Consider the following 43,398-nt stretch of genomic DNA (forward strand, 5'->3'; position numbering starts at 1 on the left):
AGGACGGGGTGGTTCCGGGCGGTGGGGTCCGTGGGGTCGGGCAAGCCGGGCAGGGTGCTTCGCAGGCGCTCGAAGGCGGCCTCGAAGACCTTCATCGGCGGCGGGCCCGGCGCCGGCGCGGCTCCCGTCCCCGCCGCGACGCCTCCCCCCGTGACCAGATTCGCCACGAGACCGACGAAGAAGCGCATCATGTCGGCCCAGCCGTCGGGAGACTCCCCCTCCATGACGTCGACCAGGTCGGCCGCCTCACCCACGAGGCTCATCGCCTCAGCGGCCCGTTCGGCGGCGGTTTCCTGAGCCGCGGTGCCGTGAATCCCGGTGCCGTGAATCGCGGTGGCCCGCTGCGCGAGCGCCCTGACGAGGGTGGTCCCCGCCATCTGCCACATCGGGTGGCCGGGATCAGGACACGCGGCGAACGTCCTGCGGCACCGCTCGACCTCGGCGTCGGTGATGTCGGGCTTCGGGCCACCGCCCGGCCCGATGGTCCCGATCAGGTCGATGTAGACGTCACCCATCATGTCGAACCCCGGCAGATCGTCCCCGGCGACGGCCCCGGGCTCCGCCGTGTACTCCTTGAGCCGCCGTGCCGCGTCCAGCGCGCGTACGAGCTGGCCCGGTTCATGGCCGAGCAGGTAGTTCTGCAAGGCGGTGTGCACCTCGGTGTGGAACTTCGCGACCACCTGGGCGGCGTCGGCGGACGGTCCCTCGGTGGTTGCCGCCGTGGCGAGCAGCGCGGACGCCTCCCGGGCCGCGTCCCCGTCGAAGCTCATGGTCGACCAGGTCGTGAGTGAGGACGCGAGGAGCTGATCGACGGCCTCGCCGAGTTCGGGGTCACGCGTACGCGCGTAGCGCAGCAGTTGGACGATCTCCTGGAGATCCTCCGGGACGCCGTTGTCGCCCGCGCCCTGGGCGGCGAGCGCGCTCCCGAGCCCGGCGGCGAGCGAGGCCCGCAGGCCGGCCTCCGCCTCTCCCGTCTCTCCCGTCTCCGCCAGCAGTTCCCGCAGCACCCCGATGTCGGTGTCGAGGTGTTCGGGGTCGGTGAGGTTCATGCTGTCGATGCGCGACATCAGGGAGACCACCCTGACCAGCTCCGGGTCGGGTGCCTCGCCCGGCGCGCCGGAGGGGATCGATCCCACGGCGATCGACAGCGCGATGTCGAACTGCCCCTGTCGCAGGAGTCCGAGCGGCAGGAAGTCGGCCGGGGCGGCGGCCACCACCTCTTCGGTCAACGCCTCTGCCTCGGCGCCGAGTTGATCCGCCCGGATCGCCGCGTCGCCGCCCTCGGCCTCTCGCAGGGCCGCTGCCCGTACGCCCGTGAGGGCGGCCAGGACGGCGACGTACGCGTAACGGTGCGGATGGTCCGCGGGCAGCGTCGCCAGCGCGGCGCGGTAGCCGGCGATCCGCTCGTCCGAGACGGATACGGCTACGGGCCCAGCCTCCAACTCCGCCCCGATGGAGTGTGCCAGATCGAGGACTTCGAGGTCGATGTCCGGGGGCCCGCCCTCACGGGCCGCCCGCGCTCTGAGCTGTGTCACGATGCCGTCGAGCAGGGCCGGGTCCTCGTCGGGGTTCTCGTGACTGTGGAACTTCGCCAGATCGGAGAGGAGTTCGGCGTCCGCCGTCCCGACGGTGCCGAGCAGCTCGGCCGCCTCCCGCGCCGCGTCCCGCGCCGCCTCCCGCCCCGCGTCACTCCCGCCGCGCTCCGTGGCGAAGGCGTCGAGCCCCTGGCTCAGGCTCATGGCCACGGCGGCACGGGCCGGATGGCCGGGAGGCGTACGGAGCAGCGCCGCCCGCAGCCGTCGTACGCCACAGGCGATCCGGCCCGCGTCGTGCTCGCTCGCACCGGCCTCGACGATGACAACGCCCGCCCGCAGGTCCAACTCCCCCGGCCAGTCCATCGGTTCCGCGTACATCTGGCGTAAGGACTCCAGCGCGTCCGCGACCCCAGGTGTGTGCAGCGCGTCCGGTACGAGCGCGGCCAGGCGCTCGACCTCGGACAGCGGCGGGTCGCCGATGAGGCGCGCCGCGTCCAGCACCGCGCCGAGGGCGAACGCGGGCGCGTCGGCGCCTGCCGGGCCGATCGCGTTCGGCGTGACGGTGGGCAGCCGTTCGCACACCGCTGCCGCGTTCCGCGCGGCGACGGCGAGCGAGTCCGGGTCCGCCGCGAGCTGGAACCGCGCCGCGTGCAGCCGCACGGCGTAGAGCGCCAACTGGACGAATCCCTCGTGGCCGGGCGGCAGATAGTGCTGCGCCGTGTCGGACCAGGCGAGCGCGCGGTCGAGGGTGAGCAGCCGTTCGGAATCGGTGAGTCCCGGCGCGGCCAGCGCGTTCTCGCCGAACACCGAACTCATCAGGTGCTCGAAACCCGTCTCGCTCGACGGATCGGCGGGGTCGAAGGCGTCCCGTAGCTGCTGGGGCAACCCCTCGGGGTCGGGCAGGCGCGGGAAGAGGAATCCGAAGGTGCTCAGGGCGATCGTCAAGTTCTGCTGCGCGTCCGGGTCTTCGGGGCCCTCATGCCGGAACCAGAAGGTCCAGAAGACGGCGGCGACGGACTCCAGGTCCACCGATTCCGCGGGCGACGGCGCGGCCTCGCGCAGCAGTGCCAGGGCGTCGTCCACCGCGTCGTCGCCGCGCAACCCCGCGGGATCCTGGGTGTTCTGAGCCGTTACGAGACGGGCGACCACTCGTTCCTGAAGCTCGGTCATCGCTCACTAGATTAGTCTGAGAACACTCCAACGAGCGGTGTTTCCGGGGGATTTGGGAGTCTGCGATGGGTGAGGACGGGCAAGCGCGAAGGCGGTACGAGGACGCGGTCGAGTTTCTGTGCCGCAACACGGAGTCGCTGCGCGAGCTGATCGGTCCGGGAGGCTGGGAAGCCCCGTTCGCGACGGTCCGGGACGGTGTGCCCATGTCCGGTGAATGGCGGGACGCGCTGCGGGAGTTGGACAACGCGGCGGAGGCGGCGGGGGTCCCCGGCGGGATCGGTCTGGAAGCCAGGATGGGGGCCGGCGACTGGCTGTCCGGGCCCACGCCCCGGTCGGTCGGCTGGATCTGCCCGACGGGTCGCTGTGCGCGGGTGGATCTGCGGACGGACGGTCCCCGGTCTCGTACGCCCGAGACGGCACCGGCGCCCACCTGTGCGCTGGCCGACCTGCCGATGCGACTCGTGGGGGGCTGAACGCGGTGGAACTGCTCGTCGAACTCCAGAAGCGCATCCCTGACGGGTGGTTCCTGCGCCGACTGCTGCCCGCCACGCTGTTCGTCATGGCCGCGGTCGTGGGCGGCGGGCAGCTCGGCCAGCGCCACTGGAACGACCTCGGGCTCGCCCGCGAGTCGATCGCCGGCGGGCTGCGGCTGAGCGGCGGGCTGTCCGCCGACGGTGTCGCCTCCCTCGTACTCGTCGCGGTGGCGATCCTGGCGGCGGCGTTCGCGGTGCCGCTCGCGGCGGGCGCGATCGGGGCGCTGGCATCGGGGGCCTGGCCCTGGTGGCTGATGCCGTTGGCACGGCGCGTGACCGCGTGGCGCGTACGGCGCTGGGCGCACCCCGACGAGCTGGGCAGGCAGTCCGTCCGCGCCCGCGCCGCCGGACGCCACCTCCGGGCCGACCGGCTCGACGCCCGCAGGGCCCGTACGGAGCCGGCCACGCCCGGCTCCCCCACCTGGTCGGGCGACCGGCTCCGGGCCACCGAGGAGCGCGTCGGGAGGGAGAGCGGGAGCGACATCGCGAGTGACTGGACCAGGGTGCTGCTCTCGGCGGACGACATCCCCCGCACCGCGCTGAGCGAGACACGCACGGCGTACGACGCGGCGTGCGAAGCCCTCGCGTGGAGCGCGGCGTTCACGATCCTCGGCGCCTGGTGGTGGCCTGCGGCGGCGGTCGGGGTGCTGCTCTGGCCGGCCGGCTGGCTCTCGCTGCGCCGCGCGGTGGAGGCGCTGTGCCGCACGACGGAGGCGGTGTTCGCACTCGCCACGACGGACCCGACGACGCCGACGCCGACCCCGACGGTGTCGCCGACCCCCTGAGGGTGGGCGGGAACCGGTCGCCGGGGGCCGTGAATCGGACGAATGCCGGGGATGACGGGATACGAGACGTCCTCCGCCTTCCACGGCCGGGGCCGCCCGGGGACGATTGACGCTCGGCGTACGGCCCGCGACTCCGGGAGGACGTATGGGCAAGCAGGTCAAGTGCGGGTCGAAAGACACCAAGACCGGCAAGCCGTGCCAGAGACCGGCGATGATCGGCTACTCCCGCTGCCAGACGCACAGAGGGTCGTGGACGTCCCCGCAGAAGCGGAAGACCAAGAAGCGACGCTGACGGGTCTCCCACCTCCGTACTCCGTACTCAGCGCGGCGGTCGGAGTGACTCGATCGCCCGCGAGAGGCTCGACGACCCGTGGCCCTGGGCGATCTGGCGCTCGAAGAGCGTCTGGAGCGGGGTCAGCAGGTCCACCCCGATGCCCTGGGCCTTCGTGGCCGTCAGCATGTTCGCCAGGCCCACCGTGTTGATGTCGAGGTTGGACGTCTCCGTCGTGTAGTCGCCCGAGTCGATCTCGGCCGCGAACCCGGGCAGCGCGGCGGCTGCCCCGTTCAGCCAGGGGACCAACAGGGCGGTGATGTCCGTGGCCTTGATCTGGGCCGAGTCGGCGACCGCGACCGACTGGAAGAAGCCCGCGAACATCCCGTACATGCCGCTGAGCAGCGCGACGTCGTACAGCGAGGCCAGACCGGGATCGGTGCCGACGAAGGTGGGGGCGCCCAGGAGGTCCAGCTGCTCGCGGTACGTCTCGAAGACGGCGGACGTGCCGCTGTAGAGGACGAACGCGTCCGCCGTGCCGATCGTCTGCGGTACGGCGTAGACCGCGCCGTCCAGGTAGTCGGCGCCCTGGCCGGTCGCCCAGGCGGCCAGCTCGCGGGCGGGCTCCGGGGTTCCGGAGGTGAGGTTGACCAGGACGCGTCCCCGGAGCGCGTCGGCGGCCGGTGTCAGCAGCCGGCTCACGGTGTCGTAGTCCAGCACGCAGACGATGACGAGTTCGCCCGCCGCGAGGGCTTCGGCGACGGACGCCGCCCGGTGCGCGCCTCTGGCGACGAGGTCGTCGGCCTTGGCCGGGGAGCGGTTCCAGACCGTGGTGCGGTAGCCCTGGTCGAGGAAGGCACCGGCCAGGGCGCGGCCCAGGTTGCCGAGTCCGACGATGGAGACGGTGGGGAGCGAGGGCTTGGTGGTCATGGGGTGGTCCTCCCGTTGCTGTCGTGTGCGGTGCGATGGGAACGACTCTGCCGGGCGGGGCTGTTGATCGACTGTCGGTCCACTGTCGGTCGGCGGCGCCGGACACGGCCTAGGCTGACCGCATGCGATTCGGGGTGCTCGGTCCGCTGGCCGTGTGGACGGCGGACGGCGAACCTGTCCCGATCCCCGGCGCGAAGGTCCGCGCTCTGCTCGCCCACCTGCTGGTGGAGCCGGGGCGTGCCGTGTCCGTCGGCCGGCTGGTGGACGAGCTGTGGGGGACCGCGCTGCCGGACGACCCCGGCAACACGTTGCAGGGAAAGGTCTCGCAGCTGCGGCGCGCGCTGGAGCGTGCCGAGCCGGGCGGTCGGGAGCTGGTGGTGTCCGGGGCCGGGGCTTCGGGGTATCTGCTGCGGACCGGCCCCGATGCCGTCGACGCGGGCCGGTTCACCGCGCTGCTGGACCGGGCGCGGGCCGAGGCCGTACCGCGTACGAGGGCGGAGCTGCTGGCCGAGGCGCTGGGGCTCTGGCGGGGAGAGGCGTTCGCGGACTTCGCCGGTGAGCCGTTCGCCCTGGCGGAGGCCAACCGCCTGGCGGAGGCCCGGCTGACGGCCCTGGAGGAACAGGCCGAGGTACGGCTGGAGTTGGGCGAGCACGCCGAACTGGCCGGTGAACTGGGCGGCCTGGTCGCCGCGCATCCGCTGCGGGAGCGGCTGCGCGCCGCGCACCTGCGGGCGTTGTACGGCGCGGGGCGCCAGACCGAGGCGCTGGAGAGTTTCGAGGAGCTGCGGCGCCGGCTCTCCGACGAGCTGGGCCTGGAGCCAGGACGCGAGTTGATCGCACTCCAACAGGCCGTGCTGCGACAGGACTTGACCGTCGCGGGCGCCGAGCGGCCCGTCCGCTCCGCCGTCGTCACGAATCTGCCCACCCCCCTCACCGAGATCGTCGGCCGGGAGGAGGCCGCCGCCGGTGTACGCGCCCTGCTCGGCGCGGCACGGCTGGTCACCCTCACCGGCCCCGGCGGGGTCGGCAAGACCCGGCTGGCCGTGGAGGTCGCGCGGCGGTCCGCCGAGGCGTACCCGGACGGCGCCTGGCTCGTGGAACTGGCCGCGCTCGCGCCCTCACCGGGCCCTCGGGTCGATCCGGACGTGGTCAACGCGGCGGCCGAGGCGGTGATGAGAGCCCTGGGCATCCAGGAGACCGACGGGGAGCGCTCGGCGAACGGGGCGTTGTCCCCGGCCGGCCGACTGGGCGGCGCGCTGCGCGAGCGTCGGCTGCTGCTCGTCCTGGACAACTGCGAGCACGTCGTGGGTCCGGTCGCCGAGCTGACCGCCGCACTGCTCCCCAACGCGCCGGGCCTGACCGTACTGACGACCAGCCAGGAACCGCTCGCCATCAGCGGCGAGCAGATCTGGCCCGTGCCGCCGCTCCCCCTGCCGAGCGCCGTCGCGCTGTTCACCGCCCGCGCCGGGACCCACGCCGGGACCCACGCCGGGGCCCACGACGCGGACAGCACCGAGGCCGAGGCCGCGGCCGTCGCCGAGCTGTGCCGCCGCCTCGACGGCATCCCGCTGGCACTGGAACTCGCCGCGTCGCGCGTCCGGACCATCGGCGTGCACGGGCTGGTCGCCCGGCTGGACGACCGGTTCAAACTGCTGGCCGTCGGCCCCCGGAACGCGCCCGACCGGCAACGGACCCTGCGCGCGGTGATCGACTGGAGCTGGGGTCTGCTGACGGCGCCCGAGCGCGTCGTGCTGCGCAGACTGGCGGTCCACAGCGGGAGTTGTGCCCTGGAGGCGGCGGAGGCGGTCTGCGCCGGGGACGACGACGTGCCGTCCGCCGACGTCTTCGAGTTGCTCGCCCGCCTGGTGGACCGGTCGCTGGTCGTGCTGTCCGACCGGCCGGACGGCCCCCGCTACCGGCTGCTGGAGTCGGTCAAGGAGTACTGCGTCGAACAGCTCTGGGCGGCGGGCGAGTTCGACACCGTACGCGAGAGACACAGCCGCCACTACACCGAACTTGTCTGCCAGGCCGGGCCGTTGCTGCGCGGACCCGAGCAACAGCACTGGCTGGAAAGGCTGGACGCGGAGTCGGCCAATCTGCGGGCCGCGCTGGACTTCGCCGTACGGCACGGGGCCGGGGAGCGGGCGCTGCGTACGGTGAACGCGCTGGCCTGGTACTGGGTGCTGCGCGGCCGGCCGGCGGAGGCCCGCCGCTACCTGGACGCGGCGCTCGCGGCCGTACCCGCGCCCACGCCGGATCGCGCCGTGGCCACGGCATGGCGGGCGGGTATCGGCCTGCTCCAAGGCGAGCCCGCCGTCGGCCCCGAGAACAGCGCGGAGCGGATCGAGGACCCCCTCGACCGGGCAACCGCCCTGTGGTTCCTGGGCTTCGCCCAGATGGGATCCGGCGATGTCGCCACCGGCGAGAGCCTGGTGAACCGGTCCCTGGACGCGTTCCACGCCCTCGGCGACCCCTGGGGGACAGCGGCGGCGCTGAGCGTACGGGCCCGGCACGCCATGGCTCGCGGCGATCTCGACGCCGTCCGGCGCGACGGCGAACGCAGCGCCCGCCTCTTCGAGGAGACCGGCGACCGATGGGGCCGGCTCCAGACCGTGTTCCCGCTGGCCGCGCTGAGCCAGATCACCGGCGACTACGCGCACGCCGCCCGCCTCCAGCGCGACGGCCTGGCCATCGCCGAACAACTCGGGCTGTGGACCGAGGCCGCCAAACGGCTCTGCGGACTGGGCAGAATCCATCTCCTCACGGGGGATCACGCACGGGCCCGCGAGTTCCACGGGCGCGCCCTCAAGCTGGCGCGCGAACAGAACCTCAGGTCCGGGGAGGTCGACGCCGAGATCGGCCTGGGACTCGGCGCCCGCCAGGAGGGCGATCACGACCTGGCGGAGCACCTCATGCGCGGGCTGCTGGCCTGGTTCCGTGAGGTGGGTTACGGCCCCGGCAGCACGCTCGCGCTGGCCGAGCTGGGCTTCGTCGCCGAACTGCGGGGCGACGCGGACGCCGCCCGCGCGCTGCACCTGGAGGGCTTCGACGCCGCGTACGAACTCGGCGACCCACGTGCCGTGGCCCTCGCGGTGGAGGGACTGGCAGGCGCACAGGCCGCAGCGGGCCGGTACGGCGAATCGGCGCGGCTGCTGGGCGCGGCGGCGGCAGCCCGCGACTCCGTCGACGCCCCGCTGCCGGCCGCCGAACGCCGCGACGTGGACCGCGTCACGGCGGTGGCGCGCGAGGCGCTGGGGGCGGCGGGCTTCGAAGCGGAGTTCGGCCGGGGCGAGCTGCTGAGCATGACGGAGGCGCGAGCTCTGGCGACGAGGTGAGGGCCGAGGTGAACATCGTCGGGTGAGGCCAAAGCCCTTTGGCGCAGGCGCTGTTCACGCCCCTCGCGGCCGCCCCGTCTCTACTATTGTCGCGGGATATGTCGGTGGTGTCGGGCCGGTCCGGCAGCACTCGGCGGTCGGCGGTCCGGCAGTCGGCGGTCCAGGGGTGACGTGGGGATGGCCAGAGTCGTATTCGTACACGGGGTCGGCAAGCAGTATCTGAGCGAGGACTCGCTGGTCCGGGACATCGTGCCCGAGCTGCGGGGCGGCGTCAGGCTGGCGAGGGCCGAAGCCGCAGCCAGGGACGGGGCCGATGACGCCGTCGTGGTGCCCGCGCCCGAGGACGTCGCCGTGGCCTTCTACGGCGATCTGTTCCGGCCCGCGGGCACCCGGGCGGACGACGAGAACTTCCAGGCGGCGGACGTCGAGAGCGACCTGGAGTTCGAACTCCTCATGGCCTGGTGGGCCGAGGCGGCCCGTACCGACCCCCAGGTCCCCGCGCCCGACGAGAGCGGCACACGCGGCAAAGTCGGCTGGGCCGCCGCCCAAGGGCTGCGGCTGAAGACCGTACGGCGCGCGCTGGACGCCCTGACGGGGGCCCAGTTCCTTGAGGGCGTCCGCGACCGCGTACTGATCGGAAACCTGAAGCAGGTCGCCCGCTACCTCACCGACCCGGACATCCGCACCCGCGCGCAGGCGGCGGTCGCCGCCCACCTCACCCCGGACACCCGCGTCGTCGTGGCGCACTCGCTGGGCACGGTGCTCGCGTACGAGGCACTGTGCGCGGCGGCGGCGCGAGGCGAGAAGGTGAATGTACAGATGCTTGTCACGCTCGGCTCGCCGCTGGGAATGCGCGGAGTGGTACTCAACCGACTGCACCCGGCGCCCGTGGACGGCCGGGCGGTGTGGCCGAGGAATCTGCGGGCCTGGACGAACATCGCCGACACGACGGACATCGTGGCCGTCGTGCGCGAGATCGCCCCCGCCTTCGGTCCTGCCGTCGACGACCTGGTGGTGCACAACGGCACCCACATGCACGACGCGACCCGCTATCTCACCGCGATCGAGACCGGCCGCGCCGTCGCCGCCGGACTCGCCGGGACCGCGGATGAGTGAACCGCGCCGCCCTGCCCCACGGCGTTACGTCATCGCGGCCGGCACCCGGCACTACACCCAGCTCCCCGAACTCCCCGAGGCGCACGCCGACGTCCAGCGGATCGCCGACCTCTTCACCTCGATGGGGTACGAGCGGGTCCTCACGGATGTCTCCCACGACCCGCGCGCCGACGACTTCGAGGACGCCCTGGCCGACTGGTGCGCCGGAGCCGAACTCACCGCCGACGACACCGTGGTCCTCTACTACGCGGGCCACGGCGACCTCCCGGACGCCGGGAACTACCGGCTGGCCTGCGCGGGCACCGTCGAGAACAGGCCGCGCAGTTGGCTGGCCCCGCACAATCTGGAGGCCGCGCTCGGCGCCTCCCCCGTCCGCAACGTGCTGTTCGTGATCGACGCCTGCAACGCGGCGGCGGGCGCGGGCGACATCGCCTCGGCGGCGGCCTCCTTCGCCGCCGTCAGACCACGGAGCGCCGACGGTGGTGCGGGCACCTGGGTCATGTCATCGGCACGGCACCGCGACCTCGCCGACGACGGCGCGTTCGCCGCCGAACTGGCCAGCGTCTGCAAGGTCGGTGACGGCGCGTCACAGAGGTATCTGTCACCCGCCCTGCTCGCCGACCGGATCAACCGGTCCTTCGAACGGGCCGGCCGCCGGCAGCGCGCCTCCTGCTCGCTGGCCGACCAGACCGCGCAACCGCCCTTCTTCCCCAACCCGGCGTTCGACCCGAGCGCCGAGACGGACGCCGACGGCCGGCTCGGCGGCGATGTCTCCGACCGGGCCTCGCACTTCGAGCCCCGGGGGCGCGGGGTGGAGCATGTGAGCGACCCGGGGTCGTACTTCACCGGGCGCGGCCACGCCCTCGCGGCACTGCGCACCCACCTGGCCGCGACGGACGAGCGGCGGCCCTTGGTGGTGACCGGGGCTCCCGGCTCCGGCAAGTCGGCGGTGCTGGGGAAGATCGTGCTCGAAGGCGAAGGCCACGACACCAGCAGGATCGACGTGTCGGTCAACATGCGCCACCAGACGCTCCACGACGTCGTGGAACGACTGGCGAGCGCCGCCGATGTCACGGCCACCACCGTGCCCACGCTCCTCACCGCCCTCGCCGGCCGCCAGCGCCCCTTCCGGATCGTGGCCGACTCCCTGGACGAGGCCGGCCCCGGCGACGGCAAGGCGGAGGCCCGGAACATCGCGTGGGAGCTGTTGCGCCCACTGGCGGCCGTACCGTGCGTACGCCTGGTGATCGGCTCGCGCCGCGAACTGCTGCTGCACATCGGCGACCGCGCGCCCGTGATCGACCTGGACAGCACCGAGTACGCCGACGACACGAGCATCGCCGAGTACGCGGAACGCGTCCTGACGGACGCCGGCTCGCCGTACGAGCACGCGCCGGGAGTCGCCCGTACGGTCGCCGTGGAAGTCGCGGCACGGGCCGGCCAGTGCTTCCTCGTCGCCCGGATGACCACGACGGCGCTGCTGCGCGACACCCTCATCGACATCACGGTGCCGGGCTGGGCCGAGCGGCTGCCGTCCGACGTGGGCGGGGCGCTCGACGCGTACCTGGAACGGCTGCCCCGCGGCCGTAAACCGACGGCGCTCGCCCTGCTGACGGCACTCGCCTTCGGCGAAGGGCACGGTCTGCCGCGAGCGGGGGTGTGGGCGCAGGTGGCGTCCCGGCTGTCGGGCGAGGCGCTGACCGAGGCGGACATCGACGAACTGCTGGACGAGGACGGCTCGTACCTCACGGTGGTCGAACAGGACGGCCGGAAGTACTTCCGCCTCTACCACCAGGAACTCACGGCCCACCTCCAGACCCGTACGCTCCGCTTCCGCGACCTCGCGGACATCCAACGGTGCTTCGTGGACACCCTGTTGGACCTCGTACCGATCCGCGCGGACGAGCCCTGCTGGGACCGGGCCCACCCCTACGTACGCGGCCACCTCGCCACCCACGCGGCGGCCGCCGGCACGATCGACGACCTCATCGAGGACCCGGCCTTCGTCCTGGCCGCCGACGTCTCGGGGCTGCTCCCGGCGGTCCGGTACGCGCGCCACGGCTCCGTACCGGCACTGGTGATCGAGCGCTGCTCGGACCTGCTCCGGACGGGCGCCGAGCTGGACCGCGCGGCGCAGCTCGCCTTCATCGCGGAGACGTACGGGGCACGGGAGTTCGCGCTGCGGGCGGCGGCGCTGTCGGCGTCGGTCGACCGGCTGTGGGTGGAGCCGCGCCGCGTGACGCCGCACCGGATCATCGGGCAGCACGGGTCGGGCGGCAACTCGACCACGTCGCTCTTGGGCGGCTGGACCATCGAGGAAGTCGTTACGTCCCGGGGCCGGACGGTGATTCTTGCGGCGCCGCCTTCCGCCACACACGTCTCCGTGTGGGGACTGGACGACCCCTCTCAGTCGGCCGTGCTTCCACATCCGTCGCCCGTCCAGGGCCTGGTGGTCGTCGGACGCCACGGTGAGGGGCCACTCGCGGTCACACTCGATGAAGAGGGCTCCCTGAGGGTCTGGGATGTCGAACATCAGACGTTGAAGGCGCACACGTCCACAAACGGCTGTGACGGGTTGCTGGATTCGGGAACGCTGAGCGACGGGACGCCCGTGGTCCTCTGTCGACGCCCCCGCCGGATCGAGATGTACGACCCACTGCGATCGGTGCCCCTGTCCGTCGTCACTCTCGACCGCGCGCCCGAGGAGTCAGGGCCCACGGAATCGACCAGGGAGGGCTGGACGACCGCCCGCTTTGTGCAGGATGTCGACGGAAGCGCCCAGGCGCTGGTCTGTGACATGGTGACCGGGAGGATCACCCTGTATCCGCTGGAGTCGAACGCCCGGCCCCGTACGCTCCTCCAGTTGCTCAGACGCCCGATCATCGTGGCGACAACGCGTCTGAGCGACGGAAGCACAACGGCGGCGATCCAGCACGGGCGCCACGAAGGCACCCTCACGCTGATCGGCACCCGCTCCGGAACGACGACCTCGCATGCGCTTCCCGGCTTCGGCTGGGCCAACGGCCAGTTCGTCGGGGACGATCCGGCGAACTGTGTGCTCGTCATCGCCCGGGAACGGTATACCTATGTGGTGCCGCTGTCCGCTCAGCCGAAGCCACCGGCACGGGTGGACGCCGACCTCTTCGCCTTCGCAGTCGCACCGAGCCCTCAGGACGGCCAACTTCTTGGCGTCAGCGCCGGAATGACCGGCGGGGTCAGCGTCCTCGACACGGCGACAGGCGACATCGTCGGAAACCCACTGCACGGACACGAGAGTGCCATCTGCGCCGTCCGCGTCCTGAAGTCCTCGGCTTCCAGCACGCTAGACATCCTCTCGATCGGCAATGACGGCACAGCACGGGTATGGCACTGGAATCCGGGACACGCGTCCCAGGACACGGCACGCGATTGGGCAGGGAGCGATTTCGCGGCGTCGCACACCGATCTCGTCCTGGGGTGGAAGGCGAGCGCGACACAGCTTGTCGCCAGTTCATGGGTCGGCATCCGGCTGATCTCCACCGACAATCTCGGCCGGCTCATGGACTCCGGGGCGCCTGAGTGCGTACGCGAACTACCGGAGACAGCCACATCAGACTTCGAGGGGTGCAGTGAGGATCCCGACGGAACGTTGAACTTGCTGGCCAAGCGGGAAAGCTTCGACGAGAACGGCAGCGAGGGTGAGTCGTTGGTCAGCATCTGGTGGCAGCGGCTCGATCCCACAGGGAGCGTCAGCGTGGTGGAACTGCCCACCTCGCACCCGACCTACTGGAGCACGGAGTGCCATGTCCTGCCCCCGACTGCTGCCCACCCACGCACCCGCGTGATCGTTTCTGATCCCGTGAGCAACGAGGTCTCCCTCTGGACATCCCCTCGGCAGCACACGGCCTTCTCCCAACTGCCGTGGGCCCCGCGCCCCGATGCCCTGACCCGGGACTTCTGTTCGGCCGCCTTCGAGCTCCCTACTGGCGAAGTTGTGCTGATGGTCTGCGACAGCGATGAGTCCCGGTCACAGGGCTTTCTATGGGACGTCACCGCGGCGAGACCACTTCGTGCCGATCCGGTAGCCCTGATCAGTGGCGTTGTCACCATGGTTACCCAGCACGGCGCCGGAGGCAGCGGATTCGTCGCCATGGCTGCCACGACCGGCGAAGCGGCCGTACTGGATCTGGTCACTTGGCGCATCCACACTGTCAGTCCACCCGGTCCGGGAGAGTCCGCCGGACGCGCCTACCGGAGCCTGGCATCCGGCGCCGGCTGGTATCTGCGCTGGGCCCACGGGCCCGACTCGCAGCCGATCCTCCTCTACATGGACGGCCGAGGTCTCGACGACACAAAGCTCACCCCCGTCACCGTCTGGGACAGCGCCCACCCCGACACCACCACCCTCCTCCCGATGCCCGCCGCCCGCCTCCTCTGGGCAGGTACCGCCCCCAACGGCGAACCCATGGTCGCGGTCAGCGACGAGCACGGTGTCGCGCTCTGCCGGCTGCCCAGCGGGGAGAAGGTCTGGAGCGTGCCCATTCCCGCGCTCGTGACCTCGCTCGCCGTACTGCCCGGCTTCGATCTGGCGATCAGTACCCAGCAGGGCGTCGTGCTGGTACGCCCCTCGGCTGAGCTGCGGTCCAAGGCCGGCTGACAGCGGCCCCGGCCCCTTGTCAGCGGCTGTCAGCGCCCTGCCCGTCCCCTGTCAGCGCCTCTCGGCATCGTCGTGTTCATCGAGAACGAGCAAGGAACACGAACACGAAGGAGACGCGGATGTCGTACGCGATCAGGGCCGAGGGGCTCGTCAAGCGGTACGGGGACATGGTCGCCCTGGACGGGGTCGACCTCGAAGTGCCCGCCGGGAAGGTCATCGGGGTCCTCGGGCCCAACGGGGCCGGGAAGACCACCACCGTACGGATCCTGGCCACGCTCCTGCGGCCCGACGGCGGGCACGCCAGTGTCGGTGGGTACGACGTCGTCAAGGACCAGGTGCGGGTACGGGGCTGATCGGGCTCACCGGGCAGTACGCCTCCGTGGACGAGGACCTGTCCGGTGCCGAGAACCTGGTGCTCCTCGGGCGGCTGCTGGACCTGTCCAGGCGCGAAGCCCGGGCGCGGGCCCGCGAGTTGCTGGAGCGGTTCGAGTTGACCGAGGCCGCCGAGCGGCCGATCAGCACCTTCTCCGGGGGCATGCGCCGCCGGCTCGACCTGGCCGCCAGTCTCGTCGGCCGGCCGCAGGTGCTGTATCTGGACGAGCCGACCACCGGGCTCGATCCGCACGCCAGGCAAGAGGTCTGGGAGGTGGTGCGACGGCTGGTGGCGGACGGGGTCACCGTGCTGCTCACCACGCAGTATCTGGAGGAGGCCGACCAACTGGCCGACAGCATCACCGTGTTCGACCACGGGCGGGTCGTCGCCGAGGGGCGGCCCGACGAGTTGAAGCGGCGGGTCGGCGGCCAGACGCTCCAGGTGCGGCCGACGCTGCTCACCGACGGGGACGAAGTGCGCCGGATCCTGGGCGAGTTGACGGGCTTCGCCCCCTCGCACGACCGGAACACCGGTCTGCTCACCGCGCCGGCCGACGACCCGATGCTGATCTCCGCGCTGGTCAGGCGGTTGGACGGGGCGGGGATCACCGCCGACGAGCTGGGGATGCGCCTGCCCAGCCTGGACGAGGTCTTCCTGGCGCTCACCGGACAGTCAGCGGTCCCCGAGGAGTCCTCGTCGGACACCCTCGCCGAGAGGAGCACGGCATGAGCACGAACATGAACCCCAGCCCGAACCTGGACATCGCCCCGCTGCGTATCGGGCCCGGCAAGGCCGCCCGCCACGGGCTCTCCCTCACCTGGCGCGGCATCGTCAAGATCCGTAAGTCCCCCGCCCAGCTCATCGACGTCATCCTCACGCCGATCGTCTTCCTCCTGATGTTCGTCTATCTCTTCGGCGGCGCGCGTCTCCTCGTACACCGCGAGCGCCTCGGACTGCCGCCCGGCCGCCGCCAGCGCGCGCATACGGAGCCCGGTGAGCCGCTCGCTCAGGGGGCGCTCCGCGCCCGCCGTCTCCAGGTCGGCCAGCACCTCGGCGTACCGGCCGAGCCGCAGCTCCGCGTCGAATCGGTCCTCCGCCGCCGTGTCCCGTATCTCTTCCAGCCGCGCGGCTGCGGCAGGGGCGAAGGGAGCGTCCCGTACGTCGGCGAGCGCCGCACCGTCGCCCCGGCCGGGCCACAGACCCAGCGCCGTACCGAGCATGGTGGCCGCCTCTTCGAGCCGGCCCGCCGCCAGGTCACGCCGGCCCCGGGCGGCCAGGACCTCGAACCGGTACGCGTCCACGTCATCGGCCCGCACCGACAGCCGGTACCCACCCGCCACGGAGTCGATCGGTCCCCCGCCGTCCGCGCGCCGCAGGGCCTTCCGCAGCCGGGACACCAGCGCCTGAACCGCGTTGGCCGCCTCGGCGGGCGGCTCCTCGCCCCACAGGCCGTCGACGAGCGCGTGCACGGACACCGGGCGGCCCGCATCGAGCGCGAGCCTGGCCAGCAGCATGCGCAGCCGGACGCCGCCCACGTCGATCGGCGTCGCGTCGTCGGTACGGGCTCGCACCGGCCCCAGCAGAAAGATCCTCACAGCACCATCAGCCTCCCCGAGCCCACCCCCCTCGGTGCGACCCACCGTGCTACCTCACCACACGCCCCACACGAGCACACGTCCCGTGTCACGGCCGCCCGGCCGGCACCTCCCGCAGCACCTGCCGCAGCAGCAGGCCGAACTCGTCCGGCCACTTCGCGTAGCCGACGTGCCCGCCGGGGAACATCACCACTTCCTTGCCGAGCCGTTCGGCGATCACCGCGGCCGGGCGGTGCACGTCGTGCGTACGCGAGTCCGCCCCGCCGGCCACCACGATGCGCCCGGCCAGCGGGGCGAGCGCGGCGAAGTCGGGTGCGAAGCGCGTGAACGGCCGCAGCACATGGGCGAGGAAGAAGTCCGTGTTGTCGTTCGCCTCGGGCAGCACCGGCGCGGGACGGCCGCCGAATACCGCGCTGAACTGCTCCATCGCCGCCGGGATCCCCTCGCGGCGGTACGTGGCGTGAACGGCGTCGATGAAGGCCAACTGCTCGACGCCGTCCGGCAGCAGACCGAACGCGGGCGGCTCGTGCACGACCAGCCCGGCGATCCGGTCGGGTCGCCGGGCGGCCAGCCCCAGCGCGAGCTGGAGCCCGATGAGCCCGCCCGAGCAGCTGCCGAAGACCTGGACCGGTTCGTCGGGGGCGGCCACCAGATCGAGCAGCCGTTCGGCGTCGTCGGCGTGGGTCTCGATGCGCTGGTCGACCGGCGGGCCGTCGAGCGGGCTGCGGGAGTTGCCGCGCGGGTCGAAGGTGAGGACGCGGTGGTCGACGGCGAAGTGGGCGGCGAGCCGCTCGAAGATGGCGGCGTCGGAGTTCCCGCCGCCCATCAGCAGCAGGAGCGGCCCGCCGCCCCGTACCTCGTAGTGCAGGACCGCGCCTGGCACCGCCAGCGAGCCCACCTCGGTGGCGGTCTCGGCCTCGGTCGGGGTGTTCATGGTGTCCATGGCGCTCCAGAGCGGAATCGACGCGGCTTCGATAAGTGATTATTCACTCACCCACAGTAGCCACATCCGGTAGGGTGCGCACCGAACCGTTCCCCCGGGGGTGGCCGACATGGCAGACAACACCGGCGGCGCGACCGGACCGCGCCTCCTGCTGAACTCCCAGCCCTTCGGCTTCGGGCCACCCGCCGCGACGGCGGTCCTCGCCCACGAACTGGCCCCGTACTGCGCCGAGTTGGCGTACTTCGGCGGCGGGCACACGCTCGACCTCCAGCACCGGCCGCCGTATCACGCGGTGTACGGGACCACCGGCCTGAGCGACGAAGAACGGCTCGCGTATCTGCGGGAGTTGGCGCCCCGGTACGACCTGTTCGTCACGGCGATGGACTTCGCCGAGGCCGAACTGGCCCGCCGCGCCGGGCTGAACGTGGCGGTGTACGACGCGCTCACCTGGTTCTGGCCGGAGATCCCGGCGGTCGCCCGGGACGCCGCGCTGTACATCGCGCAGGACTTCTTCGGTGTCCGGGAGCGGATCGCGGCGGACGCGGCGCTTCGCCGCAACGCGGTGATCGTGCCGCCGATCGTCCCGCTCCTGCCGTCCCGACAGGTCTGGCACCCGGAACACCCGGAGCCCGGCCGGGGTCGGCACGTCCTGCTCAACCTGGGCGGTCTCCAGAACCCGTACTGGCAGCCGTCCGACGCCGCCGGGTACGCGCGGCTGATGCTGGACGCCGTACGGGCCGCACAGCCCGCCGGCCGGCCGGTCGTCGTCACCACGAGCCGCGCCGTCGCCGAAGCCCTCGGCGACCCCACCGTCCGGACCGACGACCGCGACACGGTGCTTGACCTGATGAGCGGCGCCGCGTACGCCTGTATGACCCCGGGTCTCGGCAACATCTACGACGCGGCGGCGACCGGCGTACCGACCCTGTGGCTCCCGTCCGCCAACGAGACCCACCTCCTCCAGGCCCGCCTCCTCACCGAACACGGCTTCTGCGACGCCCGGGTGGACTGGCAGGACGTCGGCGGCCCGGCCGACTACGACGTACCGTGTCCGGCCGGCCCGGAAGCACTCACGAAGGCGATGGTCCGCGTCGTACGCCGGCTCTCCGGCGAGCCCGGTCCGCGCGACCGGCTGGCCGAGCACGTGGCCAAGTCGACGGCCGGACTCGGCCTCGTACCCGGCAGGGCTCGGGCACTGACGGAGCGGTTCGGTCACGGCGGTATGCGCGAGGCGGCGGCGGAGCTGGTGCGCCGGGCCGGGGACGGCCCGGCCGATCGGCTTTCCGTCTGAACGGCCTTCTCGCCTCAGCCGCCCCGGCCCGACCCGTATCGCAACCGCTCTCCCGTGCGTGAGGATGGCCGGGACCGGCCGAGTGCGGAGGGGAGCGGGTCGTCGTGCTGTTGCGGCAGCTGGAGTATCTGGTCGCGCTCGCCCGCGAGCAGCACTTCGCGCGCGCCGCCGACGCCTGCTTCGTCTCCCAGCCCTCGCTCTCCGCCGCGATACGCAAGCTGGAGCACGAACTGGGCGTGCCCATCGTGCGACGCGGACGGCGCTTCGAGGGGCTGACCCCCGAGGGCGAGCGGGTACTGCTCTGGGCGCACCGGATCCTCGCCGAACGCGACGCGCTGCACCACGAGCTGTCGGTGATGCGCGGCGGCCTCACCGGCACGCTGCGCCTCGGCGCCATCCCCACCGCCCTGACCGCCGCGTCCCTCCTGACCACACCGTTCTGCGAGCAACACCCCCTGGTCCGGGTCTCGTTGGAGACGCTGTCGTCGCGGGACATCACGCGCCGGCTGACCTCCTTCGAGCTGGACATCGCGCTCACCTATCTGGACGACGAGAGCCTGCGCCAGGTCCGCAGAACGCCGCTGTACGAGGAGCGGTATCTGCTCCTCACGCCCCACGACAGCCCGCTCGCCGCGCAGCGTTCGGTGCGCTGGGCCGAGGTCGCGGGTCTGGCGCTGTGCCTGCTGTCGCCGCAGATGCGCAACCGCCGCATCATGGACGAGTACTTCGCCGCCGAAGGCGCGAGTGTCACCCCGGCCATCGAGACCGACACCGTCGCGGGGCTCTACACGCACATGGCGTCCGGCCGGTGGTCGAGCGTCATCTCGCACGCCTGGCTGCACATGTTCGGCGTCCCCGCGTCGATGCGCGTGGTCCCGCTGGTGCACCCCACGCACGGCCCGCGCGTGGGCCTGGTCATCGCCGACCGCAGCCCCGAACCGGTGCTGGCGAAGGCGCTGTTGGAGACCGCGCGACGGGTGAGCGTACGGGAAGTGCTCAACGACCTGCTCGACACGGCGCTCGCGCCGACCGAGGCGTGAGCGACCGAGGCACAGGCGCCCGACGCGTAGGCGCCCGACGCGTAGGCGCCCGACGCGTAGGCGCCCGACGCGCCTTGAAGGACGGCGCCCGCCGATAGCCGGTGCCTATCCCGGCATAGAAAAGTTCGCTTTGCCAGCTCCACCGCCCAGGACCCACCGTAAAGGGCACCTTCCGAAGCACTCCCGCAGCAACGGACGAGGAGCCGCAACGTCATGGCCAAGATCCTGTGTGTGCTGTACGACGACCCGACCGACGGCCAGCCCACCACCTATGCCCGCGACGACCTGCCGGTCATCGACCAGTACCCGGGCGGCCAGAGCACCCCCACCCCCGAGGGCACCGACTTCACCCCCGGTCATCTGCTGGGCAGCGTCTCCGGTGAACTCGGCCTGCGCTCCTTCCTGGAGAGCCGCGGCCACACCCTCGTCGTCACGTCCGACAAGGAAGGCGCGGGATCGGTCTTCGACCGTGAGCTGGTCGACGCGGACATCGTCATCTCGCAGCCGTTCTGGCCGGCCTATCTGACGGCGGAGCGCATCGCCACCGCCAAGAACCTGAAGCTCGCCGTCACCGCCGGCATCGGCTCCGACCATGTCGACCTGGACGCCGCCATCTCGCACGGCGTCACCGTCGCCGAGGTGACGTACTGCAACAGCATCAGCGTCGCCGAGCACGTGGTGATGACCATCCTCGGCCTCGTACGCAACTTCATCCCCTCGCACCAGATCGTGCTCGACGGCGGCTGGAACATCGCGGACGCCGTCAAGCGCTCGTACGACCTGGAGGGCATGCAGGTCGGTACGGTCGCGGCCGGCCGCATCGGGCTCGCCGTCCTGCGCCGGCTCGCCCCGTTCGACGTGGGCCTGCACTACACCGACCGCCACCGGCTGCCGGAGGCCGTCGAGCAGGAGCTGAACCTCGTCTGGCACGAGTCGACCGCCGCCATGGTGCCGCACGTCGACGTCGTCACCATCAACGCGCCGCTGCACCCCGAGACCGAGGGCCTGTTCGACGACAAGCTCATCGGCACCATGAAGCGGGGCGCGTACCTCATCAACACCGCGCGCGCGAAGATCGTCGACCGCGACGCCGTGGACCGCGCGCTGCGCAGCGGTCAGCTGGCGGGGTACGGCGGCGACGTCTGGTACCCGCAGCCGGCGCCGGCCGATCACCCGTGGCGGACCATGCCGCACCAGGCGATGACGCCGCACATCTCGGGCTCGTCGCTCTCGGCGCAGGCGCGGTACGCGGCCGGTACGCGGGAGATCCTGGAGTCGTACTTCGCCGGGAACCCGATCCGGGACGAGTACCTGATCGTGGAGGGCGGGGCGCTCGCGGGCACGGGAGCGCACTCGTACTCCACGAAGGAGTCGTGACCCCCTGACGGGATCCCGTTCCCCGCGATGTGCGATCGTGCGCGCCATGACGGCGTTCGAGGAGCACATGCGGCGGGCGGGTGAGCGGGCGCTGGAGGCGCTTCCGGCTCCGCTCAGGTCCGAGATCTATCTGATCTCGTTCCGGATCTGGCGGCACGACTCGTGCGACTACCGCCACCCGTACCTCGCGATCGGTTACAACACCGAGAGCGAGGTACGGCGCGTGGTGGCCGAGGGCGGTGATCCCGGCGAGGTCCGGTGGAGCTACGCGTACTGGCTGCTGGACGAGACGACGGGCATCGTGGGCCACGGCCCGGACCCGGCGGACGATCCGGCGGGGGCGGCGCTGCATCTGGCCGAGATCAGGGAATTGGGGCTCTGGTACGACGACGAGGCGGACGAGGACACGCAGGACCGGCGGGACGAGCTGCTGACGGCGCACTTCGACGACGCCTGCGTCGACGTCGCCCGCCACCTGCACACGAGCGGCGCACTCACCAGGATCCTCGGCCGCCCCGTACCGGTCCTGCCGTTCGACATGTACCGGGCCGGGTACGAGCCGGAGCTGGCCGAGGCCGCGAATCCACCGGAGGTGGTGGCGGACTACCTCGCCTGGGCGCGGGCGCAGGAAGAGTGAACGACGGCCTCAGCGCGCGAACGGGCTCACCCCGCGCGCCCGCAACTCGGCCTTGACCCGGGCCCCGTCGGGGACGGGCTTCAGGACGTAGTCGCTCAGAGCGGCGTTCGTGAGCCCGCCGATCTCCAACAGCGGTGCGAACGTGGCCAGTTCGTGGGTCGAGGAGAAGCTGAAGTCCACCGTGGTCAGAGCGGGCAGCCCGGCCAGCGCGGAGATGTCGAGCAGTCCGAGCGAGTAGGCCTTGACCGACTCGATCGACGTGCTGCCGGTGAGGAAGTCGAAGTCCGGCCACGGCTGATACCGGTACTCAAGCTCGCGCAGCGCCGTCATCGCGCCCATCGGCGGCGGCTTCAACCGGTCGCACGACTCGATCTTGACCTTCCGGAGGGTGGGCGAGCCGGCCAGGGCGTCCAGGGACTCCAGTTGCCGTACGCCCTCCAGTCGCAGCTCCTCCAGCGGGGCCCGGCCGGCCAGCCCGTCCGCGTCGTGGAGGATGTCGCACCCGAAGATCTGCACGCGCCGCAGCTCCGGCAGCTCGCCGACCCGGCCGAGACCGGCGAGCGAGGGACAGTGCCGTACGTCGAGAGTGCGCAGGTCGGGCAGTTCCGGCGCGCCGTCCAGCGTACGCAGGGTCCGGAACCGGTCGATCAACAGCACGCGCAGACCGGGCAGTTCGGGCAGGAACCCGAGGTCGGATCCGCCGTCGACGTTCGTCAGGAACAGCCGGCGGGGTGCGGGGGCGCCGGCCAGTGACGAGAAGTCGGACAGCGCCGTGCAGTCCCGTACGCGCAGCAGGTCAAGACCGGTCAGTGTCTCGACCCCGGCGACGGAGGTGAGCCGTTCGCAGTCGGCGAGTTCCAGGGTCTGGAGTCCGGGCAGGCCCGCTATCGCCCGCAGGTCCTGGAGCTCGGCGCATTCGGTGAGCACCAGCTCGGTGACGTCCGGGTGGTGGCCGAGGCCGTCCAGCGACCGCAGTCGGCGGACCTTGTCCATCCGCAGCACGCGCAGGCCGGGCATGGCGCCGATGCCCTTGAGGGTGGTGAGGTGGGCGCAACTGGTGAGGTCCAGTTCGGTGACCGCGCCGACGTCCATCAGCGCGGACAGGTCCTTGATCCCCGTCCACCCCAGGTCGAGCGTGGTGAGCCGGCGCAGCCCGCTGAGGGGATGGATGTCCCGCAGCCCCCGGCAGCCCTGAAGGCTGAGGACTTCCAGACCGGGCAGCGCGGCCCCAAGCCCGGCGACGGACGCGACGCCGGTCATGCTGAGATCGAGCCGCCGCAGCGCGCGCAGCTTGAGCAGCGGGCCGATGTCCTTGACCTTGCGGCAGCGGTGCAGCCGCAGGCTCTCCAGACCGGTGAGCCCGGCGAGCGGCGCGAGATCGTCGAGGCCCGAACAGCCGCCGAGATCAAGGCTGACGAGCTGATCGAAGCCGGCGATCGGCGCGAGATCGGTGAGCCCGGTGCACCGGTCGAGGTGGAGCGTACGCAGGAGGGGCCCGAGATGCCGCAACCCCTCGGGAACGGCCTTGCTCACCTTGAGATCGGTGCGCTTCTCCCGTACGTAGGCGGGCACGAGCAGCAACTCGGCGAACCGGTCGGGATCCGCGACCTTGCCCCACATCTTCAGCAGCACGTCGCTGCCCGGCTGCCCGACCGCGGCGAACCGGGCGGCGAGCGCGACGGCCTCTCCGGGCTCGACCTCCGGGGCGCCGTCGGCCCGGACGAGCAGTTCACGGACGACCTTGCGGGCCTGGGGCGCCTTCACGGTGGCCAGCAGTGCGCGCAGGGCGTCGAGTTCGGCGAGGCCGTCGGAGGCGCGACCGGGGCTGTCGGGCTGAGGGGTGGTCATGCCACCGCAGGATAGGCGCGCCGTCGCGTCGGCCGGCCCGGGGCCCGGATCAGGCCCCGACCTCGAACGAACGCAGCCACAGCTCCAGCGTGAGCACCAGCCACAACTTGCCTCCCTGGCGCGGCAGCAGCGTGCCCTCCCGCCGCAGCCACGAGCGGATCGTGTCCTGGCGGAACAGGCCACGGGCGCGCGCCGAACCGCCGAGCAGCAGATCGTGGCCCAGCTCGCGCAGGGGGCCGTCCAGCCACTGCTGGACCGGCACCCGCATCCCGCTCTTGGGGCGGTCCACGATCGTCGCGGGCAGCAGGTCCCGTACCGCCTCCTTGAGGATCCACTTCTCGCTCGTGCCGGCGAGCTTCAGCCGGGGCGGCACCCGGAACGCGTGGTCGACCACCGCGCGGTCGAACAGCGGTGCCCGGCCCTCCAGCCCCTGGGACGCGGTGATGCGCTCCACCTTGGTGAGGATGTGGTGGGCGCCCTTGGTCCGCAGGTTGGTGTGCAGCAACTGGTTGAGCAGGCTGGTCATCTGACCCTGTGCCAGATAGGGCGTCAGCAGATCCGTGACGGGTGGCGCGTCCGCCAGCTCGGCCAGCACTCCGGGTGTCAGCAGCACCGGCAGGTCGCCGTGGCACTTCCGGTACGAGTCGACGTAGGCACGCGCCCGGGAGTCGACGCCCGCCTCGTCGCGGTGCAGCTCGTGTATGAGCATCGGCAGGTTCTTGGGGCCGCCGAACACCGGGTCGCCGCCCTCGCCGTTGAGCACCACGCTCATCCCGTCCGCCGCGACCGCCTCGGCGAGCATCAGGTTGGGCACGGTGAGCGGGTCGCCGACCGGGCTGTCCAGCAGCGCGACGGTCTCCGGCAGCCGTGCTGCGACGGCCGCGCCGGGGACGGTCAGGACCTGGTGCTCGGTGTGGCAGTGGGTGGCGACCAGCCCGGAGTAGGCGAGTTCGTTCGGGGCGTCGTCGCCGAAGCTGATGGAGTACGACCTGACGGCCTGGTCGTGCAGCTTGGCGGCGAGCGCGGTCACCAGGCTGCTGTCCACACCACCGGAGAGCAGGACACCGACCGGTTCGGCGGCGGGCAGCCGGCGCGCGGTGGCGGACTCCAGCAACTCGCGCAGCTCGCGGGCGTGTTCGGCCGCCGGTCGCTCGTCGGCGACCTCGGCCGGCTCCCAGTACGTCTCTTCCACCGACGTGCCGTCGGGCTTCAGCCGTACGCACCGGCCCGGCAGCACCTCGTGGATCCCGCGCAACAGGGTCTCCCTGCCCGGGAGATAGGCGAAGGTGAGGAACGAGCGGACGGCCGGCAGATGCAGGCCGGTGTCCAGCGCGGGCCAGCGCTGAAGTGCCCGCAGGGACGTGGAGGCCGCCCAGGCCGCCCCCTCTCCCGTACCGGCGAGGGCGTGGAAGAGGGTCCGGGCGCCCATGTGGTCCCGTACGAGGACGAGTTCGTCCCGCTCGGCGATGGCGAGCGCGAACATCCCGTCGGCGGCGGCCAGTCCCGCCGCGCCGAATCTGACGTACGCGCGCAGGAGCAGTTCACCGTCCGAGCAGTCACCCGGCGCCCCGTCCGCGCCGAGCCGGGAGCGGAGTTCGGGCGCGTTGTGGAGCGTGACCTCGCCGATCGCGTACACGTCGCCCACCCGGTACGGACCCGTCGCCGCGCCTGGCCCGTCGAGCAGGCCGAGCGCGTGCCGGCCCTCCCGCGTCCGGACGGGGCGGCCATCCATGGCGGCCACCTGCCCGACCGGGTCGTCGGCGGTCAGTGACGCACACCAGCGGGACATCGCGTCCTCTTTCTCTTCTCTCTTCCCGGCTCCCGGCTCCCGGCTCCCAGGTGGTGGACAACGCCCCGGCTCAGCCGAAGTCGTCGTCGCTGTCGCCGGAACCGTCGCCCCAGTCCCCGTAACCACCGTCGCCGCCGCCGGCGTCGCCACCGCCGCCCGAGGCGCTCGCCTCGGCCTGCCGGCGCAACTCCTCCTCCTCTTCCGGGGAGAGGAAGGTGGGCGGCATGGTCAGGGCCGCTCCGACGAGCGCACCGGCGGTCACCGCGCCCAGGACGGTGCCCAGCCGGCCGCCGAACGACGTCCGGTTCACCGTCAGCACCCCGTCGCTCCACAGCGTCCGGCCGTAACCGGCCTCCCTGCCGTAGACGGCCGGGCGCCCGTCCCCGTACACACGCTTGACGATCCGCTGTCCGAGCAGTTCGTCGGTGCCCACGAGCCCGCGGTCGTCCCGCCATGTCACGACGCGACCGCCCGCCCCGCCGCCCGTGCCGCGCCACTCCTGGCGGCCGTCCGAGTAGCGCCGGTGGACGGTGCGGTCGGCGAGCAGTTCGTCGGTGTAGGTGATCTCCCGCCTCTGCGGCTGCGGCACTGCGGTTCCTCTCATGCGGTGGGCCAGCTCAGGAATCCCGCCCGGCGTACCTGCCGGAGTTCGGTCAACTGCGAGCGGGGCGGGCGCACTTCGCGTACGAGACGGTGCACCGTACGGATCAGTGACGCCGGGTTCACGGCGGCCAGCTCCACGAACCTGCCGCGTCGCAGCCACTCACGCTCCCGGCGGCTGAGCGCGAACCCGAGCCCCGGACCGGTACCGGCGCCGGTACCGCCGCCCATACCGCCCACGACGAAGGGAGCCGGACCATGGGCGGGCACGGCGGCATACGCCGGACCGCGCCCGTGGACCAGATGGAGCGCCCCGGCCTGCCGGGGCCGCAGCCCCAGCGGAACGACCCGGACCCCGTCCGGCACGTCGACGGCCCGGGCGAACCGGGCCGGGAACGTGAGCCCCCGCGCGCTGGCGTCGTGCAGCAGATAGACCGTCCCGTGCCCGGCCAGCGCGAGCATCCTCAACACACCTGGGTCCAGGGGCAGTTCGGAGGCCCCGTACACCGGGCACGCCGACTCCATCGGGACCCCGTTGGCCCGCAGCATGGCGGCGATGTCGTCGGACTCGCACACCAGCACCCGGGGCAGCCCGTAGTCGAACAGGTCCGGTTCCGGGGTGTGCCGCCCGGCCGCCCGCCGGGGAGCGGGCACGGCCGGCGGCAGCAGGCCGGGAACCGGCGCCGGACCGTGCCGGCGCAGCGTGGCCCGGTACGCGTCGTAGGTCAGCGCGGGGGCCGAGGTGAACTGCGCGCGCCGGGGCGCCCGGTGCCACGGCTGGAGCACCCGGCACATCTCGTAGTACAACTGCCGTTCGGTGAAGTGGAGTTGTCCCGGTGCGCCGGCCTTCTCGACCGCCGTACGCAGCACCCGGTCCAGGATCGCCTGCCGCATCTGCCCCACGCCCCTCGCGTCGGTCGCATCGCTCGCGTCGGTCGCATCGCTCACGTCGCTCACGTCGCTCACGTTCGTGGCGTGTGCCGCGTCGCTCATGACGCCGTCGGCCAGGTGAGGAATCCGACCTGCTGGGCGCGCCCCCGGTCCGGGTCGGCCATCCCCTCGGCCCGGTCCACCGCCCTCGCGACCACGGCCAGCAGCTTCGCGGGCGGTACGGCGGCTATCGGCGACCACCAGCCACGGCTCAGCCAGTCGGCCTCCGCCGCGGTCAGCGGCGGCGTCGACGACCGGATGACGTCCAGGTCCCCGCTCCGCAGCGGCTTGCGCAGCCGCAGGGCGTTCGGCTTGTCCAGCACGGTGCGCGGCAGCATCCCGGCGACCACCACCCGGCCGCCGAGCGCGGCCCTGGTCGCGGCGGCGAAGGCGAGCCCCGCCGGGCTGGCGTCGTGCAGCACTATCCCCACCGGTCCCGGCCCCCCTGCCGATGCCGGGCCGTTGGATATGTTCCCGAGCTGGTCCAGCGACTGCGCCAGTGCGAGCGAGTGCGTCTTGTGCGCACCGTTCAGCGCGAGGCAGGCCAGCACGTCACGGTCCGGGCAGAGGACGACCAGCCTCGGCGTGCCGCCGTCGGGAAGCGCGGGGAGGACGGGGAACTGGACGTGCCCCTCGTCCTTCAGCCCCAAGGGGCGGCTGTAGACGACGGTCCAGCGGTCGATGACCGAGGTCCGGAAGGTGCTGAGCGACATCGGCACCTCGACCGTGCCCGACCACTTCGCGCGGCGCGAGCCACGGAACGTCAGCAGCAGAACCAGCGCCAGGAAGACGCCCGCGATCACGAGGGTGCTCCGCACCACGTCCGGATCGAACTCGTTGGTTCCCATGATCAACATGGCGAAGAAGCCCGTCGCCAGGATGAAGCCGACCGCGACGCAGCCGTACGACGTACCGCCCGCGGGAGTGCGGTTGCGCGCGGCGGCGTACCAGAGCTGGGTGGGCGTGTAGCGCAGCTTTCCGCCGTCGGTGAGCTTGTCGATGAGCTTGCGCATGCGGACGTCGTGCAGGCGGAGCGTGTTTTCCTTCGGTTCGAGAGCGAACGCGCGCTTGCAGACCGGGCACATCCCACGCCCCCGCTCCCGGTAGCGAGCGTCTTTCCCACAGTGCGGGCAGATCACGGCGGCCCCCTCCAACTGCCCTGTGAAGCGCATGGTTTCGTTAAGCCGAACGGACAGATCCTAGACGATGGAGCTTGATTCAGATGTCCAATTCCCGTACACGAATGAAACGCGAGGCGAACGCCGAGAACGAGGTCCACGACGTCGCCGAATTCACCGATGCGGCAAGAAATGTCGTCACGCCCGTCCTCCAACTCCCCGAAGACATCGCCCTGGCCGTGGTGAACGCCTTCACCAAGGTCGTGAGGGACGCCAAGAGAAGCGAATCGGCGACGACCCGGAACAAGGATGGAATAACCCGTTTCCAGACATTCGAGGAGGGCGACGTCTATATGCTCGAAGCCCCCTTCGACGACTTCTTCGCCGACCGCTATCTCATGGATTTCTACAACGTGGAGGAGCGCGGCGTCTGCTCCCGTATGCATATGCACACCGGTCTGCGATTCGTACGGATGATGACGGGCCCGGACACCCGGATCCGGGTGAGCAGCCTCTCTCCGTTCGAGATCACCGGTGTCACGGGGGTAACTCCCTTCTCCTTGCGGTCCTTCGAGGACGCCCTGCCCGACACCCCGCCCGGTGTGGAGCGCACCCGCTACAACCTGGTCGTGCCGCCGTGCTCCTTCGTGGACATGCAGATTCCGCGCGGGGTGAGCCACCAGTTCAACGCCGTCGGCGAGCACGCCGTGATCGATTCCGTACACCCCGAGGAGTCGGTGGAGACATTCCGCGAGAAGATGTCGGGCTTCAAGATGATGGCGCAGACGGTATTCCTGGCGGACGAACTGCCCGCGTCGGACACCTGCGCGGATCTGCCGACCTGACAGGGCCTAGGACCGGTCGTCCCCGGATGTCTCCGAGCCGGGTGACTTCGTGGGCGTCGTGGAAAGCCGGCGCAGCCATTCCGTCATCAGGGCCACTTCCGCGGTGCTGAGCCCCGATTCCGCCGAGTTCCCCAGCAGGACGTTCAACTGAGCCGCCGCCGCGGGCAGCCGCGTCCTGCTCGTGGCCCGCGCGCCCGTGCCGGTCTCCGCCGCCACGTCCGGGGTGAGGACGGTGGCGTGCACGGCGTCGCGGACCCGCCGGGAGGTGTCCTTGTCGGTGAAGGTCGAGGGACGGGCGACGAGCATCAGCGCCACCCCGACGTTGGCCGACATGACGACCTGGGCAGCCGCCTCCGGCGCCAGCCGCAACTTCCCGTCCGCCGCGGCCCGTCGCAGATCCCTGGTGAGGATCTCGTGGGACTCCAGCGCCGCCGCCGGGGGTGTGCGCATCGCGGGGGAGTACATCAGCCGGTACAGATTCGGGTTGTCCAGCGCGAACTCCACATGGCTGTCCCAGCCCTTGCGCAGATCCTCTATCGGGTCGTCCTCCGGGGCACGCTGCCGCTTGGTCTCCAGATACTTGTCGAAGCCGTAGTCCACGACGGCGGACAGCAGCCCCTCCTTGTCCCCGAAGTGCCGGTAGAGCGCCGGGGCACCCACCTGCGCGGCGTCGCAGACGGCCCGGGTGGAGACGTCCCCGTCGGGCGACTCGGCGACCAGCCGGGCCGCGACTTCCAGGATCCGCGCGCGTGTGCTCATCGCCGACGACCGTATCAAGGGCCCCGTAGCGCTGTTACGCATGACGGAACTCAACTCCTCTCTGCCTCCGGCCACTTCCCGGCCGATCCGGCGCCCGGCCGATCCGGCGCCCGTCCGGGACCCGGCGGGTGTGTGCGGCTCAGATGATGCCGCCGTTGGCACGGAGCACCTGCCCGTTGACCCAGCGGGCCGGTCCCGCCAGGAAGGAGACGACCTCGGCGATGTCCTCCGGCCGCCCGAGCCGCTCCAGCGGGGCCTGGGCGGCGAGCTTCGCGACGGTCTCCTCGTCCTTGCCGTCCAGGAACAGCGCGGTCGCGGTCGGCCCGGGCGCCACCGCGTTGACCGTGATGTCCCGTCCGCGCAGCTCCCTGGCCAGGATCAGCGTCATCGCCTCGACCGCGCCCTTGCTCGCGGCGTACGCCGTGTATCCCGGGAAGGCCAGGCCCACCACCGAGCTGGAGAAGTTGATGACCGCCCCACCGCTCCGCAGCCGCCGCGCCGCCTGCTGGCCGACCACGAACGTGCCCCGGATGTTGGTGCGGTGCATCCGGTCCAGCGCGTCCAGCTCGGTGTCCACCAGCGGCGTCACCGACATGACGCCCGCCGCGTGCACGAGGACGTCCACACCCCCGTAGGTCTCCTCCGCCGCGTCGAAGAGCGCCGACACCGCGACCTCGTCGGCCACGTCGGCACGGAAGGCCATGGCGGTCCCGCCCGACTCGCTGATGGCGGCCACCGCCGCCTCCGCCTCGGCCTGATTTCCCGCGTAGTTGACGACGACGGCGTGCCCGTCCGCCGCCAGGCGCTCCGCGCTCTCCCGGCCGATCCCGCGGGACCCTCCGGTGACGATCACCACCCGGCGGTCCGTTCGACGCTCCGCGCCCGGCTGCTCGCTCATGACATCGCTCCCTGGATAGCGGCCCTCGTCTGTCTTCGCCTCCCGACAACAACAACGCTAACACGTTCGACGTAGCGACGCTACCTCATTCCGTAACATCGCTACGCACCCCACGCCCCAGGGCCGACGGAGTGGTGGCGGAGTGGTGGCGGAGTGGTGGAAAAGAAACATCCCGCGAGCTGTCGAGAAGCCGTCATCGGTTCCGACGTCCCCTGTGAGAGTTGCCCAGCGAGGGCGACAGCACGACACAAGGAGCGATGTCATGAAGTATCTGGTGATGGTCCAGGGTTCGCAGGCCGACTACGACGCGATGACCGGCAAGGCGTCCGAGCACAGCGCGGCCTGGAACGAGAAGGACATGCAGGCGATGTTCGCCTACATGGGGACGATCAACGACGACCTCGCCGAGTCGGGCGAGCTGGTCGACGCGAACGGCCTGAGCGCCCCCTCCGAGACCCGCTTCGTCAGCGCGGGCAAGGACGGCAAGCCGGTGATCACGGACGGCCCGTACGGCGAGACGAAGGAGCTGCTGGCCGGCTACTGGGTGCTCGACTGCGCGAGCCTGGAGAGGGTCACGGAGATCGCCGCGCGCGTCGCGGCATGCCCCCAGCCCGAGGGCGTCCCCTTCTACCCGGTGGTCATCCGTCCCATCCAGGAAGGCCCGGCCGTCGACGCCTGAGGCTCCGTGCGCGCCCCGGCACGACGGGGTGTAATACACGGTGTGAACGACGGCACCGGCTCCACCACGACCGAGGACCTGCTGCGCCTGCACGCGCCGCAGGTCCTCGGCGCGCTCGTCCGCCGCTACGGCCACTTCGACCTCGCCGAGGACGCCGTACAGGAAGCCCTCATCGCCGCCGCCCGGCAGTGGCCCTCCGAGGGCCCGCCCGACAACCCCCGCGGCTGGCTGATCAGAACCGCGTCCCGCCGTCTCGTCGACCAGTTCCGCAGCGAGGAGGCGCGGCGCAGACGCGAGGAGAGTGCCGCCGCGCTCACCCCCAGGGACGCCTTCACCGCGCCGCCGCCCGGTGAGAGCCGCGCCCCGTCGGAGGACGACACCCTCACCCTCCTCTTCCTCTGCTGCCACCCCGAACTGCCCGCCGCCGCCCGGACCGCGCTCACCCTGCGCGCCGTCGGCGGTCTGACCACCGCCGAGATCGCCCGCGCGCATCTGATGCCCGAGGCGACGATGGCGCAGCGCATCAGCCGGGCGAAGCAGAAGATCAAGGGCGTGCCCTTCCGGCAGCCGCGCCCCGAGGACCGCGACCGCCGGCTCGCCACCGTGCTCCAGGTGCTCTACCTGATCTTCAACGAGGGCCATACGGCCACCTCCGGCAGCGAGTTGCACCGCGCGGATCTCGCGTACGAGGCGATCCGGCTGACCCGGGCGGTACGGCGGCTGCTGCCGACCGAGGGCGCCGTGACGGGCCTGCTCGCGCTGATGCTGCTCACGGAGGCGCGGAGCGCCGCGCGCACGGGCCCGCACGGGGAACTCGTCCCGCTGGACGAGCAGGACCGCGGCCTCTGGGACCGTGCCGCGATCGACGAGGGTACGGCGCTGGTCGAGGAAGCCCTGTCCCAAGGCCCCGCCGGGCCCTATCAGTTGCAGGCCGCCATCGCCGCGCTGCACGACGAGGCGGCGAGCGCCGAGGACACCGACTGGCTCCAGATCGTCGCACTGTACGACGAGTTGCTGCGCCGCGCCCCGGGGCCGGAGCCGATGGCCGAACTGAGCCGGGCGGTGGCCGTGGCGATGGCGCACGGCCCGGAGGCCGGTCTCGCCGAACTCAAGGGCGTGGAGAAGGAGTTGGCGGGCCACCACCGACTCGACGCGGTACGGGCCCATCTGCTGGAGCGGGCGGGCGACAAGGAAGGCGCCCTGGCCGCGTACCAGTTGGCGGCGAGCCGTACGCTCAGCCGCCCGGAGACCCGCTATCTGATGATGCGAGCGGCCCGCCTGAGCGCGTAGAGGCGACTACAACGGCTCGCCGAGCGGCCCGTACTCCTCGACCAGCGACCTGGCCCAGTGCGCGGCGAAGTCCGGCCGCGTACCGTCCGCGTCCGTGAAGCCGTACTCCTCGTACAGCCCCCAAGTCGCCAGCGCCCGGCCCGACTTGGCCATGACGTCCGGATCGGCGGCCAGCGCGGCGACCGCCCGCCCCAGATACGCCGGGCTCTCGGAGTACGCGAAGTTCGGGTCCTGGGCCACCGCGTCCCGCCATGTCTCCTCCGTGACGCCGAGGCCGTCCAGCATCGCCTTGGAGCGCAGAAAGCCGGGCGTGATCGCGACGGCGGCCACGCCGTACGGCTTCAGCTCGGCCGCCTGCGCGACCGCGAGGCGGATCACCGAGGACTTGACGAGGTCGTAGAAGAAACTCCCCCGGTAGCGGGCGGTGTTGCCGTCCGTCACCTCGACGACCAGCCCGCTGCGCCGGGCGACCAGCAGCGGCAGCGCGTACCGGCTGGTGATGACGTGCGTGTCGACGGCCTGCCGCAGCAGCCGGAACCCGGTGTCCAGGTCCTGCTCCCACAGCGGATGCTCCCAGTCCGTCAACGGGTCCCCGCCCCATACGGAGTTGACGAGGATGTCCAGCCGCCCGTCCTGCTCGGCGGCGATCCGGTCGACCAGGGCGCGGACCTCCTCGGGCCTGCTGTGATCCGTACGCACGGCGATACCGCGCCCACCGGCTGCGGTGACCAGGTCGGCCGCCCCCTCGATGGTCTCGGGACGGTCCAGGTCGGAGCGCCCGGCGGTGCTGCTGCGCCCGGTGACGTACACCGTCGCGCCGGCCGCGCCGAGTTCGACCGCGATGCCGCGCCCGCCGCCCCGCGTACCGCCCGCGACCAGCGCGACCCTGCCGGCCAGCGGTCCCGGCGCCTTCGCGATGTCGTTCATGATTCCTCCCGGTCGGCCGGTACGGGCACGGCCACGTGCCGCGCCAGCACCTCGTCGATCTCCTGCCGCATCCGCCGCGCGAGTGTCCCCTCACGGTCGAGCGCCCAGACCAGCCCGGCACCGGACGACATCGCCTGTACGGAACGGGCCAGCGGCCGTACGTCCGTCCCGGCCCTCAGCTCCCCGGCGGCGACGGCCGCGGTCAGCAGCTCCTCGACGGCGCGGCGCTCGGCCCGGTGCACGGTGAGGGCGTGCGCGTGGAAGTCCGGTTCGCCGAGGTCGAGGCTGAGGAACGCCAGATGGTTGGCGTAGGTCTGGGGCGTCGTCATCGGCTCTGTCGACTCCACGAGCAGCGCGGTCAGCGCGGCGAGCGCCGAGCCGTGCTCACGGCGCAGCCGCTCCGGCGACGTACGCGCATCGGCCTCCGCGCTCTCGGCGGCCCGCTCGGCGAGCGCCAGCAGCAGACCGCGCTTGGACCCGAAGCGCTGCATGAGCGTGCCGGGTACGACGCCGACCTCGCGGGCCACGGCCGCGAGGGTGAGCCCGGCGGGCCCGACGCGTCCGACGACGTCGGCGGTCGCGCGCAGGATCGCGGCGTCGTCGACACCACGGGGACGTCCGGCCACAGCGACTCCCTACTTAATAAATGCACGTTCATTCATTAAACAGGGCACGCGCCTGGACGGCAACAGGCACACCGCACCGAGACGGGCAGCGCGTCGTCAGCCGGTCAGAGAGCCGACCGTCCCGAGCTGCTTCCACTTGCCGCCCTCGCGCACATCGACCCACACCGGCCGGTCGAGGGCCTGGTGGTCCTTGAAGCGGTAGCGGCCCAGCAGCCCCTTGACGTCGACCCCGTCCATGGCGTCCCGGAGCGTGCCCCGCGCGACCTCGGGCCTCGCGTCCGCCGCGCCCGGTTCCGGCAGGGCCCCGTCGTCCATGACCTGCCGGATCCCGGCGGCGAGCACGAGCGTGGCGTCGTACAGCTCGACCCCGCCCCTCGCCTCGAACATCTCGCGCAGCGCGGCCGGAGCCGCGCAGACCTTCGGGTACAGCTCGCAGTCGGCCTTCGGCTGCCGCTCGTCGTGGAAGGAACGGAAGCGCAGCGTGCCGTCCGGCACCAGCTTGTCTTCCTTGTCGGTGTACTCGTGGTCGTCCTCGGAATCGCAGGACGCCTCGTACTTCTCCTGCACGACCATCAACTGCCCGGACTTCTTCAGCGCGTCGACCCAGCCTTCGCGCTGCCGGGAGTTGGGCAGAGTGACGGTGTCCGGGCGGTTGTCGGCCACGTCCCTGGCGACGTCCTCCTCGTCCATCTCATCCGGATAGCCGGCGGACTCGACGGCGTCGACGCCCGCCTCACGCAGCCCGTGCCCGAGCTCGCGGTAGTACGGATCGTCATCGGCGAGGTCGTCGTCCCAGTTGAAGTCGGAGCCGACGATCACCTTGTCCGTGCCGTACGCCCCCCGCAGATAACGCCCTTCCTGCTTGCCCATGTCGTACTTCGACGGCATCGTGCCGAAGGCGAAGTCCGGGCCCGAGCTGTCCTTGCAGCTGTCGATCGTGGCCATCTGAGCGTCGAATTCGGTCTCGACGCCGTCTACGCTGCTGACGTCGCCGACCAGTGCGAGCATGTTCGGGTACTTCTCCAGCATCTCGGTCGCCGGGGTCTCCCGGTAGTCCTCGACGGGGACGACGCGCACCGGGAGCTTCTTGCCCGACGTGCGCTCGGCGTCCTTGAAGGCGGCCTCGACGATCGCGGCACGCTCCTCCCCGTACCGGTCGTCGAGCGACCAGTCGAACGGGACACCGATGACATAGTCCCGCGCCATCGCCGCGCTGGGCCCGGCCACCGGCGCTTCCTCGTCGCCGGACGACGAGGAGGCGGACGAGAGCGCGAACCCGGTCGGTATGCCGAGCACGACGAGCGCGACGGCTGCCCCGACGAGCGCGTTGCGCCGACGGCGCCGTGGGGCCCGCGGGGCCGAAGGCGGGGGCGGCGTGGAGACCTTGGCGACGTAGTGGGGTCGCGGTGACGGGGTCGGCGCCGGGGCAGGCTCCGGCCGTACGTCCTCAGGCTCGGGCCCCGGATCCGGCTCGGACGGCGGTTTTACGACAACGGGCACCGCCCCCGCTTGCGCCCGCACCCGCTCCAGCTCCACCCGCGCCGCCCGCGCGTCCGAGGGCCGGTCGTCGGGTTCCTTGGCCATCAGCGCGAGGATCAACCGGTCCATGTCAGGACCGAGTTCGGCACGGGCCCGGCTCGGCCGCAGCGGCTCGTCGTTCAGGTGGTTGTACATGATCCCGGCCGCGTGCCCGACGAACGGCGGCCGTCCGACCAGGAGTTCGTACAGGACACAGCCCAGCGCGTAGAGATCCGTACGCCCGTCGCCGTTCCGCTGCTGAAAGCGCTCCGGCGCCATGTACAGCACGCTGCCGAACGGCGCCTGCCCGGTCTGGGTGAGCTGCGGATCGGTGGACCGGGCCTCGGTGTACTTGGCGATGCCGAAGTCCACGACCTTGGCGACGCCCTCGCCGGTGACCATGATGTTGGCCGGCTTGATGTCGCGGTGCACGATGCCCGCCGCGTGCGCGACCTCCAGCCCCCGGCACACATCGACGGCCCAGCTCAGCGCGTCCGCCACGCTCACGCGCCCACTCTCGGCGAGTACGTCGTGCAGCGTCCGCCCGTCCACCAGCGCCATCACCAGATACGGACTGTCCCCGTCGGTCCCGTGATCGTGTACGGCGACGATGTGCGGGCTGTCCAGGGAGGCCACGGCCCGCGCCTCCCGCCGGAACCGCGCCAGCTGCTCCCGCCGCTCCCCGTCGTCCCCGGGAGCGAGCAGCAGTTTTACGGCGACGTCCCGCCCCAACTCCCGGTCCCGCGCCCGCCAGACCTCCCCCATCCCCCCGGCACCGAGCAACTCCACCAACTCGTACCGCCCGCTCAGCAACCGCCCCCGCACGATGCCCTCCCCCGTCCACAGAAGTGGCTTGGAGGCTATCTCCCGCCCCGGACACGCTCCCGAGGCGGGGCGCGGCCTGCCCGTTCTCGGCAGGAAGCGGCGGTCACGGCGTCAGCGCCTCCGGCCGGCCGATCCGCGCCGCCGAGGTGCCGGGGCCCCTGAGCGTCGGGAGAAGCCGCCGGGTGGTGCCCGCCCGGTCGTGCAGCAGGTCCTCCTCCTTGTAACGGTGGCAGTCGTTGTGCCAGACGAGGATGCCGGAGAGCCAGTTCTCCAGCTCCTTCACATAGCCGTCCAGGACCCAGCGCGCCTCGACGGTGAGGGCGAAGTCGTCGTACAGGACGGGGAGTTCGTTGGCCACGACGTGCTGGAACTGGCGCATGCGGCCCTTCATCAGATCGTGGACGATCTCGACACCCGTCGGGTAGTCGCAGTTGAAGAAGGACTGCACGACCAGGACGCCGTTGTGGATCTCGCCCTCGAACTCGATCTCCTTCTGGTACGAGAAGAGGTCGTTCATCAGGCAGGCGTAGTCCTGCGCCGCGTTCTCCAGGGACCTCATGGGTCCGCTGGCGTAGATCTCCGGCGGCACCACCCGGCCGTGGCCGATGCGGGACAGACTCATCGTCATGTTGGAGCCGAAGGTCCGGCGGCGCATCTCGATGTAGTCGACGGGATCCGGGATGCGGTTCTGGAGCTGGTTGGCCAGCTCCCAGACCCAGCTGGCCGTCATGTCCTCGACGTCCGCCCGGAAGGTCCGGCGGGCTTCCGGGTCCATCGGGCCCGCCGTGCGGACCCACAGGTCGGCCAGTCCGCGCTCCAGCGCGCTGAGCGGTGGCGGGGTGTCCAGCGTCTCGATCGGCATGAAGAGGGACAGCCGCTCGTTGCAGACCTTCGCCGCCGCGAGATCGCGGGTGCCGCCGAACACGACGGGGAACAGGTCGTCGCCGTACGTCCCCCAGGCCAGCCAGTCCGAGGTCAGGTCGAGCCCCTCCCGGGAGGCGTCGGGATGGATCCCGGCGGCGCAGAGCGGGACGTCGATACGGCGCATCCGGTCCTCGTCCCAGATGTCCGAGCCGGGGACGCCGGGCTGCCCCTCCAGGATGCCCATCCGGCGCGCCCACTCCACGCTGTGCTCGCGCGACGCCTCCAGATAGGGACTGAGCCGTGCCGTGAACGGCATCTCGAACGCGGGCAGGATCGAGGGCCCCACCCGCTGGTACGGCACATGGCTGTGGGCGCGTGCCCTGGTGGAGGCGCCGGGGGTCAGGCTCCTGAGACAGGCCGACGCCGCCGTCCAGCGCCCGACCGGGGTCAGCGAGAACAACGGCCCCGCCGTCTCTCCGGCCCCGGCGCCACCGCCCGCCCCCGCGCCGTTCATGTACCGGCTGGAGCGCATGTGCCACTCGTGGCCGCCGGCCTGCCAGTCCTGGAGGCCCTTCACGTACGCCAGGGTCCCGGCCGCCGCGACCGGATCGATGCCGTTCTCCACGAAGAGCGGACCCAGCTCGGTGAGCGCCGTGTTCTCGAACTGGTGCAGACGGGACGTCAGCAGGTCGTTGACCGCGTCGGCCGCCTCCTGCGTCGTGCAGCCCAGGAACGTCTCCAGGACGAGCACACCGTTGCTCAGCTCGCCCTCCTCCTCGATCTCCCTCTGGTAGGAGAAGAGGTCGTTACGCAGATGGACCCCGTCGGAGAACGAGTCGCGCAGGACCCGCATCGGACGGGAACCGGCGATCGAAGCGGGCACCTCCGCCCCCGCCGCGTACTCGATGAGCCCGGCCGACCACGGCGCCCCGCCGACCTTGCGGCGCATCTCGATGTACTCGACGGGATTCGCGATCCGCCCGGCATTGATGTTGGCGAGTTCCCAGAGGGATTCGTTGAGCAGATTCTCGGTGCTCTCGGCGAACCGCGCCCGCCAGTCCAGGGACATCGAAGGGACCGTGCGCCTCCAGAGATCGGCGAGGCCCGCCTCCACCGGATTCGTCGGCTCGGGAAAACCCTGGCTGAGATCCATCGGCATGAAGGACGGGAGCCGGTCGAGATACGCCTTGCCGCCCTCCCTGTCCTGCGATCTCTTGAAGATCTCCAGGAAGTGGTCGTCGAAGAAGAAGACCCACACATACCAGTCCGTGACCAGCGACAACTGCGGTCCTGTGCAGTCGGGATGGGTGTACGAGCACAGCAGCGCGTAGTCGTGGGCGTCGAGATCGCTCAGCTCCCAGATCCCGGAACCCTCCAGCATGCCCATGTCCCGCGCCCACGTCCGGGAGTGCTCCCTGGCCTCCTCAAGAGACGGGTTGATACGCGCCGGATAAGGCATGTAGAAATCCGGCAGTTCGAAGGGCTGAGTCACTGGTGCGCGGCCTTTCCCGAGGATTCCGGAGCATTCCGGGAGCTGTCGGTGTCCAAGGCCCAGCCCTACCCCTCGCCCCGTACCGCCATCCGCGCCATAAAACAGTCATATGAACACACCGTCAGGGCGTGGCCTCCCTGAAACTTGACGCGTCCCGGTCCACCATCGGCGCATGAGCACGACGATTCGCATCGCACAGCAACCCGAGGCCGACGAACTCCTGGGCCGCAGCCCGCTCGCCGCGCTGGTCGGCATGCTGCTGGACCAGCAGGTGCCCATGGAGTGGGCCTTCTCGGGGCCGTACACCATCGCCGTACGCATGGGGGGTGACGATCTGGACGCGCGCGCGATCGCCGCGTACGACCCCGAGGCCTTCGCCACGCTGCTCTCGGAGAAGCCCGCCGTCCACCGCTACCCGGGCTCCATGGCCAAGCGCGTGCAGCAGCTCTGCCAGTTCCTGGTCGCGCACTACGACGGGGACGCCGCCGGCGTGTGGCGCGAGGTCGCCACCGGCGCCGAACTGCTCAAGCGGCTGACCGAACTCCCCGGCTACGGCAAGCAGAAGTCGCAGATCTTCCTCGCGCTGCTCGGCAAGCAGTACGGCGTACGGCCCGAGGGCTGGCGCGCGGCGGCCGGCGCGTACGGCGACGAGGGCTCGTACCGGTCCGCGGCCGACATCACGGGCCCCGAGACCCTGGCCAAGGTCCGCGCGCACAAGCAGGAGGCCAAGGCCGCCGCCAAGGCCGCGAAGGCGGCGCAGAGCCCCGGGAGTCCCGCGAAGGGCACGAAGAACTGAGGCTGCGGGCCGGCCGGCGCGGAGGGCGCCGGGTGGATGGCGAGTGGACTCCGGACGACCGTACGCGACTTGTTTTGGCACATCTGTTCCCCTACAACGCCCCAGGTCGCTAACTTTCGGTTGCTCACTTCACACCGTTCACGCTCATCCGCACTTGTTCACCCCCGTTCGCATCGGAAGGACCCCTGTGAACGCAACGTCCCGCAGACTCATGGCAGTCGCAGCCGCCACCGCGCTCGCCGCCCCGCTTCTGCTGTCCGCATCCTCCGCCTCCGCGCACAACAAGCCCGACCCGGCGAGGGACGCGGCGAAGCTCGCCAAGAAGCTCGTCAAGGAGGCGTCCGGCAAGGACGCGTACAAGCACCTTCAGAAGTTCCAGGACATCGCCGACTCCGCCGACGGCCACCGCGCCGCCGGCTCGCTCGGCCACGACGCGTCCGCCGCGTACGTGTACAGCCTCCTGAAGAAGGCCGGCTACAACGTCTCGTACGACAGCTTCGAGTTCACGTACATCCAGACGCAGGCCGAGACCCTGAAGGTCACCGCGCCGACGCCGCGCGACTCCGAGATCACGGCCATGTCGTACACGAAGTCCACGCCCAAGGGCGGGATCGAGGCCGCTCTGGCCGTCGTACCGGTCGACGCGACCACCGGCTGCGAGCCGACCGACTACGCGGCCGGCGCCTTCACCGGCAAGATCGCGCTCATCCAGCGCGGCGGCTGCGACTTCGCCACCAAGCAGCAGACGGCCGCCGCAGCGGGCGCGGTCGCCGCGATCGTCTCGAACAACACCGAGGGCGCCCTCAGCGGCACCCTGGGCGACCCGGCGGCGGCCAGGATCCCCACGGGCGGTGTCACCCAGGCCGAGGGCGCGAAGCTCGCCGCCGAGGCCGCGGCGGGCCCCGTGACGGTCTCCCTGGACATCCGTCAGCTCCAGGAGAAGCGCACCACCCGCAACGTGATCGCCGAGACGAAGGGCGGCAACCCCGCCAACACGGTGATGCTCGGCTCCCACCTCGACTCCGTCACCGAGGGCGCGGGCATCAACGACAACGCGTCGGGCTCCGCCGGACTGCTCGAAGTCGCCCTGGATCTGGCCAAGTCGCGTGAGAAGACCGCCAACAAGGTCCGCTTCGCCTGGTGGTCGGCGGAGGAGCTGGGGCTGCTCGGCGCCGAGGACTACGTGCAGGGCCTCACCCCCGAGCAGGCCGATCAGATCGCGCTCTACCTGAACTTCGACATGATCGCCTCGCCGAACTTCGGTCAGTTCGTGTACGACGGCGACGACTCGGACGGCGTGGGCGCGGGCGCGGGCCCGGAGGGCTCGGCGCAGCTGGAGAAGGGCATCACCGACTTCCTCGACAGCAAGAACTACCCGCACGAGGGCACCGACTTCTCCGGCCGCTCCGACTACGGGCCGTTCATCGAGGTCGGCATCCCCTCCGGGGGAACCTTCACCGGCGCCGAGGGCATAAAGACCGCGGACCAGGCGGCGAAGTTCGGCGGCGAGGCCGGGGTCGCGTACGACCCCTGCTACCACGCGGCCTGTGACGACCTCGACAACATCAACAAGGAGGCGTTCGACGTCAACATCGACGTCATCGCCAACGCCGTGGGCCACTACGCCCACGACCTGAGCCCGCTCACCGCGAAGGCCGGGACGAACGCCGCCGCCAAGATCCAGCGCGGCGCGGCCCACGGTGACACCGGGGTCGGCGCGTCGAACGCCCACGAGCACGAGTCGCGGGCCTGACCGACCGACAGCCACGCACGCGGGCGCCGAGGGAGCGGATTCCCCCGGCGCCCGTGGTGCGTGCTGATGCCTCTTCAGGAGGCCGTGCGGAAGGCGGGCGGAAGGCGATACGGGGGGGCCGGTGCGGCGGCGATATCGGAGGCGACGTCACCGGACGGGCCGGTTCCATTCATACGTCACTCCTACTTTGAACCATATGCATCCTTTTGCACCACCGCGCCATGGCTGCGCCCGGAGCCGCTCGCCCGGTAGGCTTTCCGTGTGATCTTCAAGCGCATCGGTAACGGGCGGCCGTATCCCGACCACGGCCGGGAAAGCACCCGGCAGTGGGCGGATGTAGCGCCGCGCCCGGTCCGCCTCGATCAGCTCGTCACCACGAAGGGCCAACTGGATCTGGAGACGCTGCTCGCCGAGGACTCGACCTTCTACGGAGACCTCTTCGCGCACGTCGTGAAGTGGCAGGGCGACCTGTATCTGGAGGACGGACTGCACCGCGCCGTCCGCGCGGCACTGCAGCAGCGGCAGGTACTGCACGCGCGCGTGCTCGAACTGGATCTGGGCTGACGGGCCCTCAACCGACCCGGCACTGAGCCTTTCGGGGTCTTTCCGGCACCTACAGGCCCAACCTATTGATCATTTAGTAGGAATCACTACCGGAGCGCACTACGCTGCGGCCATGAGCATGCTCACCCCCCCTGGCATGGGCGGCAAATATCGCATCACGGGTGCCAAGTACCCCCGTATGCGGCCCCCCCGTCACCGCCGCAGGATCGTGCTCGCGGCCGTCGCAGGAGTCGTCGCCCTCGGTCTCGTCGGCTGGGGGACCGTACAGCTCGTCGACGTGTTCACGGCGGACGACGGTACGGGTACGAAGACCGCGACCGCGTCGGACCGCAACCGCACGCCCTCCTGCAAGCCGTCCCCGTCGGCCGTGGCGGCCAAGACGCTGCCCAAACCGGCCCAGATCAAGGTCAACGTCTACAACGCGACGCCGCGCGCGGGACTCGCCAAGAGCACCGCGGACGAGCTGAAGAAGCGCGGCTTCCTCATCGGCAAGGTGGGCAACGCGCCCGCCGCCTTCGACAAGAAGATCCCCGGCACGGGGATACTGCTCGGCGCCCCGACCGCCGCGGACGGGTCCCTCGCGGTGCTCGGCGCCCAGCTGAAGGGCGCGAAGCCGCAGCACGACGCCCGCGAGACCAAGGACGTCGACCTGCTGCTCGGCACGGCCTTCAAGACACTGAACGTGCAGAAGGAGGCCGACCGGACCCTGGCCATCCTGGCCAGGCCCGCCCCGGGCGACCCCTGCTGACCGGCGCCGTGAGGCGCCGGTCCGGTAAGACGCCGGTCCTGTAGGGCGACGGTGCCGTCCTAGTCGGCCGTCCCGTACATCCGGTCGCCCGCGTCGCCCAGCCCCGGCACGATGTACCCGCGGTCGTTCAGCCGCTCGTCGACCGCCGCCGTGACGACCGTCACCGGTGTGCCCGCCAGCTCGCGCTCCATCACCTCGACGCCCTCGGGCGCCGCGAGAAGCACCACGGCGGTCACATCGTCCGCGCCGCGCTTGATCAGCTCACGGATCGCCGCGACGAGCGTGCCGCCGGTGGCCAGCATCGGGTCCAGGACGTACACCTGCCGCCCCGACAGGTCCTCGGGCATCCGGCTCGCGTACGTCGACGCCTGGAGCGTCTCCTCGTTACGGATCATCCCGAGGAAACCGACCTCGGCGGTCGGCAGCAGCCGCACCATGCCGTCGAGCATGCCGAGGCCGGCCCGGAGGATCGGCACCACGAGGGGCCGGGGATGGGACAGCTTCACACCCGTGGTCGGCGTCACCGGAGTCTCGATGTCGACCTGCTCGGTGCGCACGTCCCTGGTGGCCTCGTACGCGAGCAGGGTGACCAGCTCGTCGGCGAGGCGCCGGAAGGTAGGGGAGTCGGTGCGCTTGTCGCGCAGCGTGGTGAGTTTGTGCGCGACCAGCGGGTGGTCGACGACGTGAATCCGCATGCGTCAACAGTAACCGTGGCCCGCCGGGCGCCCCCCGCTGGCATCAATACCCCGTACGCAGGGAAGGTGTGTGGGCACGTGTACAGGGGCCACAGAGGCGCGGGGGCGCAGTCGACGGAGTCGTGGGTGGGGAGGGCGGCGATGGCGGACCGGCAGCAGCGGGACGGGCGGGAGCACGGCGGCGAGGCCACGCCCGACGCCACCTCCGGCGCCGAGCCGGACACCACCGGCGCCGAGAGCGAGGCGGCACGCCGCCGGCGGCGTGCG

Annotated in this window: 31 protein-coding genes and 2 pseudogenes; 17 read left to right on the forward strand and 16 right to left on the reverse strand. The window is 71.5% G+C overall.

Annotated features, from left to right (window positions below; all coding sequences use genetic code 11):
• Positions 1-2,705, reverse strand: a 2,705-nt coding sequence (locus tag BHU15_RS15555; protein WP_141726827.1) for a hypothetical protein, incomplete at its 3' end; no start/stop codon positions are given.
• A 65-nt stretch (positions 2,706-2,770) separates the two neighbouring features.
• Here BHU15_RS15555 and BHU15_RS15560 point away from each other — a divergent pair.
• Both BHU15_RS15560 and BHU15_RS15565 read left to right on the forward strand, forming a co-directional pair.
• Positions 2,771-3,178, forward strand: coding sequence for a hypothetical protein (locus BHU15_RS15560; RefSeq protein ID WP_069627742.1), 408 nt, complete (start codon positions 2,771-2,773; stop codon positions 3,176-3,178).
• 5 nt (positions 3,179-3,183) lie between these two features.
• Positions 3,184-4,023 carry a hypothetical protein gene (locus BHU15_RS15565; RefSeq protein WP_069627743.1) on the forward strand — a complete coding sequence of 280 codons (840 nt, stop codon included), beginning with the start codon at positions 3,184-3,186 and terminating at the stop codon, positions 4,021-4,023.
• Positions 4,024-4,342: 319 nt separating this feature from the next.
• Here the strand turns inward: BHU15_RS15565 and BHU15_RS15570 are convergent, their stop codons facing one another.
• Positions 4,343-5,224 (reverse strand): NAD(P)-dependent oxidoreductase, encoded by an 882-nt coding sequence (locus BHU15_RS15570; RefSeq protein WP_069627744.1) that lies wholly within the window; start codon positions 5,222-5,224, stop codon positions 4,343-4,345.
• Between the two features lie 122 nt (positions 5,225-5,346).
• On the opposite strand from BHU15_RS15570, the gene BHU15_RS15575 reads away from it, so the two are divergent.
• From BHU15_RS15575 to BHU15_RS15590, 4 genes and pseudogenes are all read left to right on the forward strand, one after another.
• Positions 5,347-8,559, forward strand: coding sequence for an AfsR/SARP family transcriptional regulator (locus tag BHU15_RS15575; protein WP_069627745.1), 3,213 nt, complete (start codon positions 5,347-5,349; stop codon positions 8,557-8,559).
• Between the two features lie 177 nt (positions 8,560-8,736).
• Entirely contained in the window at positions 8,737-9,675 is a 939-nt protein-coding gene (locus tag BHU15_RS15580) for a hypothetical protein (protein ID WP_069627746.1), read from the forward strand.
• Positions 9,668-14,311: a caspase family protein gene (locus BHU15_RS15585; RefSeq protein WP_069627747.1), complete on the forward strand. Its 4,644-nt coding sequence runs from the start codon at positions 9,668-9,670 to the stop codon at positions 14,309-14,311. The genes BHU15_RS15580 and BHU15_RS15585 overlap by 8 nt, the downstream gene beginning before the upstream one ends.
• 119 nt (positions 14,312-14,430) lie before the next feature.
• A pseudogene (locus tag BHU15_RS15590) lies at positions 14,431-15,413 on the forward strand (ATP-binding cassette domain-containing protein).
• 248 nt (positions 15,414-15,661) lie between these two features.
• Here BHU15_RS15590 and BHU15_RS38280 read toward each other — a convergent pair.
• Both BHU15_RS38280 and BHU15_RS15595 read right to left on the reverse strand, forming a co-directional pair.
• Positions 15,662-16,198, reverse strand: a pseudogene (locus BHU15_RS38280) (AfsR/SARP family transcriptional regulator); the annotation flags it as partial.
• 169 nt (positions 16,199-16,367) lie between these two features.
• Complete coding sequence (locus tag BHU15_RS15595) at positions 16,368-17,213, reverse strand: alpha/beta fold hydrolase (RefSeq protein WP_069627765.1); 846 nt, start codon at positions 17,211-17,213, stop codon at positions 16,368-16,370.
• Positions 17,214-17,331: 118 nt separating this feature from the next.
• Between BHU15_RS15595 and BHU15_RS15600 the strand changes: the two genes are divergently transcribed.
• The 4 genes from BHU15_RS15600 to BHU15_RS15615 all read left to right on the forward strand — a co-directional run bounded on the left by BHU15_RS15600 (position 17,332) and on the right by BHU15_RS15615 (position 21,567).
• Entirely contained in the window at positions 17,332-18,513 is a 1,182-nt protein-coding gene (locus tag BHU15_RS15600) for a hypothetical protein (protein WP_135064332.1), read from the forward strand.
• 104 nt (positions 18,514-18,617) lie between these two features.
• Positions 18,618-19,553, forward strand: a complete 936-nt coding sequence (locus BHU15_RS15605; protein ID WP_069627749.1) for a LysR family transcriptional regulator — start codon at positions 18,618-18,620, stop codon at positions 19,551-19,553.
• A gap of 213 nt (positions 19,554-19,766) precedes the next feature.
• The gene (locus BHU15_RS15610; RefSeq protein ID WP_069627750.1) at positions 19,767-20,930 is read left to right on the forward strand and encodes an NAD-dependent formate dehydrogenase; all 1,164 of its coding nucleotides are present in this window, start codon (positions 19,767-19,769) and stop codon (positions 20,928-20,930) included.
• A 46-nt stretch (positions 20,931-20,976) separates the two neighbouring features.
• On the forward strand, positions 20,977-21,567 hold the full coding sequence (locus BHU15_RS15615; protein ID WP_255293120.1) for a hypothetical protein: 591 nt from the start codon (positions 20,977-20,979) through the stop codon (positions 21,565-21,567).
• A 9-nt stretch (positions 21,568-21,576) separates the two neighbouring features.
• Here the strand turns inward: BHU15_RS15615 and BHU15_RS15620 are convergent, their stop codons facing one another.
• The 5 genes from BHU15_RS15620 to BHU15_RS15640 form a co-directional block, all read right to left on the reverse strand.
• Positions 21,577-23,415 (reverse strand): leucine-rich repeat domain-containing protein, encoded by a 1,839-nt coding sequence (locus tag BHU15_RS15620; RefSeq protein ID WP_069627751.1) that lies wholly within the window; start codon positions 23,413-23,415, stop codon positions 21,577-21,579.
• Positions 23,416-23,464: 49 nt separating this feature from the next.
• Positions 23,465-25,204, reverse strand: a complete 1,740-nt coding sequence (locus tag BHU15_RS15625) for an asparagine synthetase B family protein (protein ID WP_069627752.1) — start codon at positions 25,202-25,204, stop codon at positions 23,465-23,467.
• A gap of 70 nt (positions 25,205-25,274) precedes the next feature.
• Positions 25,275-25,793 (reverse strand): hypothetical protein, encoded by a 519-nt coding sequence (locus tag BHU15_RS15630; protein ID WP_247748414.1) that lies wholly within the window; start codon positions 25,791-25,793, stop codon positions 25,275-25,277.
• A gap of 11 nt (positions 25,794-25,804) precedes the next feature.
• Positions 25,805-26,797 (reverse strand): hypothetical protein, encoded by a 993-nt coding sequence (locus tag BHU15_RS15635; RefSeq protein WP_079128163.1) that lies wholly within the window; start codon positions 26,795-26,797, stop codon positions 25,805-25,807.
• A complete protein-coding gene (locus tag BHU15_RS15640) occupies positions 26,794-27,747 on the reverse strand; it encodes a hypothetical protein (RefSeq protein WP_135064340.1) in 954 nt (317 codons plus the stop codon). The genes BHU15_RS15635 and BHU15_RS15640 overlap by 4 nt, the downstream gene beginning before the upstream one ends.
• A 230-nt stretch (positions 27,748-27,977) precedes the next feature.
• Here BHU15_RS15640 and BHU15_RS15645 point away from each other — a divergent pair, with 230 nt between their 5' ends.
• Positions 27,978-28,697: a hypothetical protein gene (locus BHU15_RS15645; protein ID WP_069627755.1), complete on the forward strand. Its 720-nt coding sequence runs from the start codon at positions 27,978-27,980 to the stop codon at positions 28,695-28,697.
• Positions 28,698-28,703: 6 nt separating this feature from the next.
• On the opposite strand, the gene BHU15_RS15650 is transcribed toward BHU15_RS15645, so the two are convergent.
• Positions 28,704-29,456, reverse strand: a complete 753-nt coding sequence (locus tag BHU15_RS15650; RefSeq protein WP_069627756.1) for a TetR/AcrR family transcriptional regulator — start codon at positions 29,454-29,456, stop codon at positions 28,704-28,706.
• A gap of 139 nt (positions 29,457-29,595) precedes the next feature.
• Entirely contained in the window at positions 29,596-30,354 is a 759-nt protein-coding gene (locus BHU15_RS15655) for an SDR family oxidoreductase (protein WP_069627757.1), read from the reverse strand.
• Positions 30,355-30,616: 262 nt separating this feature from the next.
• Here BHU15_RS15655 and BHU15_RS15660 point away from each other — a divergent pair, with 262 nt between their 5' ends.
• Complete coding sequence (locus BHU15_RS15660) at positions 30,617-31,033, forward strand: YciI family protein (RefSeq protein ID WP_069627758.1); 417 nt, start codon at positions 30,617-30,619, stop codon at positions 31,031-31,033.
• Positions 31,034-31,075: 42 nt separating this feature from the next.
• Positions 31,076-32,323 (forward strand): RNA polymerase sigma factor, encoded by a 1,248-nt coding sequence (locus BHU15_RS15665; protein WP_069627759.1) that lies wholly within the window; start codon positions 31,076-31,078, stop codon positions 32,321-32,323.
• A gap of 6 nt (positions 32,324-32,329) precedes the next feature.
• Here BHU15_RS15665 and BHU15_RS15670 read toward each other — a convergent pair whose 3' ends face one another.
• From BHU15_RS15670 to BHU15_RS15685, 4 genes are all read right to left on the reverse strand, one after another.
• The gene (locus tag BHU15_RS15670) at positions 32,330-33,250 is read right to left on the reverse strand and encodes an SDR family oxidoreductase (protein ID WP_069627760.1); all 921 of its coding nucleotides are present in this window, start codon (positions 33,248-33,250) and stop codon (positions 32,330-32,332) included.
• Positions 33,247-33,876, reverse strand: a complete 630-nt coding sequence (locus tag BHU15_RS15675) for a TetR/AcrR family transcriptional regulator (RefSeq protein WP_069627761.1) — start codon at positions 33,874-33,876, stop codon at positions 33,247-33,249. The genes BHU15_RS15670 and BHU15_RS15675 overlap by 4 nt, the downstream gene beginning before the upstream one ends.
• Positions 33,877-33,972: 96 nt before the next feature.
• On the reverse strand, positions 33,973-36,219 hold the full coding sequence (locus tag BHU15_RS15680) for a protein kinase domain-containing protein (protein ID WP_141726828.1): 2,247 nt from the start codon (positions 36,217-36,219) through the stop codon (positions 33,973-33,975).
• A gap of 103 nt (positions 36,220-36,322) precedes the next feature.
• Positions 36,323-38,575, reverse strand: coding sequence for a terpene synthase family protein (locus BHU15_RS15685; RefSeq protein ID WP_079128164.1), 2,253 nt, complete (start codon positions 38,573-38,575; stop codon positions 36,323-36,325).
• Positions 38,576-38,747: 172 nt separating this feature from the next.
• Between BHU15_RS15685 and BHU15_RS15690 the strand changes: the two genes are divergently transcribed.
• The 4 genes from BHU15_RS15690 (at position 38,748) to BHU15_RS15705 (ending at position 42,436) form a co-directional block, all read left to right on the forward strand.
• Positions 38,748-39,371 (forward strand): HhH-GPD-type base excision DNA repair protein, encoded by a 624-nt coding sequence (locus tag BHU15_RS15690; protein WP_069627763.1) that lies wholly within the window; start codon positions 38,748-38,750, stop codon positions 39,369-39,371.
• Positions 39,372-39,582: 211 nt separating this feature from the next.
• Entirely contained in the window at positions 39,583-41,124 is a 1,542-nt protein-coding gene (locus BHU15_RS15695; RefSeq protein ID WP_023540427.1) for a M28 family metallopeptidase, read from the forward strand.
• 261 nt (positions 41,125-41,385) lie between these two features.
• Positions 41,386-41,688 (forward strand): type II toxin-antitoxin system VapB family antitoxin, encoded by a 303-nt coding sequence (locus tag BHU15_RS15700; RefSeq protein WP_023540426.1) that lies wholly within the window; start codon positions 41,386-41,388, stop codon positions 41,686-41,688.
• A 112-nt stretch (positions 41,689-41,800) separates the two neighbouring features.
• Positions 41,801-42,436 carry a LytR C-terminal domain-containing protein gene (locus tag BHU15_RS15705; RefSeq protein ID WP_069627764.1) on the forward strand — a complete coding sequence of 212 codons (636 nt, stop codon included), beginning with the start codon at positions 41,801-41,803 and terminating at the stop codon, positions 42,434-42,436.
• Positions 42,437-42,495: 59 nt separating this feature from the next.
• Here the strand turns inward: BHU15_RS15705 and upp are convergent, their stop codons facing one another.
• Positions 42,496-43,131 carry a uracil phosphoribosyltransferase gene (gene upp / locus BHU15_RS15710; RefSeq protein WP_023540424.1) on the reverse strand — a complete coding sequence of 212 codons (636 nt, stop codon included), beginning with the start codon at positions 43,129-43,131 and terminating at the stop codon, positions 42,496-42,498.
• Positions 43,132-43,398: the final 267 nt, after the last annotated feature.

Source organism: Streptomyces niveus, from assembly GCF_001723055.1.
Classification (GTDB): domain Bacteria; phylum Actinomycetota; class Actinomycetes; order Streptomycetales; family Streptomycetaceae; genus Streptomyces; species Streptomyces niveus.

What these genes read in the sequence shown, in the direction of transcription:
- BHU15_RS15560 (WP_069627742.1), top strand. Translation starts at nt 2,771, where the DNA reads ATGGGTGAGGACGGGCAAGCGCGAAGGCGGTACGAGGACGCGGTCGAG.
- BHU15_RS15570 (WP_069627744.1), bottom strand. Translation starts at nt 5,224, where the DNA reads ATGACCACCAAGCCCTCGCTCCCCACCGTCTCCATCGTCGGACTCGGC.
- BHU15_RS15575 (WP_069627745.1), top strand. Translation starts at nt 5,347, where the DNA reads ATGCGATTCGGGGTGCTCGGTCCGCTGGCCGTGTGGACGGCGGACGGC.
- BHU15_RS15580 (WP_069627746.1), top strand. Translation starts at nt 8,737, where the DNA reads ATGGCCAGAGTCGTATTCGTACACGGGGTCGGCAAGCAGTATCTGAGC.
- BHU15_RS15585 (WP_069627747.1), top strand. Translation starts at nt 9,668, where the DNA reads ATGAGTGAACCGCGCCGCCCTGCCCCACGGCGTTACGTCATCGCGGCC.
- BHU15_RS15595 (WP_069627765.1), bottom strand. Translation starts at nt 17,213, where the DNA reads ATGAACACCCCGACCGAGGCCGAGACCGCCACCGAGGTGGGCTCGCTG.
- BHU15_RS15600 (WP_135064332.1), top strand. Translation starts at nt 17,332, where the DNA reads ATGGCAGACAACACCGGCGGCGCGACCGGACCGCGCCTCCTGCTGAAC.
- BHU15_RS15610 (WP_069627750.1), top strand. Translation starts at nt 19,767, where the DNA reads ATGGCCAAGATCCTGTGTGTGCTGTACGACGACCCGACCGACGGCCAG.
- BHU15_RS15615 (WP_255293120.1), top strand. Translation starts at nt 20,977, where the DNA reads ATGACGGCGTTCGAGGAGCACATGCGGCGGGCGGGTGAGCGGGCGCTG.
- BHU15_RS15620 (WP_069627751.1), bottom strand. Translation starts at nt 23,415, where the DNA reads ATGACCACCCCTCAGCCCGACAGCCCCGGTCGCGCCTCCGACGGCCTC.
- BHU15_RS15625 (WP_069627752.1), bottom strand. Translation starts at nt 25,204, where the DNA reads ATGTCCCGCTGGTGTGCGTCACTGACCGCCGACGACCCGGTCGGGCAG.
- BHU15_RS15635 (WP_079128163.1), bottom strand. Translation starts at nt 26,797, where the DNA reads ATGAGCGACGCGGCACACGCCACGAACGTGAGCGACGTGAGCGACGTG.
- BHU15_RS15640 (WP_135064340.1), bottom strand. Translation starts at nt 27,747, where the DNA reads ATGCGCAAGCTCATCGACAAGCTCACCGACGGCGGAAAGCTGCGCTAC.
- BHU15_RS15645 (WP_069627755.1), top strand. Translation starts at nt 27,978, where the DNA reads ATGAAACGCGAGGCGAACGCCGAGAACGAGGTCCACGACGTCGCCGAA.
- BHU15_RS15650 (WP_069627756.1), bottom strand. Translation starts at nt 29,456, where the DNA reads ATGAGCACACGCGCGCGGATCCTGGAAGTCGCGGCCCGGCTGGTCGCC.
- BHU15_RS15655 (WP_069627757.1), bottom strand. Translation starts at nt 30,354, where the DNA reads ATGAGCGAGCAGCCGGGCGCGGAGCGTCGAACGGACCGCCGGGTGGTG.
- BHU15_RS15660 (WP_069627758.1), top strand. Translation starts at nt 30,617, where the DNA reads ATGAAGTATCTGGTGATGGTCCAGGGTTCGCAGGCCGACTACGACGCG.
- BHU15_RS15670 (WP_069627760.1), bottom strand. Translation starts at nt 33,250, where the DNA reads ATGAACGACATCGCGAAGGCGCCGGGACCGCTGGCCGGCAGGGTCGCG.
- BHU15_RS15690 (WP_069627763.1), top strand. Translation starts at nt 38,748, where the DNA reads ATGAGCACGACGATTCGCATCGCACAGCAACCCGAGGCCGACGAACTC.
- BHU15_RS15695 (WP_023540427.1), top strand. Translation starts at nt 39,583, where the DNA reads ATGGCAGTCGCAGCCGCCACCGCGCTCGCCGCCCCGCTTCTGCTGTCC.
- BHU15_RS15705 (WP_069627764.1), top strand. Translation starts at nt 41,801, where the DNA reads ATGAGCATGCTCACCCCCCCTGGCATGGGCGGCAAATATCGCATCACG.
- upp (WP_023540424.1), bottom strand. Translation starts at nt 43,131, where the DNA reads ATGCGGATTCACGTCGTCGACCACCCGCTGGTCGCGCACAAACTCACC.